Source organism: Erwinia sp. L03-1, from assembly GCF_058686115.1.
In genome coordinates this window covers 2,585,612-2,643,282 of record NZ_CM178762.1, presented here as the reverse complement: position 1 = coordinate 2,643,282, position 57,671 = coordinate 2,585,612, and the positions used below count along the sequence as shown (strand labels likewise).

At 53.8% G+C, this 57,671-nt stretch carries 51 protein-coding genes and 2 pseudogenes (2 of these 53 running past the window's edge); 23 read left to right on the top strand and 30 right to left on the bottom strand.

Annotated elements, in window-relative coordinates:
* Both AC4PCC_RS12185 and AC4PCC_RS12180 read left to right on the top strand, forming a co-directional pair.
* Positions 1 to 154 carry the final stretch of a hypothetical protein gene (locus AC4PCC_RS12185; RefSeq protein ID WP_261423217.1) on the top strand. 554 nt of this gene lie to the left of the window's left edge, so only the last 154 of its 708 coding nucleotides appear in the window; its start codon lies off the left edge, out of view; the stop codon is at positions 152 to 154.
* 246 nt (positions 155 to 400) lie between these two features.
* Positions 401 to 2,380 (top strand): ATP-binding protein, encoded by a 1,980-nt coding sequence (locus AC4PCC_RS12180; protein ID WP_492124685.1) that lies wholly within the window; start codon positions 401 to 403, stop codon positions 2,378 to 2,380.
* Positions 2,381 to 2,715: 335 nt separating this feature from the next.
* On the opposite strand, the gene AC4PCC_RS12175 is transcribed toward AC4PCC_RS12180, so the two are convergent.
* Positions 2,716 to 4,074, bottom strand: a complete 1,359-nt coding sequence (locus AC4PCC_RS12175; RefSeq protein ID WP_233933080.1) for a hypothetical protein — start codon at positions 4,072 to 4,074, stop codon at positions 2,716 to 2,718.
* A gap of 329 nt (positions 4,075 to 4,403) precedes the next feature.
* Here AC4PCC_RS12175 and AC4PCC_RS12170 point away from each other — a divergent pair.
* A pseudogene (locus AC4PCC_RS12170) lies at positions 4,404 to 4,517 on the top strand (IS3 family transposase); the annotation flags it as partial.
* A gap of 16 nt (positions 4,518 to 4,533) precedes the next feature.
* Here AC4PCC_RS12170 and AC4PCC_RS12165 read toward each other — a convergent pair.
* The 6 genes and pseudogenes from AC4PCC_RS12165 to ychF form a co-directional block, all read right to left on the bottom strand.
* Positions 4,534 to 4,728: pseudogene (locus AC4PCC_RS12165) on the bottom strand (IS3 family transposase); the annotation flags it as partial.
* Between the two features lie 472 nt (positions 4,729 to 5,200).
* Positions 5,201 to 6,241, bottom strand: a complete 1,041-nt coding sequence (locus AC4PCC_RS12160) for an IS630 family transposase (protein ID WP_492124684.1) — start codon at positions 6,239 to 6,241, stop codon at positions 5,201 to 5,203.
* An 86-nt stretch (positions 6,242 to 6,327) separates the two neighbouring features.
* Positions 6,328 to 6,819, bottom strand: a complete 492-nt coding sequence (locus AC4PCC_RS12155) for an HNH endonuclease family protein (RefSeq protein ID WP_492124683.1) — start codon at positions 6,817 to 6,819, stop codon at positions 6,328 to 6,330.
* Positions 6,806 to 8,998, bottom strand: a complete 2,193-nt coding sequence (locus AC4PCC_RS12150) for an AAA family ATPase (protein WP_492124682.1) — start codon at positions 8,996 to 8,998, stop codon at positions 6,806 to 6,808. Before AC4PCC_RS12150 ends, AC4PCC_RS12155 begins: the two co-directional genes overlap by 14 nt.
* 208 nt (positions 8,999 to 9,206) lie before the next feature.
* On the bottom strand, positions 9,207 to 10,382 hold the full coding sequence (locus AC4PCC_RS12145; protein ID WP_492124681.1) for a tyrosine-type recombinase/integrase: 1,176 nt from the start codon (positions 10,380 to 10,382) through the stop codon (positions 9,207 to 9,209).
* A 214-nt stretch (positions 10,383 to 10,596) separates the two neighbouring features.
* Positions 10,597 to 11,688, bottom strand: coding sequence for a redox-regulated ATPase YchF (gene ychF, locus AC4PCC_RS12140; protein WP_067703371.1), 1,092 nt, complete (start codon positions 11,686 to 11,688; stop codon positions 10,597 to 10,599).
* Between the two features lie 342 nt (positions 11,689 to 12,030).
* Here ychF and AC4PCC_RS12135 point away from each other — a divergent pair, with 342 nt between their 5' ends.
* Positions 12,031 to 13,512 (top strand): SulP family inorganic anion transporter, encoded by a 1,482-nt coding sequence (locus AC4PCC_RS12135; RefSeq protein WP_492124680.1) that lies wholly within the window; start codon positions 12,031 to 12,033, stop codon positions 13,510 to 13,512.
* Between the two features lie 7 nt (positions 13,513 to 13,519).
* On the opposite strand, the gene pth is transcribed toward AC4PCC_RS12135, so the two are convergent.
* Positions 13,520 to 14,104 (bottom strand): aminoacyl-tRNA hydrolase, encoded by a 585-nt coding sequence (pth, locus tag AC4PCC_RS12130; protein ID WP_492124679.1) that lies wholly within the window; start codon positions 14,102 to 14,104, stop codon positions 13,520 to 13,522.
* 272 nt (positions 14,105 to 14,376) lie between these two features.
* Here pth and ychH point away from each other — a divergent pair, with 272 nt between their 5' ends.
* Positions 14,377 to 14,664, top strand: coding sequence for a stress-induced protein YchH (ychH, locus tag AC4PCC_RS12125; protein ID WP_067703379.1), 288 nt, complete (start codon positions 14,377 to 14,379; stop codon positions 14,662 to 14,664).
* 209 nt (positions 14,665 to 14,873) lie between these two features.
* Here ychH and prs read toward each other — a convergent pair whose 3' ends face one another.
* From prs to lolB, 3 genes are all read right to left on the bottom strand, one after another.
* Complete coding sequence (prs, locus tag AC4PCC_RS12120) at positions 14,874 to 15,821, bottom strand: ribose-phosphate diphosphokinase (RefSeq protein ID WP_156484946.1); 948 nt, start codon at positions 15,819 to 15,821, stop codon at positions 14,874 to 14,876.
* Positions 15,822 to 15,952: 131 nt separating this feature from the next.
* Entirely contained in the window at positions 15,953 to 16,846 is an 894-nt protein-coding gene (gene ispE, locus AC4PCC_RS12115) for a 4-(cytidine 5'-diphospho)-2-C-methyl-D-erythritol kinase (RefSeq protein ID WP_492124678.1), read from the bottom strand.
* Positions 16,843 to 17,466, bottom strand: coding sequence for a lipoprotein insertase outer membrane protein LolB (gene lolB / locus AC4PCC_RS12110; protein ID WP_492124677.1), 624 nt, complete (start codon positions 17,464 to 17,466; stop codon positions 16,843 to 16,845). Before lolB ends, ispE begins: the two co-directional genes overlap by 4 nt.
* A gap of 225 nt (positions 17,467 to 17,691) precedes the next feature.
* Between lolB and hemA the strand changes: the two genes are divergently transcribed.
* From hemA to kdsA, 6 genes are all read left to right on the top strand, one after another.
* Positions 17,692 to 18,948, top strand: coding sequence for a glutamyl-tRNA reductase (gene hemA, locus AC4PCC_RS12105; protein ID WP_492124676.1), 1,257 nt, complete (start codon positions 17,692 to 17,694; stop codon positions 18,946 to 18,948).
* A gap of 38 nt (positions 18,949 to 18,986) precedes the next feature.
* On the top strand, positions 18,987 to 20,069 hold the full coding sequence (prfA, locus tag AC4PCC_RS12100) for a peptide chain release factor 1 (protein ID WP_067703396.1): 1,083 nt from the start codon (positions 18,987 to 18,989) through the stop codon (positions 20,067 to 20,069).
* Positions 20,069 to 20,911, top strand: coding sequence for a peptide chain release factor N(5)-glutamine methyltransferase (prmC, locus tag AC4PCC_RS12095; RefSeq protein ID WP_492124675.1), 843 nt, complete (start codon positions 20,069 to 20,071; stop codon positions 20,909 to 20,911). The genes prfA and prmC overlap by 1 nt, the downstream gene beginning before the upstream one ends.
* A gap of 2 nt (positions 20,912 to 20,913) precedes the next feature.
* Positions 20,914 to 21,312 (top strand): SirB2 family protein, encoded by a 399-nt coding sequence (locus AC4PCC_RS12090; RefSeq protein WP_067703402.1) that lies wholly within the window; start codon positions 20,914 to 20,916, stop codon positions 21,310 to 21,312.
* Positions 21,309 to 22,118, top strand: coding sequence for an invasion regulator SirB1 (sirB1, locus tag AC4PCC_RS12085; RefSeq protein WP_492124674.1), 810 nt, complete (start codon positions 21,309 to 21,311; stop codon positions 22,116 to 22,118). Before AC4PCC_RS12090 ends, sirB1 begins: the two co-directional genes overlap by 4 nt.
* Before the next feature lie 87 nt (positions 22,119 to 22,205).
* The gene (kdsA, locus tag AC4PCC_RS12080; protein WP_067703409.1) at positions 22,206 to 23,060 is read left to right on the top strand and encodes a 3-deoxy-8-phosphooctulonate synthase; all 855 of its coding nucleotides are present in this window, start codon (positions 22,206 to 22,208) and stop codon (positions 23,058 to 23,060) included.
* Between the two features lie 84 nt (positions 23,061 to 23,144).
* On the opposite strand, the gene chaA is transcribed toward kdsA, so the two are convergent.
* A complete protein-coding gene (chaA, locus tag AC4PCC_RS12075; protein WP_492124673.1) occupies positions 23,145 to 24,236 on the bottom strand; it encodes a sodium-potassium/proton antiporter ChaA in 1,092 nt (363 codons plus the stop codon).
* 393 nt (positions 24,237 to 24,629) lie between these two features.
* Between chaA and chaB the strand changes: the two genes are divergently transcribed.
* Positions 24,630 to 24,857, top strand: coding sequence for a putative cation transport regulator ChaB (gene chaB, locus AC4PCC_RS12070; RefSeq protein ID WP_492124672.1), 228 nt, complete (start codon positions 24,630 to 24,632; stop codon positions 24,855 to 24,857).
* Between the two features lie 399 nt (positions 24,858 to 25,256).
* On the top strand, positions 25,257 to 25,934 hold the full coding sequence (locus tag AC4PCC_RS12065; protein ID WP_492124671.1) for a gamma-glutamylcyclotransferase: 678 nt from the start codon (positions 25,257 to 25,259) through the stop codon (positions 25,932 to 25,934).
* Between the two features lie 12 nt (positions 25,935 to 25,946).
* On the opposite strand, the gene AC4PCC_RS12060 is transcribed toward AC4PCC_RS12065, so the two are convergent.
* The 9 genes from AC4PCC_RS12060 to AC4PCC_RS12020 form a co-directional block, all read right to left on the bottom strand.
* Positions 25,947 to 27,395 carry a serine/threonine protein kinase gene (locus AC4PCC_RS12060; RefSeq protein WP_492124670.1) on the bottom strand — a complete coding sequence of 483 codons (1,449 nt, stop codon included), beginning with the start codon at positions 27,393 to 27,395 and terminating at the stop codon, positions 25,947 to 25,949.
* A gap of 23 nt (positions 27,396 to 27,418) precedes the next feature.
* Entirely contained in the window at positions 27,419 to 28,369 is a 951-nt protein-coding gene (locus AC4PCC_RS12055) for a hypothetical protein (RefSeq protein ID WP_492124669.1), read from the bottom strand.
* The gene (locus AC4PCC_RS12050) at positions 28,366 to 29,160 is read right to left on the bottom strand and encodes a PP2C family protein-serine/threonine phosphatase (protein ID WP_492124668.1); all 795 of its coding nucleotides are present in this window, start codon (positions 29,158 to 29,160) and stop codon (positions 28,366 to 28,368) included. Before AC4PCC_RS12050 ends, AC4PCC_RS12055 begins: the two co-directional genes overlap by 4 nt.
* Positions 29,150 to 30,322, bottom strand: a complete 1,173-nt coding sequence (tagH, locus tag AC4PCC_RS12045) for a type VI secretion system-associated FHA domain protein TagH (protein ID WP_492124667.1) — start codon at positions 30,320 to 30,322, stop codon at positions 29,150 to 29,152. The genes AC4PCC_RS12050 and tagH overlap by 11 nt, the downstream gene beginning before the upstream one ends.
* Before the next feature lie 38 nt (positions 30,323 to 30,360).
* Complete coding sequence (gene tagF, locus AC4PCC_RS12040; RefSeq protein ID WP_067703733.1) at positions 30,361 to 31,059, bottom strand: type VI secretion system-associated protein TagF; 699 nt, start codon at positions 31,057 to 31,059, stop codon at positions 30,361 to 30,363.
* Between the two features lie 28 nt (positions 31,060 to 31,087).
* On the bottom strand, positions 31,088 to 33,181 hold the full coding sequence (gene tssM / locus AC4PCC_RS12035; RefSeq protein WP_492124666.1) for a type VI secretion system membrane subunit TssM: 2,094 nt from the start codon (positions 33,179 to 33,181) through the stop codon (positions 31,088 to 31,090).
* Positions 33,181 to 34,410: a type IVB secretion system protein IcmH/DotU gene (gene icmH, locus AC4PCC_RS12030; RefSeq protein WP_492124665.1), complete on the bottom strand. Its 1,230-nt coding sequence runs from the start codon at positions 34,408 to 34,410 to the stop codon at positions 33,181 to 33,183. The genes tssM and icmH overlap by 1 nt, the downstream gene beginning before the upstream one ends.
* A 114-nt stretch (positions 34,411 to 34,524) precedes the next feature.
* Positions 34,525 to 35,043, bottom strand: a complete 519-nt coding sequence (locus AC4PCC_RS12025) for an SH3 domain-containing protein (protein ID WP_067703441.1) — start codon at positions 35,041 to 35,043, stop codon at positions 34,525 to 34,527.
* 229 nt (positions 35,044 to 35,272) lie between these two features.
* Complete coding sequence (locus tag AC4PCC_RS12020; protein WP_492124664.1) at positions 35,273 to 35,824, bottom strand: YbhB/YbcL family Raf kinase inhibitor-like protein; 552 nt, start codon at positions 35,822 to 35,824, stop codon at positions 35,273 to 35,275.
* A gap of 228 nt (positions 35,825 to 36,052) precedes the next feature.
* Between AC4PCC_RS12020 and AC4PCC_RS12015 the strand changes: the two genes are divergently transcribed.
* The 8 genes from AC4PCC_RS12015 (at position 36,053) to spy (ending at position 46,323) form a co-directional block, all read left to right on the top strand.
* Positions 36,053 to 37,504 (top strand): YchO/YchP family invasin, encoded by a 1,452-nt coding sequence (locus tag AC4PCC_RS12015; protein WP_492124663.1) that lies wholly within the window; start codon positions 36,053 to 36,055, stop codon positions 37,502 to 37,504.
* Between the two features lie 274 nt (positions 37,505 to 37,778).
* Complete coding sequence (locus AC4PCC_RS12010) at positions 37,779 to 38,684, top strand: bestrophin family protein (protein ID WP_067703446.1); 906 nt, start codon at positions 37,779 to 37,781, stop codon at positions 38,682 to 38,684.
* A 689-nt stretch (positions 38,685 to 39,373) separates the two neighbouring features.
* Entirely contained in the window at positions 39,374 to 40,594 is a 1,221-nt protein-coding gene (locus tag AC4PCC_RS12005; protein WP_492124662.1) for a bifunctional succinylornithine transaminase/acetylornithine transaminase, read from the top strand.
* Complete coding sequence (gene astA / locus AC4PCC_RS12000; RefSeq protein ID WP_492124661.1) at positions 40,591 to 41,625, top strand: arginine N-succinyltransferase; 1,035 nt, start codon at positions 40,591 to 40,593, stop codon at positions 41,623 to 41,625. Before AC4PCC_RS12005 ends, astA begins: the two co-directional genes overlap by 4 nt.
* Complete coding sequence (gene astD, locus AC4PCC_RS11995; protein ID WP_492124660.1) at positions 41,622 to 43,091, top strand: succinylglutamate-semialdehyde dehydrogenase; 1,470 nt, start codon at positions 41,622 to 41,624, stop codon at positions 43,089 to 43,091. Before astA ends, astD begins: the two co-directional genes overlap by 4 nt.
* Positions 43,088 to 44,416 carry an N-succinylarginine dihydrolase gene (gene astB / locus AC4PCC_RS11990; RefSeq protein ID WP_492124659.1) on the top strand — a complete coding sequence of 443 codons (1,329 nt, stop codon included), beginning with the start codon at positions 43,088 to 43,090 and terminating at the stop codon, positions 44,414 to 44,416. Before astD ends, astB begins: the two co-directional genes overlap by 4 nt.
* A gap of 84 nt (positions 44,417 to 44,500) precedes the next feature.
* Complete coding sequence (gene astE, locus AC4PCC_RS11985) at positions 44,501 to 45,493, top strand: succinylglutamate desuccinylase (protein WP_492124658.1); 993 nt, start codon at positions 44,501 to 44,503, stop codon at positions 45,491 to 45,493.
* Positions 45,494 to 45,834: 341 nt separating this feature from the next.
* Positions 45,835 to 46,323, top strand: a complete 489-nt coding sequence (spy, locus tag AC4PCC_RS11980) for an ATP-independent periplasmic protein-refolding chaperone Spy (protein ID WP_345831576.1) — start codon at positions 45,835 to 45,837, stop codon at positions 46,321 to 46,323.
* A 99-nt stretch (positions 46,324 to 46,422) separates the two neighbouring features.
* Here spy and cho read toward each other — a convergent pair whose 3' ends face one another.
* Both cho and nadE read right to left on the bottom strand, forming a co-directional pair.
* A complete protein-coding gene (gene cho / locus AC4PCC_RS11975; RefSeq protein WP_345831384.1) occupies positions 46,423 to 47,286 on the bottom strand; it encodes an excinuclease Cho in 864 nt (287 codons plus the stop codon).
* A 193-nt stretch (positions 47,287 to 47,479) separates the two neighbouring features.
* Positions 47,480 to 48,307 (bottom strand): NAD(+) synthase, encoded by an 828-nt coding sequence (gene nadE / locus AC4PCC_RS11970; protein ID WP_492124657.1) that lies wholly within the window; start codon positions 48,305 to 48,307, stop codon positions 47,480 to 47,482.
* Positions 48,308 to 48,549: 242 nt separating this feature from the next.
* Here nadE and osmE point away from each other — a divergent pair, with 242 nt between their 5' ends.
* Complete coding sequence (gene osmE / locus AC4PCC_RS11965; RefSeq protein ID WP_067703476.1) at positions 48,550 to 48,885, top strand: osmotically-inducible lipoprotein OsmE; 336 nt, start codon at positions 48,550 to 48,552, stop codon at positions 48,883 to 48,885.
* A 60-nt stretch (positions 48,886 to 48,945) separates the two neighbouring features.
* Here osmE and AC4PCC_RS11960 read toward each other — a convergent pair whose 3' ends face one another.
* The 6 genes from AC4PCC_RS11960 to hxpB form a co-directional block, all read right to left on the bottom strand.
* Positions 48,946 to 49,386: a DUF6515 family protein gene (locus AC4PCC_RS11960; protein ID WP_492124656.1), complete on the bottom strand. Its 441-nt coding sequence runs from the start codon at positions 49,384 to 49,386 to the stop codon at positions 48,946 to 48,948.
* 129 nt (positions 49,387 to 49,515) lie between these two features.
* The gene (locus AC4PCC_RS11955) at positions 49,516 to 50,847 is read right to left on the bottom strand and encodes an MFS transporter (RefSeq protein WP_492124655.1); all 1,332 of its coding nucleotides are present in this window, start codon (positions 50,845 to 50,847) and stop codon (positions 49,516 to 49,518) included.
* Between the two features lie 441 nt (positions 50,848 to 51,288).
* Positions 51,289 to 53,553, bottom strand: coding sequence for a catalase HPII (gene katE / locus AC4PCC_RS11950; protein WP_492124654.1), 2,265 nt, complete (start codon positions 53,551 to 53,553; stop codon positions 51,289 to 51,291).
* Positions 53,554 to 53,862: 309 nt separating this feature from the next.
* Complete coding sequence (locus tag AC4PCC_RS11945) at positions 53,863 to 55,260, bottom strand: L-cystine transporter (protein ID WP_492124653.1); 1,398 nt, start codon at positions 55,258 to 55,260, stop codon at positions 53,863 to 53,865.
* 164 nt (positions 55,261 to 55,424) lie between these two features.
* The gene (locus tag AC4PCC_RS11940) at positions 55,425 to 56,015 is read right to left on the bottom strand and encodes a metal-dependent hydrolase (protein ID WP_492124652.1); all 591 of its coding nucleotides are present in this window, start codon (positions 56,013 to 56,015) and stop codon (positions 55,425 to 55,427) included.
* Between the two features lie 116 nt (positions 56,016 to 56,131).
* Complete coding sequence (gene hxpB / locus AC4PCC_RS11935) at positions 56,132 to 56,806, bottom strand: hexitol phosphatase HxpB (RefSeq protein ID WP_492124651.1); 675 nt, start codon at positions 56,804 to 56,806, stop codon at positions 56,132 to 56,134.
* Positions 56,807 to 56,967: 161 nt separating this feature from the next.
* Between hxpB and AC4PCC_RS11930 the strand changes: the two genes are divergently transcribed.
* Complete coding sequence (locus AC4PCC_RS11930; protein ID WP_492124650.1) at positions 56,968 to 57,507, top strand: YniB family protein; 540 nt, start codon at positions 56,968 to 56,970, stop codon at positions 57,505 to 57,507.
* A 90-nt stretch (positions 57,508 to 57,597) separates the two neighbouring features.
* On the opposite strand, the gene AC4PCC_RS11925 is transcribed toward AC4PCC_RS11930, so the two are convergent.
* Positions 57,598 to 57,671, bottom strand: partial view of a fructosamine kinase family protein gene (locus tag AC4PCC_RS11925; protein WP_492127506.1) — the end only. The gene runs 811 nt beyond the window's last position; 74 of the gene's 885 nt are visible here — the last part of the coding sequence; the start codon falls outside the window, past its right edge; it ends in the stop codon at positions 57,598 to 57,600.

Below are 57,671 nucleotides of genomic sequence, written 5' to 3'. Positions count from 1 at the left end.
TGGTGCTCGTACATTCACTCAACTAGTTGGTTATTACGAGGTTCTTCTTGAAGTGACTTTCAAGAAGATATGTATTGATGATTTCAATCAGGAGATCGAAGAAACTCGTAACAAGTCAGCGACATATCCGTATATTCCTTTGGCATCATTCTGAAATGAAGGGCTACGGCCCTGTCTGCTATTGGTCCTTCGATCAAGCGCAGTGTGCGGAGGCTCTGTTATGAACGAGGGGCAGGTCATGGGGTGGTGATTGGAAAACGCTGACTGATGGATTTCACTTCCAGATCAAACGTTAAGATTGAACTAGCTGAATATTGTACTTTTTAACGACAGCATTAGTTCTTAGGAAATCTACCATTTTATGGCAGTATTCTTAAACACACTATGTCAAGGAATACGTATGTCAAGAATCACCGTCAAAGCTGGAGCCGACTTTCTTACTGGATTGGCTCATGCAAAACCAGTTGCCGCATTGAGTGAGCTAATTTGGAATGGTTTTGATGCAAAATCTAAGCGTGTTGAGATCGAGATTAAGACGGATCTGGCCTTTGGGGGGATAGAAGCAATTCTGATTAAGGATTATGGCACCGGAATTGCTCACAATAAAGTTGTGGATTACTTTGGTAATGTCGGAGAATCTTGGAAAAAAGCTGAGAAGGCAAATGGAGATCGTTCCCTCCATGGCCAGTTTGGGCGGGGGAGATTCAAATCTCTTTCTCTTGGTGAACAAGTTCATTGGAAAACCGTGTTCGAAAAAAATGGATCAAAATATAAATACACGATTTCAACCGATGCTAATAAAATTAACGATTTTACAATCAGTGAGCCAGAGTTAGTTTATGATGAAGATGTAGGTACACAAGTAGAGATTTATAATGCTAGTAACACTGCGGAACTTTTATTAACTGAAGATGCTTTAGCTGATCTAATCATGGAGTTTGCTCTTTTCCTTACAGAGTATCCAAGTAGGAAATTAATCTTCTTAGGTAAGAGTGTCTCACCTTTTGATGCTTGGTCTGACAAACAGGACTACGATATAGGCGGGGTGAGTCTCCCAGATGGTTCATTGATTAATGCTTCCTTGACTATTATAGAATGGAAAAAGAAAGTTAATAGGGAACTTCATTACTGTGATTTATTAGGATTTTCACTATACAAAGAGAAGATTGGGCAGATTATTCGCGCTCCTGGGTATGATTTTACACTCTACGCGAAGTGTGATTACTTTAAGACGCTAAGTGATAAAAATGAAGTATCTTTAGGTGAGCTTATTCCAGAGGTTAGAGCGATTAAAGATGCTATCATTCAACGGGCGAAGATTCATTTTCTCGACAAAGCATTTCTTAATAAATCCAAAATCGTCGACTCTTGGAAAGAACAAGAAATTTACCCATATAACGATGACGTACTCCAAGGTCCGACAGAAGTAATTGAACGAAAGGTGTTTGATATTCTTGCGGTTAATGTTCAAAGCTATCTCAAAAGCTTTGAAAGTGCTGATAGGAAAACAAAAAAATTCACCTTTATGCTCCTATCTCAAGCGATTAAACAGAATCCCACGTCTGTTCAAAAAATTCTAACCGAAGTTTTAGGTTTGAAGTCTAAAGAGCAAGATGAATTGGCTGCGTTATTGGAGAGGACAACCTTATCATCAATAATTAGTGCTTCTCAGATTGTGTCTAATAGAGTTGATTTTATTAATGGGCTAGATAATCTTTTACATGATAAAAATACAAAGAAAACATTATTGGAAAGAGATCAGCTTCATAAAATTATAGAAAAGGAAGCTTGGCTTTTTCGAGAGGATTTTTTCCTTGCAGGTTCTGAAGACTGGCTTGAAGATGTTTTAAAAAAACATATGAAGCATCTTGGCAAAAGATATGATGAGGATGATAACGAACCTGTATTACTCCCAGATGGAAGGCAAGGCCGCGTTGACCTAATGTTCGCAAAGTGCCGTCAACCATATGAAGGCTATACAGAGTATTTAGTCGTTGAGCTTAAACGGCCCTCTCAGAAAATTAATTACGATGTTATCGGTCAGGTCGAAAAATACGCGTTATCTGTCTCTGGGGATGAACGTTTTGATCATACTAAATCAAAATGGACTTTCATAGCAGTGTCTAACTCAATGGATGAGTATGCTGAACGTAGGGCTAATCAACGTGGGTGGCCTAAAGGTAAAACATTAGATGATGCTGAGTTAAATGTTGAAGTATGGGTTATGACTTGGGCTGAAGTGCTGAATGCAGCAAGAGCAAAATTAAGTTTCTTTAGTAAGCAATTGAATCTAGAGGCATCAAGGGATGATGCAACATGTTATCTTGAAAAGACACACCGTGAATTTATTCCAGTTATAACAAGTACTGAAGAAGTCTAATTATCCTCACCGCCTTCGGGCGGTTTTTTGTCGTTATTAAAATGATCTACGCATTCTAATAATTATAAAGCTACGACGACTTCCTGTAAGTATCCCTGCAAAATGAGTTATCAATTTTTAGAGAGTTTCTGGCACTCCAACTTCCGCTTCTGGCTCGAAGTCATGTGGTCTGCCAAGTGCGAGAAGTGGATGTACATAGTCGTGAATTAGTAATCTACTTAGCAGAAAGATTAATTTGATCAACCTAACATGGATGGTGAAGTGGACCAAACAGCAGGATATTATAATACCGGTATTGCATTAATTCTGACCAATAATATGAGTCTGTTCAATAATTAAACTTTCAATGAGGATACCAGAGAGCCTTTTCTTTTAGCATGATCTTTTCGCAACAAAACAAGTTCAAGCATTGCATAGGGTTCAAGAGACTTTTCTATAATGCTCTCTTCATCGATAAGTTCATCAAAAGAAGAAGAACTATTCAAGGATTTAAATTCTTTTAATATGGCTTGATATTGCTCTGATAAACCATAATGTTGCGCTAGTTCTATGAATAAATCCCGATAATATATTGGTCTGTTAATCGGATATGAATCGATGATTTCGGCGAGAGTACTTAAAACAAGAATGTGAAACGTCTGAAAAGGCCATAGTTGCTCATGTTTTCGATTCATTTTCAGGTGCCGTGGGAAAGAAGGGCCTTTCTTGTCTAATACTGGTGTAAAAAGACGTCTCTTAATCATCCATTCTTTCCAAAAAGAATAGTTAGCCTTGAAGAATGTGTCGTAACCGTTTGAGTATTGAGATGCTAACATTTCAACCTTTTCTTTTATATGGCGCAGTTTGTCGATGTTAATTAATTCTAGAATATATTGGTTTCTTCTTTTCTGAATGCTTGCCTCCACAGAAGGATGTTTCAACCATGAGCAATGAATAACATTAGACTCATCGTCAAAGTAATTACATATCGCATATTTCCCAGCGGGAGTTCGCAATTCAGGAATACAACTTGAGTATGAATAACCAACTCTGATCGTTCTACCTCCAGTAAATATATCGAGAATGACACATTCATCAGACTCAAATGTCAGCGAGACTTTTTGACATATAACGGTGCGGGCAGTAAATACTTCTCTATTTATATTATGCGTCTTACCATTGTGTTCGACTACTATGTCTTTGCATATGCCGGGGAGATACAGCGTTTTATCCTCCATAGAACGCTTAATGAGTTCGTGTACTTTAGATTCTCTTTCAGCTTTGACCCGTTGCTTTTCTTGTTCAATCTTTTCCAGGTGCTTGAGTTTCTTTTTCTCCAGGGCTGAGTGGTAGATCCATTTGTAGTCTACGCAGTTAACTTTTAGTAGAGCGATCCATTCGTCAATGCTCCTGTTTTCATTCGGTGGAAAACGGTACTCAATCGAATCAATCTGATGGTCGATGTAATATTGTCTCTTCTCTTCCTCACATTCATGAGTAACCCAGACTTCAATTGCTACGCCACCAATGCCTGTCTCTAGGTACGCATCTGCCCAGTATTTCCCGAGTTTGTACTCAAGGGTTGATTTACTGACATCTGTAGCAAATTCAGGAACAAAGATATCAGTATCATCAAGAGTTAACGAATTTTGGGGAAGGGTAAACTTGGATATCGATAAGAAGTGTTGCTGCATCCCGATGTGCAGTTGTGTCATTTGACAGTCTCGGCTTTCTTCTTTGGTTGTGTGAGAGAAATGGTGGCTTATTACCCTACCGTTGTTCTTTGCTACCAGAGCGTCCCCACAGTTCTTACAGATGCATTCACACCGTTTGCCGTTAGGAACGGCATCAACGTGAACAATTTTGTTTGTATCTTTATGGAGGGCATACTCAAAAAGCATTTATTCTTTTAGCATCCTTGTTCAGATATGACGTTGATTTGTCATCATTTGTTCTACTCTTGATTGGAAGGCCGCTTTTTCAACTTATCGGTTTATTCTTGCATCATTTCCCTGCTTTCATCAAGGTAATGTAAACATCTCGTATAACCGAGCGCTGGCTGATGGAATGGCCTCACGAATCCCAGAACAACCTGACGCCGGAAGAGTGCCGGTTAATGGCTGAAAAACCGGAAATCTCAAAAAATGCGTGGAACTAAACAGGTGTGCTTACATCAGTTCGCCATCACCGCCACCGGTATCTCGTTCATACTGACGAAGCCAGGTGCGGAGTGTCTCTGGCGTGCAGACAGTCTTCGGGGCAATGGAACTGAGTGCTGCCCACTGTGAGTCGTATTCGTTCTGGCTCTCCAGAACCATACGGATGGCCCGCTGAAGGACCTCAGGGGAAAAACGCGTATTTTTAGTCATCCAGTTTACCTCTCTCTCAAAGAGTTTAGTCTCCAGGATTTCCGGGGCGGTTCACTACGTTTCTACCCTGGCAAGCAATTCGTTTACCATAAACTCTACTTCTCTGAATTTTTCCCACACAAAGTAGCTTGCGAAAGATGAATATTGATTATGACTGCTGGTATTTTTGAAAAAATTTTAAATGTTCATTTCCAGTGCTGGTATTAAACTGGAAACTGCGTCAGTGGGTAATTTTACCATTGAGCTAATTAGATTATTCAAGCATATAAAATCATAGTTTAATTTTAATAGTAGCTCTTTTCGAGCTTCTGTGAGTTTTGAGCGGTTGAGGCCGAACAAATCAATACTAGTCTGTCCATATACAGAAACTGCGACAGCAAGTGGATGATCAGCTGCAATTCTCCAATTAATATGCTCAGCTGGATTTACTCTGGTGGGGTCGATTAACAATGGGTCTTCTAAATAACTGCGCTTAATACCGCTTCACTTTCGTTAGCCCGTGTTTGTTGCCAGGGAAAGGTGAAGCGACTTCCATAAATTGTCTGACATTATTCAATAATTGCCACATTGTTTTGCAGCGATGATTGCGCGTGACGGTTTCGTGCAAGGCCAACCATAAGAGCTCTATTTTGTTTATCCACGGAGAGTAAATTGGCTGATAAATAACAATAAATTTCGGATTATCCTTCAACCATTTCAACGTTTTTTTGCTCTTGTGAATGATGTAATTATCAACGATTAGCGTAATTGTTTTTGCACTGCGGTATGTGCTTTTCAACTTACGTAAAATATTGATAAATAAACCTGAGTTCTTACTTGTCCCGCTGACGTAGTCCACCCGGCCTGTTCCCGCATGAAGGGCTCCTGCAAGGTAATGCTTTTCATTTTTTCCCGGCGTAGGTATACGTTTTTGCTGCCCTTTTTTCTGCCAGTCAGCACCGATTTTGGGATTCAAATCGATATCCACTTCATCCTCGTAAAAGACCGGATGGTCAGCGCAGTTTTTTTCTAATGCTTCATCAATCGCTGCCAGTTTTTCCTCTTTGTGAGGATCGCGAATATGCAGTGTCGGAGCCGCTCTTCGCCAGACAATTCCCGCCCCGGGTAACCAACGGCGAACTGAGCCAGGATGCAACGTTGAGTTAAATAACTTATTAAGTTCAATCGTTAACATCTCGGTGCTCCACCGTGACCGCAGATACCCGAAGTCCTGAGGAGAGCGCTGAATCAGTAAATCAAGCATGCGCAACATCGCTTCCACTGGCCACTTTTTTTGACGTCCGGCCGGAAGACTTTTTAGACCTTCGATACCAAATAATGTGAACCAGTTAATCCAGCGACCGACAGAGGAACGCGCTGCACACAGGGTTTTAGCGACATAACTGAGCGATTCACCACGATGCAACATCAGCATGGCCATAAGGCGTCTGGAATGGTTTTTATCTGTTGTTTTATGGACAATTTTTTCCATCTGGCGTCTTTCATTATTGGGTATCGGTGCTATGATCGGCATAACTCAGTCCGGTTGTGATGATTTGTGATGTTTGGCGATTGATCAGATCGCTCAAACCGGATTGAGTTCCCTTCAGTGATCTACTATTAAGCGCAGTTATTTAGACTATGGTCATCAGTGGCACAGGTGGCTCGCGGTCCTGCTACTGGGAAGTGATCGTGCTTGCCACTTAATTTTTCCCCTTGTGTTAATTGTTGGCCATCTTCACTGCTCAGGTGAATTTGGTAACGACCACGATTACAGTCAATACAGGAAGATAGCAAATTAGTCCATTCCGTGGCTAGCCACCAATAACCAAAATGATTAGTCTCGCCCTCAATTTTTCCCTTTGGTCGAAAGTGTTCAACATCGATCGGTCCAGTGTTTGTAATCTTACTCTCGCAGTAGGCACACTTGTTATAGAACAATGAGTTTAGTGCATCTATCACATCGTTCTCTTTGTAATATGCGAATGGGTAAGCCTTATTTTGAGGAGTTTGGTAATAAATGGATGCTCGTACTTTCTCACGATACCCAGCACCATTTGGCTCAGTTAGCGATGCTGGTTTGGGTATACGATTGCGGTCAACGGATATCATATTTGCTCCTATTGCGTTTAAGTATCTCGATGATCGCTTTAACTGATTCTTCTCTAGCTTGGGTACGTTCTACAATGGTCACCAAGCTTGTGTCACGTATGTGTCGGGTTAATGCTTGGGCTATGATTTGTCGATCAATAGTGTCGCCTATTATAGGTAGAGAACCATAGTTTTCTAATAATTCGTCGCGATGTTTACGTTCTTGTAGTGACAGTTCACTATCTTTATATACTGCGTATTTGGCAAGCGTCTCAAGGGCGCTCTGGCGCATTGGATCTTCAGTGGTAGCCAAGCCGAAATAATCAGATGTTAAAATTTGTTCGATGCGCATATTAGCTACGTTTGGCAAGTGTTCCACGTGTTTCAGGTACCCATCTTGATCCCGATATAACACTTTTACTTCGTTTTTAAACATTCCTCTTAGGCAAAGAGGATCATGAGTCGAGGTGATGAATTGCACTTTAGGGAGTGATTCGCGTAATGCACTCATAACCCGCATTTTCCATCGAGGGTGTAAGTGATTTTCAATTTCATCAACCAATACGACTCCCTGAGCAAACTCCAAGTTATCCCAATGATTGAGCATTTCCCTCATGATATCTACAGCCATCGCAAATAAAGATTTATATCCCTCACTAAGGTGCTCAATTGGTAAAGTTGATGTGTGGCGCTGAATGAAAATTGAATGGGAATCACGGGATACAAATTCACCAGTACGTAAGGTTAGTAGTGATGCTAATGCCCGCGCTATAGCATTGAATTTATCGTCACCTATGCCTAAGAGCCATAATGTAGGGTCGGGTAAACTTGCGGCTTGGCTGAATAGCGTCTTACTAGGACAGGGTTGATTCTTAATTAATCTCCTAGATAGGAAGTAACGCCTTGAACCATAGCCAAAGACTAAATTTTGAGGCTTTCCAATAGTTCTAAATTTACCTGTTTCGTGATCCATTATTAAGGATACATGCTCATCATTGCGAAAATAAACGGTCACATTAAGTTGATTTTGAGATATTCCGTGTACATCAAGCCCATGAGTAACTATATCTTGACGATTAAGAGGAAGTCGTCGGCGGTCAGCGGCATTCATCACAGCAAGGGCTATAGCTTGAAGAATTGAACTTTTCCCGGTCGCGTTCTCTCCTAAAAGCATAGTACAAGAGGTTTGATGATTTGAGACATCACTATCGAAATCCAGAGAAAAATATTCTATGCCCTTGAATTGATTGATTTCAATTTTTCTAATGTGCGAATATCTCTTTGGCAAAGAAAAACCACCCAAGTTGGTATTTTGAATTACAAATTCCAGATGGTTAATTTTGCAACATTTAATGGCCTCTTCCCATTGGCTAGATGAGTATTCTGCTTTAAGCCTAATTATTTTTTTTATGATGTCTGAATGAGAAAAGTATTTATTATTGCCATTTTTATTTTGAAGTATGCGGCATACATGACTAAGACAATTCCTGATAGCACCAGCGTAGGTATTAGCATCATTTGTGTGTTCACTCAGAGTCTTGATTAACTCATTGTTATCATAGCTAAAAAGAATCAGCTCGAGTGTTTGAGCAATTGTTTTTTTACGATTTATTTGAAGACTTGACCGGTTAAGGTTAAGCAAGTCTACGGTTGCTTTCCCCTGTTCAGTATTGCCAAAAACCATACCATCTGTATCGAACATCAGATGACTTGTTGGATTGTCCTCAAATGGGTTGAGCAGTATAGGTTGCTCCATTATTTGCGCTGCTTTCCATGAAGAAAAGGTATATGCAGTGCGACCCATTATGGGGAAATAGTTGAGCTTGTAGCTATTACATTCTTCACAAATCAATATCAAGTTTTGCCATTCATAAGCAAACCAAGAGTAGCAATGCACATGTTCAATATTGTTTTTTGGATCGATAGCATTGCTCAGAGGTCTATAGTGCGATATAAACCTATCACTTCCACCTTCTAGAGCGGTTTCACAGTATGCACATTTGTTATTTTGGACTCGCTTAAGCTCATCGATTACGGCTGAACTTAGTACTTCTTTATTGAATGGTTCTCTGGTGCGGGCTCGTTCAATATTATTAAGTTTTAAGTAGGCTTTAAGCCGAAACATCTCTTTGTTGTATAATATACTTTTTGTGGAAATATCAGACGGTTTTGGATTGACCTGTTTTTTTAGCTTTAACAATGTTCATAATCTCCTGTGAAAAAAACGTCTGAAACCACGCAGCTTTGTAGAATTTTTGGCTTTAATTATAAAGCAGGGGGATACCTTCAACTGTGAGCTTCTCCCCAAAACAATTAACATGGTTCGGTACTAGCAATGTCTGCTTCTGGCACAAAGTGGACCCTGAGGAATGAGTTCTATCCTCGTGTTTCACTAAGTGCAATAAGTTCTACTCGAATTCTGCTACCCATTTGCCCAACATGTCAGCCCATTCCTGCATCATCACTTTACGCTCATCAAGATAAGTTGCATGGTTGTATGTGCGACGAACATTGTTGGTATCAGCATGCGCAAGTTGCGCCTCAATAGCATCAGGCCGATAGCCCATCTCGTTTAAACGAGTGCTACCTGTGGTTCGGGTTGCATGTGGACTAAAAGTACCGCTCCAGCCGAGACTCTTAAGAAGTTGGCGTAATGAGTGTGATGTCATAGGGCCCAGTGGGTTATCCCTTCCCGGAAAGAGATGAGGGCGATGCCCAGTTAAACCATGAAGCGTTCTGAGCATTTTGATTGCTTGAGAGGGAAGGGGAATAGCATGTTCTCGGCGTGCTTTCATACGTGTTGCTGGGATGACCCAAAGCGCCTTATCAAGATTGAATTCTGACCATTCTGCTTCAGTCACTTCAGCTGGCCGTGCTAACGTCCACCACATTAACCACATACAATAGTTGACTTGATAAGTACCACGGCTGTTATCGAAGTCGCCTAGTAGCTTCCCGATTTGCTGTTGGTTCAAAGCCTGTTTGTGCTGAGTCTTGTTTGCTGGCAACGCTTTGCGAACTGGCCAAACAGGATCACTTTCAGCACGAAGAGTCGCTACAGCTAATTCGAAAACCGAAGAAATAGTGCGTCGCGCTTCTGCAGCAACGGTAGGTGCTCCACGTTTAGCTGTTTCCTGGAGAATTCTAAGGATGTGGTGAGGGGTTATCTCTTTGACAGGGAGCTTACCAATAGCAGGAAAAACCACTCGTTCCAGCATATCAAGGCGACGTGTTTTAGTTATTTCAGTCCAGTCTTTCAGCTGTAACCACTCCTTCGCAACAAGCTCAAAAGTATTTGATGCGTCGTTGACCTTGCGGATCTTATCCAACTGACGCGCCTGTACCGGGTTGACCCCATCCGCAACTTGCTTACGTGCTTGCTCACATTTATCGCGAGCTTCGGCAAGTTTGACCGTCGGGTACTCACCCAGCGCAGACATGCTGGATTTACCATTGAGTTTAAACCGATAGCGCCATGCCTTTTTGCCATTGGGTTTCACTTCGAGGTAGAGACCATTGAAATCATTGAGCCGATAGAGTTTTTCTTTCGGCCTGGCAGTGCGGCATTGCGTATCAGTGAGCATAACGGGGCCTTGTTTATTTATTATACCGTTATTGTACTCACTTAAAATGAAGATGGAAGAATGTTGTACTCATCCATGTACTCATTTTTGACTGCGCTGTGGTGAGATTTCATGAGACTTTATGAAAACAAAAATCCACGCAACTGCGTGGATTTTATAGGTTTTTGTGATCATTATGAGATGCTTTGAAACCTCATGAGACGACAAATTTCATTTAGACGTTAAACAGGAAGTTCATCACGTCGCCATCTTTAACGATGTACTCTTTGCCTTCGGAGCGCATCTTACCGGCTTCTTTCGCGCCCTGTTCACCCTTGTAGGTGATGAAATCTTCATAGGCGATGGTCTGGGCGCGGATAAAGCCCTTCTCAAAGTCGGTGTGGATTTTACCGGCGGCCTGTGGAGCGGTAGCGCCGACCGGGATGGTCCAGGCACGTACTTCCTTCACGCCTGCGGTAAAGTAGGTTTGCAGATTCAGCAGGGCATAGCCCGCGCGGATCACGCGGTTCAGGCCTGGCTCTTCAATGCCCAGCTCGGCCATAAACTCTTCGCGGTCGGCGTCGTCCAGCTCGGCGATATCGGATTCAACTGCCGCGCACACGGCAACCACCACTGAGCCTTCGGCATCGGCGATTTCACGCACTTTGTCGAGGTAAGGATTGTTCTCGAAGCCGTCTTCGTTAACGTTGGCAATATACATGGTGGGCTTCAGGGTCAGGAAGCTCAGGTGGCGGATGGCCGCTTTATCATCGTCGTTAAGATCCAGCGAGCGCAGCATACCGGCATTGGAAAGGTGCGGCAGACACTTCTCCAGCGCGGCCTGCTCGGCCTTAGCGTCCTTGTCGCCGCCCTTGGCTTTTTTCTGCACGCGCTGGAGCGCACGTTCGCAGGTATCCAGGTCAGAAAGCGCCAGCTCGGTATTGATAACGTCAATATCGTCAGCCGGATCGACCTTGTTATTCACGTGGATGATGTTGTCATTCTCGAAGCAGCGTACCACGTGGCCGATAGCTTCGGTTTCGCGGATATTGGTCAGGAACTGGTTACCCAGGCCTTCACCTTTCGAGGCACCTTTCACCAGGCCGGCGATATCCACGAATTCCATGGTGGTCGGCAGGATACGCTGCGGCTTAACGATTTCAGCCAGCTTATCCAGGCGGGAATCAGGCATTGGCACCACGCCGGTGTTTGGCTCAATGGTACAGAACGGGAAGTTAGCTGCTTCGATGCCCGCTTTGGTTAACGCATTGAACAGAGTCGATTTTCCGACGTTCGGCAGGCCCACAATACCGCATTTGAATCCCATGTTTGAATCACCTTAATTGCTTGAGCGCCCGGCAGATATAACCGATTCCGGACGATAGATGTTGAGTAACACTAAAAGTTTCCGCGCATTATACACGTAATTATCGCTGCGATGGGGGCGATTTCTCTCCGGCCCGTCAGGAAATGAGTTGAGATCCACTTCACATTTCCTGATACTGACCGGACTTTACAATTAACGGAGACGCAAGCGGATGCCGGGCTTCCTGCTTACGCCATCCTGAGTGCTTCCTTTCACCGCACGGCTCTCCCCAAATGTGATATTTCTCACCGTAATGTTAAAGGCGGTGCAGGCGTGGCATAACTTAATAATATTGGAAAAAGTATGTTTAATTTCAGCAACCTTAAGGCAACGGACGTTAAAAACGACGTGCTGGCCGGTGCCGTTGTCTCGGTGGCGCTCATCCCGGAAGCGACGGCCTTCTCGCTGCTGGCCGGTCTGTCGCCCACGATCGGTCTGCACACCGCGTTTATCCTCGGGCTGGTCACCGCCTTCTTTGGCGGTAAGCCGGGCATGATTTCAGGCGCAGCCGGATCGATAATCGTCGTACTTATCGGTCTGATCCAAACCCATGGCTATCAGTACGTGCTGCTGGCAACGATTTTCGCCGGTGTTATCCAGCTGGCAATTGGTCTGTTCAGGCTGGGCAAGTTTATCCGGCTGGTGCCGCAGCCGGCGATTTACGGTTTCGTGAACGGGCTGGCGATTGTTATCGCTCTGGCGCAAATCCCGATGATTAAACATCAGGGACCCGTGATGTACGGCCTGGTCGCGCTGGCGATGCTGATTGTCTGGCTGTTTCCAAAGTTCACCCGCGTCATCCCCGGTTCGCTGGCCGCGCTGATCGCTATCAGCGCCATTGCCATCGGTTTTGGCCTGGATACCAAACGCGTCGGAGACCTGGCCGATATCTCCGGCACGCTGCCTTTTTTCCACCTGCCGGAGGCACCGCTGAGCTGGGCCACGCTAAAAGTGGTGCTGCCCTATTCGGTGATTATTGCGCTGGTGGGTCTGATTGAGTCGCTGCTGACCCTCGCGGTACTGGACGATATGGGCAGTAAAAAGGGTAACGGTAACCGGGAGTGCGTCGCACAGGGCATTGGCAATACCCTTTGCGGCTTCTTTGGCAGCTTCGCCGGCTGTGCGATGATCGGTCAGTCGATTATTAACTTTACCTCCGGCGGTCGCGGACGGATTTCCAATCTGGTTGGGGCCGTTCTGCTGATCCTGTTTGTTATCAGCCTGTCGAAATATATCGCGCTGCTGCCGGTGGCCGCGCTGGCGGGTATTATGTTTGTGGTCTGCATCAATACCTTTGAATGGACATCGCTGCGTCGCCTTAAGCGCATGCCAAAGCCGGACGCGGTGATTATGGTAGCCGTTACCCTGGTGACAATCTATACCGACCTGGCCATGGCGGTTATCTGCGGCGTGATTATCTCGGCGCTGGTGTTTGCCTGGCAGCATGCACGCATTACCATTGTGGATCAGCGGGAAGAAGAGGGCGTGAAGACGTACCGGCTTGAAGGACCGCTATTCTTTGGTTCGGCTGCCAGCTTTAACGAATTGTTTCACCCGGAGCAGGATTGCGAGGCGGTGGTAATTGATTTTGCCCATACGCGGGTGATGGATTCGAGCGGCGTGGAGGCGATTGATAAACTCACCAGCCGCTACGTGGAGGCGGGACGCAGCGTCCGGCTGCGTCATCTCAGCCGTGACTGCATCAGCCTACTGAAGAAAGCGGGCCCGTTCTGCAGCCATGAGCTGGATGACCCCAACTATCAGGTGGCCGCAGACAGCGACTAATATCCCATCAGGCTTTAAACGCGTGAAGGCGATTCATCGCCTTCAGCTTATCTTCCTTCAGCCAGAGCTCGGTACAGCGGGCAGCCTCATCTATCGCACTGTCGATAAGCGTCTGCTCGGCGGCCTGAGGTTTACCCAGTACAAACCCCACCACTTTATTACGATCGCCAGGATGCCCAATGCCAATGCGCAGGCGGTGGAAGTCCTGGCTGTTGCCCAGCTTGCTGATGATGTCCTTCAGACCGTTATGCCCGCCGTGGCCGCCACTCTGTTTGAACTTTGCGATGCCGGGAAGCAGGTCCAGCTCATCGTGCGCCACCAGAATCTCTTCCGGCGCGATACGGTAAAAGGTTGCCATCGCGGCGACGGCTTTACCGCTCAGGTTCATAAAGGTGGTGGGCACCAGCAGACGGACATCGTTGCCGCTCAGGTTCAGGCGGGCGGTGTAGCCGTAGAATTTGCTCTCTTCCTTTAGGGACTGGTTGTGTCGTTCAGCCAGGAGATCAACGTACCAGGCTCCAGCGTTGTGGCGGGTTGCGGCATATTCGGCGCCGGGGTTGGCAAGGCCCACAATCAGTTTAATGCTGCTCACTTGTCTCTGTTCCTGAAGAATGCGTTATCAGGGGGCTAGTGTACCTGGCAGAACGGCAGAACTCAAAGTAACGCGCAGTGATGTGACGAAAGCCACACTAATCGCCCTGCGTGATAATAAGTTTTCTATAGTAAAACAACCCTTTAGACGTAAAGTTATGTCAAACTTTAAGCGATAAATGTGATCGGACCCGCACCAGATTGCGTATCCATTAGGTAAACTTATCTTACTTTGGGGTGGATTCTGCCCCGCTTTGCTTCTGGAGGTGGATTATGAAACGTAAACATGCACATTACGCGGGTAACGCGCTGATGGTATTGGGTTTGGTGGTGATGCTGGCTGGCATTGCTTTTGCCGTACTGAACCAGCTTCCTCAGCTCCAGATGCCGCAGCTGATGATCCAGGGTTCAATTCTTAGCATTTTCATCGGCGCGCTGCTGTGGCTGGTTGGCGCGCGCATTAGCGGACGTGAAAAGATAACCGATCACTACTACTGGGTACGCCATTATGGCGATGAGCGCTGCCGTCGCCCTTCCGGCAACCATCACGGACATCAGTAATTCTGCCCCCACAGCTTCGTTTTTATGGAACTGTCGTGATAGCTCACCGTAAAAGTGTTGCTGTAAATCACGTCCTGGCAGGAGGGCATAAAAGCCAGCGTTTGAAGGGGATTGGTATTCGCCGGTGGGAACCGGGTGGCAGGGACGATCAGCGTTTGCTGTTCAGCTAGCGCGAAAGAAGTGGGACGGGCGAACCCGTCCCACGTTTATTAATGCTCGAACATCGCAGAAATAGACTCTTCATTGCTGATGCGACGAATCGCTTCAGCCAGCATGCCAGAGAGCGTAAGGGTACGCACGTTTGGCAGCGCCTTAATCTCTTCCGGCAGCGGAATGGTGTCGCAAACCACCACTTCATCAATCACCGAATGACGCAGATTTTCTACCGCATTGCCTGAGAAAATAGGGTGCGTGGCGTAGGCAAATACGCGTTTGGCACCTCGTTCCTTCAGCGCCTCGGCAGCCTTACACAGCGTGCCGCCGGTATCGATCATATCGTCAACCAGCACGCAGTCGCGGCCCGCCACGTCACCGATGATGTGCATCACCTGAGAGACGTTAGCACGCGGACGACGCTTGTCGATGATAGCCATGTCGGTATCGTTCAGCAGCTTAGCGATAGCACGGGCGCGAACCACGCCGCCGATATCCGGGGAAACCACAATCGGATTCACCAGACCAATCTGCAGCATATCTTCCAGCAGGATTGGGCTACCAAATACGTTATCAACCGGGACGTCAAAGAAGCCCTGAATCTGCTCTGCATGCAGATCCACGGTCAGGACGCGGTCAACACCGACGCTGGAAAGGAAGTCAGCAACCACTTTGGCGGTAATGGGGACGCGGGCAGAACGCACGCGACGATCCTGACGGGCATAGCCAAAGTAGGGGATAACGGCGGTAATACGGCCGGCGGAAGCGCGACGCAGGGCATCAACCATCACAACCAGTTCCATCAGGTTGTCATTGGTAGGGGCACAGGTGGACTGGATGATGAAAATATCACCACCGCGTACATTTTCATTAATTTGTACGCTCACTTCACCATCACTGAAACGACCGACGGCGGCGTCGCCCAGGCTCGTGTAAAGGCGGTTGGCAATACGTTGTGCTAGTTCCGGGGTGGCGTTACCAGCAAAAAGCTTCATATCAGGCACGAGAAGAACCTCAGGCTTTGCGTCCAGAGAATGAACAACATCGTTAGCGGCACTGGGCGGTATACCGCTGACGGGTTCATACGGGTGTAGTAAAGAGTAGCCTGCGCATCAGGAACGGGCGATGCGACAAATTACTCTGATGACTCAGAAAGGCGGCGGTGCAGCGGCGAGGTATTAACGCCTCGCGCGACAAACCCCGGCCACTTTTCCGAAGCCAGCTCAAACACCTGGCGGGCAGAGCACTCGGTGTCGAATTCGGCAAACACACAAGCGCCCGTTCCAGTCAGGCGCGACGGCGCGTATTCTAGCAGCCAGGAAACAAGCTGTTCAACCTCACGAAAACGTTTTCTTACTACTGGCTCACAATCATTGCTGAAATCAGCCCGTAATAACTGACTGATTTCACGTACGGGTGTGGTGCGATGAAGCTCGGGATCGTTGAAAACGACAGGGGTGGAAATGTTCACGCCGGGATGCAGCACCAGGTACCATTTCTCCTTCGGATGGACCGGCGTAAGCCGTTCGCCAACCCCTTCTGCAAAGGCGGCAAAGCCCTGAACAAAAACCGGCACATCAGCGCCCAGCGTCAGGCCCAGCGCCGAAAGTTGCTCAGGCGTATAGCCCGTTTGCCACAGATGATTCAGGGCCACCAGCACGGTGGCCGCATCGGACGACCCGCCGCCCAGACCGCCGCCCATTGGCAGCCGTTTTTCAAGGCTGATCCGGACGCCCGCCCCGGTTGAAATACGCCCTGCCCGCAGGGCGCTTTCCTTCAGTAGCGAAGCCGCGCGAAAGATCAGATTATTTTCTTCGGCCACGCCCGCAACGGGCGTGACCAGGCTGATTTTGCCGCTAACGTTCGGTTCAAACGTCAGTTCGTCACCGTAATCCAGAAACTGAAACAGCGTTTGCAGGTCATGATAGCCGTCTGGCCGACGGCCGGTGATATAGAGAAACAGGTTGAGTTTAGCGGGTGCAGGCCACGTCGTGCGGCTCAGCGCCGGCTGAATATCGCCAGGTTTCATTTTACCGTCCAGCTGTCCATCTTCAGCTTGATACGCTGGTTGCCTTCCCGGAGTTCCAGATTAGAGGGCAGGGTAGGATTAAGTTTGTTGTCATATCCCTGATAGGTGACGGTCCACTTCTGACCGTTACGGCTGTAGTTCACCTGGCGCAGGCGGTACTGATCATCCAGGGCATAGTCGGTTGAGTCGCCCGGCAGGCCGAGGATCCACTGGCGCAGGCTGTTTAATGGAATGTCCATACCGGTAAGCTGCGAGATCATTTTTTCCGCATCGTTGCTGACGTAGCGCTTGCCTTTGTTATCCACCAGCTGTACCACGCTGCCCTGTGCGTCCAGCTGGAGTTCAGTGCTGCCGAGCGGGTTAGTCAACAGCAGGCGATAGCGATCGGGCGCGGTCTGCTGCCAGTTAAAACGGGCATAAACTTTCTGGCTATCGGAGAGATAGGCAAAAGCGCCCCGGGTTTGATAATGGGTTATTTTCTCTACGGACTGCTGGTGCTGTTGCCATTGTGGAGAAGTAACACTCTGCCCTGGCCCCTGGGGTTTATTAACGCTACAGGCAGCCAGCAGGACGCTGGCAAGCGGGAGAAGCCGCATCAGGCGGCGATTCTGCATAAACATAGGGGGTCAGCTCCTCAGACTTATCACGGGCGTTCATGCCCAAAGTAACCGTCCACGCTATCTACTCAACGGCATGCGGTCAATGCTCAATTTGTCTTATTTACCCCTCAATGGCTATATCTTGTTACAGCCTGTGGCGAAGGATGGCTTTTCTTGATCTCGCGCATCTTGTAGAATGCGCCTCACAAAACCCTATCAACAGTGGGATATCCCCAACCAATCACCATGACGTTGCTGGCACTCGGAATAAATCATAAAACGGCTCCCGTCGCCCTGCGTGAACGCGTTACGTTCTCGCCGGAGACGTTGGATCAGGCCCTTAACAGCCTGCTGGCTCAGCCGCTGGTGCAGGGCGGCGTCGTGCTGTCTACCTGTAACCGGACCGAGTTATACTTAAGCGTCGAGCAGCAGGAAAATTTGCAGGAACAGCTGGTGAAGTGGCTGTGTGACTACCACGGCCTGAGCGCCGATGACGTGCGCAAAAGTCTCTACTGGCATCAGGGCGATGAGGCGGTCAGTCATCTGATGCGCGTGGCCAGCGGGCTGGACTCGCTGGTGCTGGGCGAGCCGCAGATCCTCGGGCAGGTGAAGAAGGCCTATGCCGACTCCCATCGCGGACACTCCCACTCCAGCGAGCTGGAGAGAATGTTCCAGAAATCCTTCTCCGTCGCCAAACGCGTGCGGACGGAAACCGAGATCGGCGCCAGTGCCGTATCCGTTGCCTTTGCTGCCTGTACGCTGGCGCGGCAGATTTTCGAATCCCTGGCGACCGTGACCGTCATGCTGGTGGGGGCAGGCGAAACGATTGAGCTGGCGGCCCGGCATCTTCGCCAGCATGACGTGCAGAAACTGATTATCGCCAACCGCACCCGTGAGCGCGCACAGACGCTGGCCAGCGAGGTGGGGGCAGAAGTGATTGGCCTGGCGGAGATCGACTCGCGTCTGGCCGAAGCCGATATTATCATCAGCTCCACCGCCAGCTCGCTGCCGATCATCGGTAAGGGCATGGTTGAGCGCGCGCTGAAGCAGCGCCGCAATCAGCCCATGCTGCTGGTCGATATTGCGGTTCCGCGCGACGTCGAGCCGGAAGTCGGCAAGCTGGCGAATGCCTATCTTTACAGCGTGGATGATCTTCAGGCGATTATCGAAAGTAATATGGCTCAGCGTAAGGCCGCGGCGGTAGAAGCCGAAACGATAGTCCTGCAGGAGAGCGGCGAGTTTATGTCCTGGCTGCGCGCGCAAAGCGCCGTGGAGACCATCCGCGACTATCGTGCTCAGGCAGATGAAGTGCGTGCCGGGCTTGAAGAGCGGGCGCTGGCCGCGCTTGCGCAGGGGGGCGACCCTCAGCAGGTGCTGCGCGAAATGGCGCATAAGCTCACTAACCGCTTGATCCACGCTCCAACCAAATCTCTTCAGCAGGCTGCCCGTGATGGGGATACCGAACGCCTGCAGATTTTACGCGACAGCCTCGGGCTGGATTAGCGTTTTCGCCTCTTTGAATACAAGGTAAAACAAGATTAATGAAGCCTTCTATTGTTGCCAAGCTGGAAGCCCTGCAGGAACGCCATGAAGAAGTGGAGGTCATGCTGGGTGATGCGGGCGTAATTGCCGATCAGGAGCGTTTTCGTGCACTCTCGCGGGAATATGCTCAGTTGACCGACGTGAGCCAGTGTTTCCGTCGCTGGCAGCAGACTCAGGATGATATCGCCACCGCGGAAGAGATGCTGGCGGACCCTGAAATGCGCGATATGGCTCAGGATGAGCTGAAAGAGGCGCAGGCGGCCAGCGAAGGGCTTGAGCAGGAGCTACAGGTTCTTCTGCTGCCGAAGGACCCTGACGATGAGCGCAACTGCTATCTGGAAGTGCGCGCGGGAACCGGCGGCGATGAAGCAGCGATTTTCGCGGGCGATCTGTTCCGCATGTACAGCCGCTACGCGGAAGCCCGCCGCTGGAAGATAGAAGTGCTGAGTGCCAACGAAGGCGAGCACGGCGGCTATAAAGAAGTCATTGCTAAAGTGATCGGCGACGGCGCCTATGGCCGCCTGAAGTTTGAATCCGGCGGCCATCGCGTTCAGCGCGTACCGGAAACGGAATCGCAGGGACGTATTCACACCTCCGCCTGCACCGTGGCGATTATGCCCGAACTGCCGGAAGCAGAACTGCCGGATATCAATCCGGGCGATCTGAAAATCGATACCTTCCGCTCCTCGGGCGCGGGCGGCCAGCACGTTAACACCACCGATTCCGCCATCCGTATTACCCACCTGCCCACCGGCATCGTGGTGGAGTGCCAGGATGAGCGTTCCCAGCATAAGAACAAAGCCAAAGCGCTGGCGGTGCTGGGTGCGCGTATTCGCGCGGCGGAAATGGCCAAACGCCAGCTGGAAGAGGCCTCCACGCGCCGCAACCTGCTGGGCAGCGGCGACCGCTCGGACCGCAACCGCACCTATAACTATCCGCAGGGGCGTATTACCGATCACCGCATCAACCTGACGCTTTACCGTCTGGATGAGGCGATGCAGGGTAAGCTCGATATGCTGATCGAACCTATCGTTCAGGAATATCAGGCGGACCAGCTGGCTGCGCTGTCCGAGCAGGATTGATGGAGATTCGTCAGTGGCTGCGCGCCGCCATCGCCCGCCTGCCGGGCAGTGACAGCGCGAAGCGCGATGCACAAATTTTGTTGGGGTTTGTCACCGGCAAATCCCGCAGCTGGCTGATGGCCTTTGACGACCAGCTGCTCAGCCCTGAGCAGCTGACGCAGCTGGAGGCGCTGCTGCTGCGCCGGGCTGGCGGCGAGCCGGTGGCTTATCTGACCGGTGAGCGCGAATTCTGGTCCCTTTCCCTGCTGGTTTCCCCTGAGACGCTGATCCCCCGTCCTGACACCGAGCTTCTGGTTGAACAGGCGTTGCAGCATCTGCCTGCCACGCCTGCGGCGGTGCTTGATTTAGGGACCGGCACAGGTGCCGTGGCGCTGGCCATCGCCAGCGAGCGGCCCGACTGCCGCGTGATCGGTGTGGACCGCATCCCTGGCGCCGTCAGCCTGGCGGAACGCAATGCGCAGCGCCTGGGCATTACCAATGCCACCTTTTCCCTCAGCGACTGGTTTACCGCCCTGGAGGCGTCGCACTTCAATCTTATTGTCAGTAATCCACCCTATATTGATCGCGATGACGTTCATTTGCAGCAGGGCGATGTACGCTTTGAGCCAGCCAGCGCGCTGATCGCTGACGATAATGGCCTGGCTGACATCGCGCTGATCGCGGCTCAGGCCGCAAGGTATTTGCTCCCTGGCGGCTGGCTCCTGCTTGAGCACGGCTGGCAGCAGGCGAAGCGGGTACGGCGTATTTTACTTGAAAATCACTTTGTACAGGTGGACACCCTGCAGGATTACGGCGGGAATGACCGCGTCACCCGTGCACAGACTCCCTTACAGAGGAACTAAACATGATCGCATGGTACAGCCTGATTAAAAACCTTCATCTTCTGACCGTGGGGATCACCGCGCTGATGCTTGTGCTGCGTTTTTACTGGCTCCAGCGCGGTTCGGCGATGCTACAGCAGCGCTGGGTGCGCATCGTGCCGCATCTGAACGATACGCTGCTGTTGCTTTCAGGTATTCTGTTGGTGGTGATAACGCATTTTTACCCGTTTACGCCTCAGGGAGCCTGGCTGACTGAGAAGCTGTTTGGCGTTATCATCTATATCGCGCTCGGATTTGTGGCCCTCGGGCGCCGTCCCCGGGCGCAAAAAGTACGCTGGATTGCATTTATTGTGGCGGTTGCGACGCTGGTGATTATTTACAGACTGGCTACAACCAAAGTGCCACTGTTGGGGATTTTATGACGTCGATAGCAAATGTAGATCTCACAGCGCTTCCGCTCTGTGAGGCGGTGATCGCCGCGATGCAGGCGATTCGCCCCGATTTTCCTGCTGATGACGTTAATAAGCAGCTGGCTGCGCTGGTGAAAGAGGCCCGCGACCAGCTACCGGGTCAGTTAGAACAGGATCAAAAGCTGGAAAAGCTGATTGAGCTGTTTTGGCAGACATGGGGTTTTGGCGGTGCGAGCGGCGTTTATCGCCTGTCGGATACGCTGTGGCTGGACAATGTACTGAAAACGCGGCAGGGCACGGCCGTGTCGCTGGGGGTGATTTTCCTGCATATTGCCAGAGAGCTTTCTCTGCCGCTGATGCCGGTGATTTTCCCTACGCAGCTGATCCTGCGGGCGGACTGGCTGGATGAAGAGATGTGGCTGATTAACCCTTTCGACGGCGAAACGCTGAGCGAACATACGCTGGAAGTGTGGCTGAAAGGGAATATTGGTCCGATAGCCGAGCTGTATGATGACGATCTGCAGGAAGCGGAGTCGCATCTGGTGCTAAGCAAAATGCTGGACACCTTGAAGTCGGCGCTGATGGACGAGAAGCAGATGGAGCTGGCGCTGCAGGTCAGCCAGGTGCTGGTGCAGATGGATCCGGAAGATCCCTATGAAATCCGCGATCGCGGGCTGATTTTTGCCCAGCTGGATTGCGAACATATTGCGTTAAACGATCTGGCCTATTTTGTTGAACAGTGCCCGGAAGATCCGGTTAGCGAAATGATTAAGCTACAGATCCACTCAATTGAACAAAAGCAGATTACGCTGCACTAATCTGTTTTTGCCGCCGTCACCCGGGTGCCAGCGCGCGACTGTGTGAAAGTGACGGGCGACTATTTTCTGCATGGATAAGGCGATTACATGAAACAAAAAGTGGTTAACATTGGTGATATCAGGGTCGGTAACGATCTGCCGTTCGTCCTGTTTGGTGGTATGAACGTGCTGGAATCGCGCGATCTGGCGATGCGTATTTGCGAGCATTACGTCACCGTTACGCAGAAGCTGGGTATTCCTTACGTTTTTAAAGCCTCTTTTGATAAGGCCAACCGCTCCTCCATTCGCTCCTACCGTGGGCCAGGTCTGGAAGAGGGGATGAAAATTTTCCAGGAGCTGAAGCAGGCTTTTGGTGTGAAAATTATTACCGACGTGCATGAAGCCAGCCAGGCTCAGGCCGTGGCAGACGTGGTGGATGTTATCCAGCTGCCCGCCTTCCTTGCCCGTCAGACCGATCTGGTAGAAGCCATGGCGAAAACCGGCGCGGTGATCAACGTGAAGAAACCGCAGTTCGTCAGCCCCGGGCAGATGGGGAATATTGTTGAAAAGTTTGCCGAGGGCGGCAATGAGCAGGTGATCCTGTGCGATCGCGGTGCCAACTTTGGCTACGATAACCTGGTTGTGGATATGCTCGGCTTTAACGTCATGAAGCAGGTCTCTAACGGCAGCCCGGTGATTTTTGACGTTACCCATGCGCTCCAGTGTCGTGACCCCTTTGGCTCCGCGTCTGGTGGCCGTCGTGGTCAGGTCACCGAACTGGCCCGTGCTGGCATGGCCGTGGGTCTGGCAGGCCTGTTTATTGAAGCGCACCCGGATCCGGCTAATGCAAAATGCGACGGCCCGTCAGCGCTGCCGCTGGATAAGCTTGAGCCATTCCTGGCACAGATTAAAGCTATCGACGATCTGGTGAAGAACTTCCCCGCGCTGGATACCAGCAGCTAGTTGAAATAAAGCGGGCTCCATCCCGGAGCCCGCTTTACTGTGCACGTTCCCGCGCTTCAGAAGCTTTACATCCCTTCCTTACCGCTACAGCATGATGGTCATCAGATACCCCACAAACAGCGCCAGGTGTGCCGCGCCGTTCAGTACATTGGTTCGTCCGGTCGAGAAAGAGATCTGACACAGCAGAAGGGCGGCAACCATCACCACCATTTGCGATGACTCAAGCCCGAATATCAGCTGCTGACCGGTGAGGGTAGCGATAATGGTGACGGCCGGTACGGTCAGAGAGATAGTCGCCAGCACGGAACCAAAGAAGAGATTCATGGCGCGCTGCACCTGATTTGCCAGCACGGCTTTAATCGCACCCAGCCCTTCGGGTGAGAGGATAAGCAGCGCGACCAGGAAGCCGGTAAACTGCTCAGGCGCATGTAATTCGGTCAGCAGTGATTCCAGCGTGTTGGCGTTCATCTTGGTGACCGCAATGACCGCGACCAGATGGACAATCAGCCAGAGGGTATGCCACAGGCTGGAGTGGGCTGAAGGTTTGCCGTGATGGGGATCGTCGCCCTCGTCTTCATGCTCGTAAACAAACAGGCTCTGATGGGTCTTGGTCTGGATCAGCAGGAATACGCCATACATCGCCGCAGAAAGGGCTGAGATTAACAGCGCCTGTCCCGGCGTAAAGTTTCCGCCGGGTAGCGCGTTAGGAAATACCAGCACCAGAATACCCAGTGGAAAAATGGCGATCAGATACTGCTTCACCCCGGCCAGATTGACATACTGGGTCGCAAATTTACGCCCCCCCAGCAGCAGCGCGGCCCCCACCAGTCCACAGGTCACAATCATGATGATTGAGTAAAGCGTGTCGCGCATCAGCGCGGGCGCGGCATCACCCGTCGCCATCAGGGCTGAAATCAGGCTGACTTCAAGAATGACTACCGACAGGCTGAGGATCAGGGAGCCGTAGGGTTCACCCAGTCGGTGCGCAAGCACGTCAGCGTGACGCACCACGCTAAAAGCGCTGCTCAGGATAGCGACCAGCGCCAGCAGGTTGATTCCCACCACAACGGATAGTGAACCTGATGCACCCCAAAACCAGAGTATGACCAGCGCGGCGAGGGGAAGAATAAGAGAGTACTCGGTGTGGCGTGTTTTGCCGCTGTCGTTCGAACTCATAGGCATTTGACCCTTTTATTTAATGGTTAACCCGGGAGGCAATGGCTGCGTAAGCTTCTACAATAATGGTAATAAGTGTTGATAATACAAGCGGTCGCAGTATAAGGCCTGACGGGGTAAATTACCTAATATTTTACGAAATATTACCGAATGGCGATTTTTTTAGTTGAAGGCGTTATTTTTGCGGTCTGGCATCTTATCTCACTGTATCTAATCGGATATTAAAATTATTTGTTGCGAATTATACGCAGAAAAAATGCTTTTTCAGCCGTGGTTTGTGCCCGTGTAGCGAGCTTTATCAGTTTTAGAAGCTTAATGGTCTATAAAGTACTAAATGGCTATTTGACAGGATCTTTACCAGGCTGGTAACAGTGATAAAAGAGGAGATAACCTATGCCATATAAAACCCGTTCGTCCCTGCCGGATAGCGTAAAAAATGTGCTGCCCGCACATGCGCAGGACATTTATCAGGCAGCCTTTAACAGCGCCTGGGAAGAGTATAAGGATAAAAAAGAGCGTCGCGGCGATGAGTCTCAGGAAGAGGTCGCACATAAAGTTGCCTGGGCTGCGGTAAAGCACCAGTATCACAAGGGTGATGACGATAAGTGGCATAAGAAGTAATACGGCCAAACTTGTAGCAGGGGACAGGTGGAGTGTAAAGGGGTACGACGACCCGCAGTACTGCCTGCCAGCACCAATCTTAATTAGCAGACAATTCATTTTAAACATCAGATTACCCTCTCAATGTACGTTTCTATGCTCTTCACGCTCAACCGCCTTAACGCCCTTCAGCGACAATCAGAAACCGCCCGGCAACCGGGCGCTTAAGTTTGTCTTAGTGCTGCCGATGATCACCATGTCGAAAGAATTACTTTTGTGATGACCGTCACCCTTGATTGCAAAGTCTGAATGACATAGGGTCAGTGTTCATAACCGAACGATAAGTGGGTTAATTATTCATAGTTAAAGCATTGAGCATAACATGACGCATTGATGCTCACGGGAAGGGGAGAAGGGTCTATGTTGACGCGGGATTTCTTATTAAAAGCGGATTGTAAAACGGCTTTTGGCACCATTGAAGAATCGTTGTTATGGACCTGCGAACAGCGGGCTGCTTCGCTGGCCGCCACGCTGGCCTGTCGCCCCGACCACAGCCCGGTATGGATTTTTGGCTATGGTTCGCTGATGTGGAACCCTATTTTTGAGTCAGAAGAGGCGGCAGAAGGTACGCTACGCGGCTGGCATCGTGCCTTTTGCCTGCGCCTCACCGCGGGGCGAGGGACGGCCACGCAGCCCGGCCGCATGCTGGCCCTGAAGGATGGCGGCCAGACGACCGGTGTGGCGTTCAGGCTGCCGGAAGGGACGCTGCATGAAGAGCTGACGCTGCTCTGGAAGCGTGAAATGGTGACGGGCTGCTACCTGCCCACCTGGTGCGAACTGGCGCTTAACGATGGACGTCGGGTCACCGCGCTGGCCTTCGTAATGGATCCCCGCCATGCGCTGTATGAGTCCGATACCTGCCCCGCGACCACCGCGCCGCTGATCGCTCAGGCCAGCGGCCCACTGGGGAGCAATGCGCAATATCTGTTTTCACTTGAGCAGGAACTGAACAAGCGCGGCCTCTATGACGACTGCCTGACTGGTCTGGTACAGCGCGTTCGTGAGCTACAGCAGTGCCACGTCGGGCGGGTGGGTTGACCCCACCCCCAGTCACCCTCCGGGATTAATCAGCCAGGTGCCTGCGCGATCGATCTCCAGCTGTTGAGCATGAACGCCTTCGCCTGAATGCACCTCAATTTTATAATGGCCCGCCGCCAGGTTGAGCGAGGCGTAGCCGCTATTATTGGGCTTAACGTCCACCGGCGCGCCGTTTAGCATCACGGTCTCTCCATGGGCCAGCCTCAGATAAACCGTCGCCAGCATGGGGGCGGAATGGGGTACTGAGGCAGTGGCTGACGCGCTGGCAGCCTGGGAAGAGGTTGCGGTCCCCGAGGGGAAAGCAGACTGTTCAGCGCGCTCTGTCGGCCCGCTTTGGTTGACCATAGAAACCAGCGCCACCACCGCCACCACGGCGACGCCGCAGAGGATCAGCAGCGGCCTGGACAGCTTGCGGATCCTGAGCGGGGTATCTGCCGTGACGGGCCGCGCAGCCGGGTTGATCGCCACGGCTATCGGTTCGGGTTCCGCATCCGGCAGCGGCTCAAATATCTCGTCTGCCAGCGTCAGGTGCGACGGCGTGCAAACCAGCTCTTCAACGGTACTGACCGGTAGCTCAATCAGGGCGGCGAGTTCATCAATTGACTGCGGCCTGTCCTGGGGTTTCATCATCAGCGCCCGATCAATGGCATTGAGCAGCGACAGGGAAAAGCCCGCCGGACGCAGCTGCGTCAGGGGCTGATAGCGGTCCTCAATACAGCGCACCACGCTAACCGGCGGCGGTGCGCCGGTGACCAGCGTATGCAGTACGGCACCCAGCGCATAGATATCGGTCCATGGCCCCTGGTCGCTGTCACTCTCCTCGCTGTACTGCTCAATGGGCGCGTAGCCCGGCTTAAGCATAATTTCGGTCTGGTCAGAGAGGTTACCAATTTCTTTTCGGGCCGAGCCGAAGTCCAGCAGCACCGGCAGCTGGTTATCCTGGATTTGGATATTATCCAGCGAGATATCCCGATGCAGAAATCCGCCCTGATGCAGGGTATTGATCGCGCCAAATAGCGGCGGCAGCAGCTGCCGTATCCAGGCATCATCAATCGACTCCGGTCTGGCCGACTGCCAGGCTTTCAGCGTGGTGCCGCTGTAATACAGCGTCCCCATGTAGGCGGTGCCGTTCTCCTCCCAGAAGCGCAGGACGTGCAGCAGGCCAGGATGATTAAAGCGCGCCAGCAGGCGGGCTTCGCGTATAAAGCTGCTCAGGCCAGCGGCAAAAAGTTTCTGATAGCGCTCGCCCCGCAGAACAATCTCTAAATCTTCCCCGCGCGAAGCGAGAGAGATCGGCAAATATTCCTTTATTGCAATGGTGCGTTCAAGCAGGTGATCCCATGCGCGATAGACAATCCCGAAGCCGCCCCCGCCAATCACTTCTTTAATCTCAAACTCGTTAAAACGGTGGCCCGCCGGAAGGGCGCTGGGCACATTTTTTGTCTTTTCGTTCGCCGACATAGTAACCACTCTCTAAGTGCGGGTCAGTTAACGGTGCGCCAGGCACCAATTGCCGGATCGGCCAGATCGGCATGCAGGTCATCAACCAGCAGCACGGTAACTTTTGTTTTCGGATCGATAATCGCAGCCCAGGCTTTACGTATAGTTTCCACTCGCGCCCTGACTGCACCCGCATCCGTTGCCTGGCGTCTGTCCATCTTCACCAGCAGGGTGCCATCAAAGGACCAGACATGGTGGGCCTTATTAAAGGGCAGCAGCAGCCAGCTGTCCGGCACACCTTTCCTGCTGACGACCAGCCGCTGGTTATTGGCGGCAGTGATATCCAGCGTTCCCGCCGCCGGATGAATATTTTGCAGTGGAAAGCCCTCGTAAAACTCCACGTTTACCTGCTCATTTTTACCGTCATGGGAAAGAGTCAGCTCACTTTTCCCTTCCAGCCACCCCTGGGTAGGGCAGCGCAGGCCTTTACCATCCGGTATAAACAGCGACTGGCCGTTTTTGTCCCACCAGGTGCGGAAATGGCAGCCGCCGGGCAGGTCAAAGTGCTGTAAAGGCTCGGCGTTGGCCGGCTGCGAGAGGTCCAGCGGCTCGGCGTTACCGGCAGTCGCCGCAGGGGTACCGTCCGCCAGCACGATAGGGTGCCATTTCTGCTCCTTTGCCGCCGTTCCCGTGGCCAGAACGGCCCCGGTCTCTGTGGTCATCTGCCAGGGAAGCTCAAGAAGCTTGCTACACTGGTTTTGTAGCAGATTGCCTACCCTTGGCAGAAAGGTGTTCAGCACGCTGGACTCGCTGGCCTTGCCTGAGACAATACGCAGATGAATATTCTCATGACACCAGTCTTCAGGTGCGTTGCTGTCAACGTTGTCGATGTACACCTCCAGCGCGAGGCTGGGCGAGTAAACCGCGCGATAATCCTCTGCCTGTGCGGTGGCAGCAAATAACACTATCAGGGTGGCGGGCAACCAAAATTTCATAGCGTTCCTTGTGGTGACTTACGCGGCGGTAGAAAACGAGCGGAATCCGCCATGGATTGAAAAAGGGTGGTTTCCTGGGGTGAGCCGACCCACACCGCAATGGCGCTCAGATTGTCATTTTTCTCACTGCGATTGATCGCTTTCTGCATCAGCGCCAGCCACTCCTGCGGAGAGTTCACCATGCGCAGGGCCTGCTCCATCTCCTGGGATGTCAGGCTGCACCAGAAACCATCGGTACAAAGTAAAAAAACGTCGCCATCCTCAAGCGGCATCACTTCGCTGTAGCTTACCGGTTGGCTTCCCGCTACGCCGAGCGCATTATAAAGTAAATTACTGTTAATTCCGGTATTTTCATAGCCCGCATCCTTCATCTGTTGCACCAGACTATGGTCGCGCGTGACCCGATGAATAAATCCCCGGCGGAAGTGATAAATGCGGCTATCCCCGGCATGCACCCACCATGCGCGCGAGTCATCACGATTAATAAACAACGCCGCGAGGGTGGTGCTCATCTGCGCAAAATTCGGATTATTCTGCTGCGCCTGGTGGATGGCCTGCTCGGCGATAGCGATCCAGCCTGCGGTCTCTTCCGGGTTAAGCGGGGCATCAACGGCTAACTGAGCAAGCAGGGCATCCCGGGCAAGCTGAGCCGCTTTACCGCCGCCTTCATTCCCTGCCACGCCATCGCAGACCAGAAAACAGGCGCGGTGCTCACCCGGCAACGCGCCGGTCTCATCCTGATTGGTTTCGCGCGCACCCGTTTGCGAGGTCGAGGCAAAATTAATGTTCATTTTCATCCGCTTGAATTTGCGAGTCTTTATACTGATTAACTTCCATATCATACGCCTGGAGGAAGGCTTCGCCGAATAGCGTATGGAAATCATCTTCAACCTCACCTGAGGTCTTTTGATAATGGCGCATGAAATAATCCCACATCGCCGCTTTGCGGGTGATGCTGAGGCCCATGCGCGAGAGATTACCGTCGCGCTTCGCATTTTCCTCCAGGCGCTGAGGATTGAACGATTGCAGCATGGCGGCAATGATCGCTCTGATGCCGGCAATCATTCCCAGCTGGTGCGCCTGTAAATCGACCAGCGCATCCCTGACCGCCTGTTCAGGCGGCATAAAGCCCGGCATATGGCTCTGGTAAATCTGCATCAGGACCGTTTTTCCGGAAGGCAGGATCTTGAAGGGATTATTGGCTTCGTTGAGGATCATGGTCATCTCGGCTTTTACGCCCCGCTTGAGGATCGAACGCGATGAGAGCAGCGCGACCGTCCCCTGCGAAAACAGGCTGAGCATACGGCCGGTAATGCGCATCTGATCCTCGGTCACCTGGCTTTTACCCGGGCCATAATCCAGCCCCATACCCTCCATCAGTGCGGCTAGCAGGCGCTGTTCGTTACCCTGGGCAGGGTAGTGCCCGGCGGGAGGCGGGTTATGGCTGACCGGGTCAATACCCAGCCGGGCGGAGTGCTGTCGGTTCATGCGGGAAGCCAGCTGCTCGGGACTTAAGGTATCGGCAGGATGAATGACGATCGGCGCTTCGTCTTCCAGGATGCCCAGCGGATCGTCGCCGGATTCGTTGAGGGGGGTAAATAATGAGAGCGGGTCGAGAGGGCTTTGGGGTTCTTCATGCTCGCGGGCCGGGTCGCAGACGGCGATTTGATAATCACCAATACCCAGCAGGTCGCCATGCTGAAGCGTCGTCTGACTGCCGCGCGCCAGCGGAGTATGGTTGTGCAGCACGGCAATCACGCTGCCGTGATTAGTCAGACGACACTCGCCGTTGCAGGTAACCTGCACCACCGCCTGCAGGCGCGATATCGCACGATCGGCATCGGGCAGCACAAGATCGTTATCGGCGCTGCGCCCAATCGTTCCGCCGGGCGAAACAAATTCGCAGGCGGTAACGGGCACCTCGGTGCGGCTTTCAACAATGGTAAATCGCATTCGCTTTTCCTGAGCCAGGGCCATAAGGCCAGCTAACATTACTCAAACATCGGTGGATAGAGTCCATTTCGACCCGGCTGCGCTACGGCGTCCGGGTCGAACAGTTGCGAAAATAATTGCGCGGTCAGATTGCCGCTGTGCTTATGGCTGGCCAGCGGATATCCATCGCTCTGGTTTGTCCACCAGTAGCTGGTGTACTGCATCGGATCAAAACGGAGGGCGACCTCGCGCCATGCCAGCGTACAGGGCAGATCCTGATAGCCAAGCACGTCCATAATATCCGATCGACCGGTATCGGGAAGGGCCAGCGGCGTTAATGCGGAAAGCGCGGCTTCCAGCAGATCGGGAGAAGCTGACTGGACCACGCCCTGATAAAGGGTTTCCCCCAGCGTTCGGAACCACTCACCGGAGACGGCCAGCTGGGCCGGATGCCACAGGCTTACCGGTACGCTTTGTAACGCCAACAGCGGCCAGGTGCGTCCAACGCGATCACAGGAGGGTAGCAGGCAGCCAATTTGTATTCGCTGTACGCCCAGCGTAGCGGGCAGGGCAAAATTCCATACCGGTGCGCGACGGAAGAGTTGGCTGCCCCCTTCACTGTGCTGGTGCCAGTGGGCCATGCCCAGCTGAAACCAGTTAGACCAGCTTGCTACCGTGCTCGCTGACAGTCGGCGCTGCAGAAAGTCACCGGTTCCAGGCAGTTTGCCATACCATCCCAGGTCATATTTTTCTGACATCGCGATGGCCTTATTCATTAGCGATCAATTACTGGGAACCCCGTTCGGCGGCGGACGCAGCTGGTTGAGGATCGGTACCGTTCAGTTTTAGCGACAATCTTCTCATCATCAGAACATTGTCCCGCGCATACGGCGAAGTCAGAATCTGACGGTCAAGCAGCTGGCTGAGGTGCCAGTCAAGCTGTTGCAGCTGGCGCGTGGTCACGTCGGCAGGCAGGCTACGCTGAAGATTTTGCATCACCCAGCCGCGCAGAAACTCGCCGTCATAGCTTCTGGGTTGATAAAGCATCTGATAGGCGCGCAGCGCATTACGGCTGAATTCACTATCCTGACCATTATCATTGCGCAGCGTGGCCGTTATCGTCTGTGCCACACGCGGCAGCAGCAGCGTTTTCAGCGCATTCTGATAAATGCCCCAGGCGGCATCGCTTACCTGATTGCCCCGGTACAGCCCGGCACGCATGCTCAGAGGTGGCGCATCCAGGGAAAACTGGTTGCTTTGCGGCAGGGCGATAAGACCGTTTAAAAAGGGTAGCAGATCCAGGATATCGCCGCTGTTGCTGCTGACCAGCCCTTTTGCCTGCTGATTGATCGGTTTTAACCGCATATCAACCTGCTGCAAATATTGCTGATTTTTATAGTAGCTGGTGCCCCACAGCAGGGTGGCGATCACCAGTGCCAGCGCCAATGAGGCATATCCTGCCCAGTGCAGCAGGCGATTTCTGTGCTCCCATGAGCGATCGCTTCCCGCCAGCGCGCTCTCCTGAAAAATAATCCCGCTTAGTAGCTGGTGGATAAAGTAGCCCTGGCCCTTGTTGGCTGGAATGGGGGCACTGCGATTAACCTGGTCCCAGCTGGCAATCGAGTGGGAGCCAGGCTGGGGCAGCTGTAGCTTACGGGTTAGCTGACCCATAATGCGGTCGAACGGCAGACCTTCCTGCGTTCCGCTGGTGAAAAACACCCCGCGTACCGGCCAGGAGACGGGCTCATTATCGGCAGAAAAGACGATATCAAGATATTCCGCCAGCAGCGTACGCAGCGTGGCAAACTCCTGCGGGAACAGAAAACTCTCGGCGCGCTGGGCGAGATCCCTCTCTTCGGCCATGATCCCCGCAAGATTGTCTGTCAGACGGCTGGATAGCGCTCTGAACTGGCTGTCGAACAGGGTGTGAAGTGCGGCTTCGCTCTCCCTCTGGGGACTCCAGGGAAAGGTAAAGCCCCACACCTGTTCGCGCTGATCCTTATCCAGTCTGGAAAAGTAGCTCATAAAGCCCTTCAGCAAATCCGTTTTCGTCACCATGATGTAGACCGGAAAATGAATACCGGTTTGCTGGTGCAGCTCCGCCATGCGCTGACGCAGTGCGGTGGCCTGGGCAAAGCGTGCCTCAGCTGAATCACTCAGCAGGTCGGCCACGCTGATGGTCATAATCACGCCGTTAATCGGCTGGCGGGTACGGTAGCGTTTAAGCAGCGTGATAAAGGTTTGCCATTCACTGGCATCGCGCGCCCGCTGACTTTCCTGAAGCGTATAGCGGCCTGCGGTATCAAGCAGCACGGCTTCATCGGTAAACCACCAGTCGCAGTGGCGGGTGCCACCCACGCCGCGCAGCGCAGTTTTACCCAGGCTGTCGCTAAGAGGAAACTGTAAACCGGAATTAATCAGCGCGGTCGTTTTACCCGCGCCCGGCGCGCCTACGAACATGTACCAGGGCAGCTGATAAAGATGCTGTGCGCTAACGCGCGACAGCCAGCCCTGCGATTTTTTCTGCTGGCGCGTGGGGAAATGGGCTTTTTTCAGCAGCGTGGCCGCTTCGTTAAAGCGGCTGCTTAACAGCTCTTCGGTGGCGGCCTGTTCAGCGTGATCGACGCTCTGCTTTTGCAGATTGGTCAGCAGTTTATTGTTGAACCAGGTCCGATAAAGCTGCGGGATAAGCTGAAACATGATCCACAGGAAATAGCACATCCCTATGACCACCTGGCGGTTCATGCTGCTTTCCAGCCAGTGCATTCCGCTGAAGGAGAGCAGCGGACCCATAATCCAGATCAGCGCGGAGAGCGCGGTAATGCCGACGAAACTCCACAACAGTCGACTTAAGAACAGGGTTGAGAGGGCGCCTGGCATCAGTATTTTCCCGTTTTGCTGGTGGTGCTGGCCTGTATCTGTGGTGCAGGAAGCAGAGTGATTTCCACCCGTCGGTTTAGCGTACGATTCTCAATGCTGTCGTTAGGCAGAAGCGGGCTGCTGTCGCCTCTCCCTTCACCCCGGATGGTGTGGCCGGGCTGCTTCATCTGCTGGTGCAGCCGGGCAGCAATCACCTGCGCCTGCGCCTGGGATGATTCATAATTTGAGGAGTAATGGCTGTTGCGGGTAGGGCGGTCATCGGTGAAGACGCTGACCAGTACGCGACCCTGGATGCTGTCCATCGCCGCCGCCACCCGGGAGATAATTGCCCGTCCCTGAGGCGTCAGGTCGCTGCCGTCATGGGAAAAGAGCGTATCCAGGGAAATAATTACCCTGCTGCCTTCCGTACCATCCGTTACGTCGAGCTGGCGGGCAGATATCAGGTCGCCCAGCCGATCGCGCAGATCCAGCAGGGCCTGACTTGACGCACTGCGACGGCCAATTTCGCCCTTCGGCAGCGGCGTTTCCCAGATAGCGCGCAGCAGAGGTTCCGCCGCGTTACCCAGCCGCCAGTTCAGCCCGGTGTAGATCAGGCAGGCGATAAAGGCGGTCAGGGTGATACAGGCCCAGAGCGGCACGGGCGGCCGCCACAGGCTATGCTGCACGGTGGGAAGCAGGGGCTGCATGGCGGGTAGCGGAGGCTGGACGCCACGCGTATTAGCGATCAGTTGTCCCAGGCGGCTTCGCACTGCGTCACGCTGAGTGCGGCCCTGATCGATACTCCGGTAGCGGCCTTCATAGCCCAGTAACAGAATGTAGTGAATAACCTCCAGCAGCCATAAATGCTGCGCAGGCGTCTGTGAAATCCGTGACAGGAGCTGAAAGACCTTTTCACCGCCCCAGCTTTCATTATGAAAGGTGATCAGCAGGCCATTACCGGACCAGATGCCGCGCGTTCCCCACGGCGTCTGCGCGGCGGCTTCATCCAGGACGCTGCACAGGCAGTAGCGGGCGCCCATAATCATATCGAAGGGCAGTCCAGCTCGCTTACTGCGGGATTCAAACTGGCGGATCTCATCAATCAGCTGCTGGCGCAGACCGGCGGGGTCGTCATGCGTTGCCGACAGGCGAATTTGCACAATCGCATTCAGCAGCGGCGAGGCGGCAGCAAGCAGCGGATTATCCTGGCTGACAGAGGTTGGGAGGTCGGTCGTATTTTCCAGTGTCATCAGGATATCACTGTCTCAGCCAGGGGGCAGCTGCGGGGCAGCCGCCCTGTGCTTATCATCGAATAGAGAATCATCGCCTGTCCTGACTCACATTGATCCGGGGTGAAACAACATCTATTCCAGAATCCACGTGGCCGTGCTGTTATTGCGACAGGCTTTACTCTGCCCACCGACATCCACACAGACTTTTTTTGCATTCGTATTTTTGCGCGGGCGCGGGCGGTCGCTGCGCACCGTTGCATCGTAAAGGTCCGCCTTCACGCCAGCCTTAAAAGGAACATAGCCAATGAGCTGCTGGCTGTCGTCGTCCGCAATCGCCAGCCAGTGATTTTCAACTTCACCGAGTACGGTAAAAGGCTTGCCGTTATCCAGATAGCGTACAATTTTCCCGCCAAACTCCGGGCGAGGCATCACCGAGGCAGCGTATAGCGCACGGTAAGTTTCATTCACTGGCGTAAAGGCGTGGGGGGCCTGAACGGCATAGCGATGCGTCAGCCTGACGCCGTCAACTTCACTGGTCACCAGGGTGTCATCCGTCACAGCGGGGGGAGGCGCTTTACATCCGCTCAGGGTCAGTGCTGCCAGCAGGGTTAACGCAATGCTTGTTTTCACAGTGCTCCTCGTAAGTCTCATCAGTGAGTCTGATAATCCAGCGGTTTAAAAATGATTTTTTTACCGGCAGGTGAAAAAACCGCACGCAGCCGCACAAAAAATCATTCACGTTTACAGAAAGATAAAACCGCAGTCAGTTTACCTGACACTTTTGGGATTGGGAACCATTGCGGCCCGCAAGATTACATGTTATTGCGAGCCTGATAAGAGGGGGACAATTTTGTCCCTGAAACCTGAAAAATCGCCAGGGCTACAGACCATTGCCAAAGCGGCCAGTCAGCCCCGTCGCCCCCAGCACATGCCCTTTGAGCCTTGCCATCAGCGCGTCTCGCGTGAGCCCCTCTGGCAGCGCATCAGGCGCAAGATCGGTTGCGATAAGCGTGAAGTTATAGTGATGCGCGCCGCTGCCTGCGGGGGGGCAGGGGCCAGCGTAGCGTAGCGTCCCGATGCTATTTTTGCCGCCGGTGAAGCCCTTACCCTGCGCGAGCTCGCCCTGAGAGAATTGCGTCTGCTGGGGGGCAATGTTGTAAGCAACCAGATGGTCGACGCCAAGGCCTTTGGCACCCACCGGATCGGTTATCGTCAGCGCAAAGCTTTTGGTCAGCGCGGGGGGAGAGGACCAGCCCAGCGCGGGTGAGATGCCTTCACCAGTGCAGCTGACGTTACCAGGCGTGTTACCAGCAAACTTTTTTGCCAGCAGCGCGTTATCGTTAAAGTCGGGCGAGACCAGGGTAAAAACCGGCGCGGCACTCAGGGCGCTGGCACAGAGCAGCAGTGAAGCAGAGAGCACTATTTTCTTCATCGGATAACTCCTGAACGGGTTGAAATAAAGCCTGGACGATAATCCCGTTATCCACCACCGCAACCGCGATCGTCTTTCGCGGGATGACATTCTGTCTGAACCTCCGCCGCTTTCAGCATGCCACTGTCCGCGCAGTCAGATAAATATGCTAAAGTAAACATCGAATGATTTTGTGAGATATCCTGCATTTTTAATCAGAAAACTGTGCTAGCAGAAATTAGTGAGGTTATGAGCAGACTCAATGCCTTTCATCTTTTGAACCGCGTACCGATGCTGGCGTTATTCATCGCGGCCATCGTTTGTCCTGACGTTTGGGCGATGACGACAGAGACGCGGGTTGCCGACGCGCCCTTTGACGATCCTGCCAGGTTTAGCGACCTGAACGCTTCGCTGCCCGACCTTGGCGGCACGACGGCCGCAGACAGCGCCACCGAAAAGCGCATTGCAGAAGCGGTGAAGAGTATTGGTGAGGCCAGTATGGACAGCAACTCCGACAAATCGCTCGGTAATCAGGCGGGGCAGTGGGCGTTTAATCATTTTCGCGACGAAGCCGCCCAGCGGGCTGAGAATGGGGGAGAGCGACTACTCTCTCCTTATGGTCATGCCGATCTGTCGCTGAACGTCGATCTACATGGCAGCTTTGCGGGAACCTCGGCTCAGCTGGTTACCCCCTGGCAGGACAACTATCAGTATCTGACCTTTAGTCAGGTCGGTATTGAGCAGACGGATTATGGCGTAGTGGGCAATGCTGGCGTGGGCCAGCGCTGGCTGGCGGGCAACTGGCGGCTGGGATATAACGGTTTTATCGACCAGATGTTTGAATCCCATCAGCAGCGAGGATCGCTGGGCGCGGAGGCCTGGGGCGACTTTCTGCGTTTTTCCGCCAACTATTATCAGCCGCTTTCCGGCTGGCGGGATCGCAGTGAATATGGGCAGATGCGGCTGGCGCGCGGCTACGACATTACCAGCAAGGGCTATCTGCCCTTCTATCGTCAACTGGGCGTTTCGCTAAGCTACGAGCAGTATCTCGGTAATAACATTGACCTGTTTAACAGCGGCACGCAGGGCAATAACCCGTCGGCTATCGAGCTTGGCGTAAGCTACACGCCAGTGCCGCTGTTTACCTTTACCGCCACCCATAAAACCGCCGATACCGGTGAAACGCAGGATCAGTTTGGTTTAAAAATGAACTACCAGATTGGCGTCGCGCTGAGTAAGCAGCTTTCGGCCGAAAATGTCGCGGCGGCGCGATCGCTGAGCGGCAGCCGTTACGATGAGGTTAACCGCAATGACACGCCGGTAATGGCCTTCCGTCAGCGCAAAACGCTGTCGGTATTCCTGGCCACGCCGCCCTGGCAGGTCCAGCCGGGCGAAACGCTGCCGCTTCGGCTGCAAATCCGTAATGCTAACCCGCTTCAGGCCATTAACTGGCAGGGCGATACGCAGGCGCTAAGCCTGACGCCGCCGGGGAACAATCTTGATCCGCAAGGATGGAGCATTATTATTCCGGCCTGGGACAGCTCCCCGGATGCCACAAACACTTATCACCTTTCCGTCACCCTCGAGGACAGCAGGCAGCAGCGCGTAACCTCGAACTGGATAACGCTTAAGCTGGTGCCGCCGGTGACGCTGCAGGACAATCGTCCGCCGATTTTCGATCTCATGGCACCCCAGGTGTGATGCTCATCCTGCCGCTGTGATGGGTGTCCGGCCTTAAGGTGATGCTCATCCTATCGCTGTGATGGGTGTCCGGCCTCAAAGTGATGCTCGGGCTTTCAATATGAGGGGGCCTGGAGGTGATACGCAGCCTGGTTAACTGGCGCGGGAGAAGCCTGGCCGGGACAGGCTGTCAAGAACGTCCAGGCTAGAAAATGTGAGTAAATTCACAAAAAACAGCTGTGAATAGTCAGGTTAATTTGCCAGAATTTCAAAAAACACCACGCAGCCGATTACTATGATCCTTCGCCCATCGCGTCACTGGTTTGTCCGTCTGTTCTCCTGGCACGGCTCCGTGCTGCCCGGCATCCTGTTCCGACTTGCCCTTAATCTACTGATGTCGATTGTGGCGATCTTTTGCCTCGACTGGTACGAAACGCTAGGGGTTAAGCTAACCCTCGCACCCTTCAGCCTGCTGGGGGTCTCCATCGCCATCTTTCTCGGGTTTCGTAACAGCGTCTGCTATGCGCGTCTGACCGAAGCCCGTCAGCTCTGGGGCGGCCTGCTGATTGCCAGCAGAACCCTGCTGCGTCAGGTGCATGCGATTTCACCGGCGGATGCCACGCGGGTCACCGCGCTGCTGATGGCATTTTGCTACAGCCTCAAGCACCAGCTGCGACGAACCGATCCACGGGAGGATTTGCAGCGCTATCTCGGAGATGAGGCCGAAGACGTCCTGCGCCGCCGCGCGCCGACTAACGCTATCGAAATGAAAATTTCCCAGTGGCTGGGCGATCTGCGCCGCAGCGGTGCGGTATCCGATATTGTTTTTGCCCAGCTGGATAACAGCATCCACCAGCTTTCTCAGGTACTGGGTGGCTGCGAGCGGCTGGCCAGCATGCCGCTGCCGTTTGCCTACGGTCTGCTGCTGCATCGCACGGTCTACCTTTTCTGTACGCTGCTGCCGTTTGCACTGGTGCCAGATCTGCACTACATGACGCCGCTGGTGTCGGTGTTTATCGCCTACAGCTTTCTCTCGCTGGATACGCTGGCGGAAGAGCTGGAGATGCCCTTTGGCTACGCCAATAATCACCTGCCGATGGACGCCTTGTGTACCAATATCGAAATCAACCTGCTGGAGATGAATAACCAGCGCGACCTGCCGGCAACACCCGTACCCGACGCGCACTATCGTCTGACCTGAGCCTGAGCCGAATTCTAAACCTGAACCTGAACCTGAACCTGAACCTGAACCTGAACCTGAACCTGAACCTGAACCTGAATCTGAGCCTGAATCTGAGCCAGGGCTGACTGTCACCGATGTATAAAGCCCTGGCCTGGTACACTATTGCTGACCTCAGGCCGGAGTAGACCTTTTTCACGGCCCTAATCACTCTCGCGCCTGCAATCATTGTCACAGCTCCGACCCCTCTCACGCCTGCGATCCATCTCATGCCTGAGACCATGCTCACGCCTGCGACCATGCTCACGCCTGAGACCATGCTCATGCCTGAGACCATGCTCGCGCCTGCGACCCACTCGTGCCTCTAAACAGTGCAGTACGCGTCAAAAGGGTGCAAAACGCCCTGGATGGGGGGCACCAATCTCCGCCCCGATCACAAAAGCAATATTTTATTTTCTGAATGCATAAATCCTCTGTTTTTTATTCGGCAAACCTGCGCTTGTCGTAGTTTTATTCACTTTTTATGCATTATAAGTGAATAATAATAGCCGGTAACTGATTGATATTGTGTCAGGTAAAGTGATTTATGCAATTTATTCGCTGGCTGGCATGAACCGTGCAAATTACAGTGAAGCTGTGTTGAATCATTTTATTAACATAAATTAAACCTTTAGTTCACCTTTCGGTGGGCGCTTAAAACAGAGGCCGTCATGCAATCAGAAGTTACCCGCGCAAACTTTGACCAATGGATTGTTCCTACCTATGCCCCTGCCGGCTTTATCCCCGTACGTGCATCGGGCTCAACGCTGTGGGACCAGCAGGGAAAGTCGTATATTGATTTTGCGGGCGGCATTGCCGTTAACGCGCTCGGGCATGCTCATCCGGAACTCCAGCAGGCGCTGGTGCAGCAGGCGGCGCTGCTGTGGCATACCGGTAACGGCTACACCAATGAACCGGTGCTGAAGCTGGCAAAACGGTTAATTGACGCCACTTTTGCCGAACGCGTGTTCTTCTGTAATTCCGGGGCAGAGGCTAATGAGGCGGCGCTTAAGCTGGCCCGTAAGGTGGCTCATGATGCCGTGGGCGAAGAGAAGAGTGGCATCGTTGCCTTCAGTAATGCTTTTCATGGTCGCACGCTGTTTACCGTCACCGCCGGGGGCCAGCCGGCTTATTCGAAAGACTTTGCCCCGCTGCCAGGCGGCATCCGCCACGCGGTCTTTAATGACCTGGCCTCTGCGGCAGCGATGATCGACGATGCAACCAGCGCGGTTATCGTTGAACCCATCCAGGGTGAAGGCGGCGTGGTGCCTGCCGAACCGACTTTTCTACAGGGGCTGCGTGAGCTGTGTGACAAGCATCAGGCCCTGTTGATTTTCGATGAAGTCCAGAGCGGCGTAGGGCGCACCGGTTCGCTTTACGCCTATATGCATTATGGCGTGACGCCAGATGTGCTGACCACCGCGAAGGCGCTGGGTGGCGGATTCCCCATTGGCGCGATGCTCACCACTGAAAAGTATGCCCGCGTGCTGGGCGTCGGTACGCACGGTACCACCTATGGCGGTAACTCGCTGGCCGGGGCCGTGGGGGGGAAAGTGATGGAGCTGATTAACCGTCCTGAGGTGATGGCGGGCGTTGCCGAGCGTCACCGCTGGTTTGCTGAAGGGTTGAATGAGATCAATCAGCGGCTACACCTGTTCAGCGAGATCCGCGGCCTCGGGCTGCTTCTCGGCTGCGTGCTGAATCAGGACTACAGCGGTCAGGCAAAATTGTTCAACCAGGCCGCCGCACGCGAAGGGCTGATGGTGTTGATTGCCGGTGCCAGCGTCATCCGCTTTGCGCCGTCGCTGATTATTAGCGACGCCGAAGTAAAAGAGGGGCTGGCCCGCTTTGAAAAAGCCTGTCGCGCGGTGATCGACGGAGCGCAATCATGATGCTTATTCGCCCGGTTGAGCGTGACGATCTCGCGCAACTGCTGCTGCTGGCGGGCAAAACGGGCGGCGGGCTGACGTCACTGCCTGCCGACAGCGCCACCCTGGCGGCACGTATCGATCGCTCGCTGCTTACCTGGCAGGGCGAGCTGCCGCGCGCCGAGCAGGGGTATGTCTTTGTGCTGGAGGAGAGTGAAAGCGGCAGGGCCGTGGGGATTTGTGCGATTGAAGTGGCCGTCGGGTTGCAGGATCCCTGGTATAACTTTCGCGTGGGTACGCAGGTGCATGCCTCCCGCGAGTTAAATGTCTACAACTCGCTGCCGACGCTGTCGCTCAGCAACGACCACACCGGCAGCAGCGAGCTCTGCACCCTGTTCCTCGATCCCGATCACCGTAATGGCAAAAACGGCTATCTGCTGTCGAAATCGCGCTTTCTGTTTATGGCCGCCTTTCGCGATCGCTTTATGCAAAAGGTGGTGGCCGAAATGCGCGGCGTGATTGATGAACACGGGCACTCGCCGTTCTGGGAGAGCGTTGGCAGCCGCTTTTTCTCCATGTCCTTCAGCGAAGCGGATTATCTGTGCGGCACCGGCCAGAAAGCGTTTATCGCCGAGCTGATGCCGAAACACCCGCTCTATCTGGATTATCTGTCGGCAGAGGCGCAAAGCGTGATTGGCCAGACTCACCCGCAAACCGCGCCCGCCCGTGCCGTGCTGGAATCAGAGGGCTTTCGCTATAACGACTACGTTGACATTTTTGACGGCGGCCCGACGCTGGAGTGCGACATTGACCGCGTCCGGGCTATTCGTAAAAGCCATCGGCAGACGGTGGAAGTCGGGGCGGAGGGTAGTGAATCTCTGCCCCTGTGCCTGGTCGGTAACGATCGCTATCAGGATTTCCGGGCGATCCTGGTGAACGCCGATCCGCGCCGGGAAAGCATCACTCTCAGCCCCGGGCAGGCAGAAACCCTGCACTGCCAGCCGGGCGACAGCCTGCGCGTAGTGACCCTAAGCCCTGAGGAGAAAAAAGCATGACCCACTGCATTAATGGACAATGGCTGACCGGGGCCGCAGAAAAATTCACCAAAACCGACCCGGTCAGCGGTGAGACGCTGTGGTACGGCCAGGCCGCCAGCAAAGGGCAGGTTTCATCAGCCTGCGAGGCTGCGCGTGCGGCTTTTGTGGGCTGGGCGCGGCGGCCCTTTACTGAGCGCCAGGCCATTGCGGAAAAGTTTGCTGCGCTACTGGAAAAGAACAGCGAGGATCTGGCCACCGCGATTGCGCAGGAAACCGGGAAACCCCGCTGGGAGGCCCGTACCGAAGTACAGGCAATGATCAATAAGGTGGCAATATCCGTTAAGGCCTGGCACGCACGCACCGGGGAATCCCTCTCCGGCGAAAGCGCGCTGCGCCACCGCCCGCACGGCGTAATGGCGGTGTTTGGCCCCTACAATTTCCCGGGGCATCTGCCAAACGGCCATATTGTGCCCGCCCTGCTGGCCGGGAATACGGTGGTTTTCAAGCCGAGTGAGCTGACGCCCGTCACCGCAGAAAAAACCGTCCGCCTGTGGATGAGCGCCGGGCTGCCTGACGGCGTGCTAAATATGGTGCAGGGCGGCCGGGACACCGGACAGGCGCTGGCGCAGGATCCGCAGATAGACGGCCTGCTGTTTACCGGCAGCGCCGCTACCGGTTTCCAGCTGCACCGCCAGTTTGCCGGTCAGCCTGATAAAATGCTGGCGCTGGAAATGGGGGGAAATAATGCCCTTATCGTGGAGGACCCGGAGGATATTGATGCCGCCGTGCATATTGCTATCCAGTCGGCCTTTATTACTGCCGGACAGCGCTGCACCTGTGCCCGACGCATGCTGGTTAAGCGCGGTGCGCAGGGTGACGCTTTTCTGGCGCGATTGGTTGAGGTTGCCGGGCGTATCCAGACCGGCCGCTGGGATGATGAACCCCAGCCCTTTATGGGCAGCGTGATTTCACGCCAGGCAGCAGAGCATATTTACAGTGAATGGCAAACGCGAATTGATGCAGGGGGTAAGGTCCTGCTACCGATGCGCTGGCCCGATCGCAGCAGCGCGATCCTGACGCCGGGCATCATGGATATCACCTCGCTAAAAAACGTCCCGGACGAAGAGGTTTTTGGCCCGCTGCTGTCTGTGGTCCGCTATGACGATTTCGATCAGGCGATCCGCCTGGCGAATAACACCCGCTATGGACTCTCATGCGGCCTGATCTCCCCGCAGCGTGACCTGTTTGACCGTCTGCTGATTGAAGCCCGTGCGGGGATCGTTAACTGGAATAAACCGCTGACCGGCGCAGCCAGCAGCGCGCCCTTTGGCGGCATTGGCGCGTCCGGTAACCACCGCGCCAGCGCATTCTACGCCGCCGACTACTGTGCCTGGCCGATGGCTTCGCTGGAGTCTGACAGCCTGACGCTACCGGCTCAGCTGTCGCCTGGACTGGATTTTAGCGTTGGGGAGGAGCCGCAATGAGCGCGCGCGAGGTTAACTTTGATGGACTGCCGGGGCTGACGCACCACTACGCCGGCCTGTCGTTTGGCAATGAAGCCTCCACCCGCCATCAACACCAAATGTCAAATCCGCGACTGGCAGCCCAGCAGGGGCTGCTAAAAATGAAGGCGCTGGCGGACAGGGGCTTTGCGCAGGGGGTGATCCCGCCCCACGAGCGGCCTAACGTCGCCGCACTGCGCCAGATTGGCTTTACCGGCAGCGATGCGCAGGTCATCGCGAAGGCGGCATCGCAGGCACCGGCGCTGCTCTCGGCAGCGAGCTCGGCTTCGGCAATGTGGGTCGCCAATGCGGCGACCGTTTCACCCTCGGCGGACAGCGCCGACGGGCGCGTGCATCTGACGGTAGCCAACCTTAACAACAAGTTTCATCGGGCGATGGAGGCACCTACCACGGCGGCGCTGCTGCGGGCTATATTCCGTGACGGCGCGCACTTTACCGTTCATGATGCGCTCCCGCAGGTGGGGATGTTTGGTGACGAAGGCGCTGCTAACCACAACCGCTTTAGCGCCGGATATGGCGAACCTGGCGTTCAGCTCTTTGTCTACGGCCGCGCAGAGGGGGCGGGGGGGCTGGCACCGACACGCTATCCCGCCCGTCAAACGCGTGAGGCCAGCGAGGCCGTGGCCAGGCTCCACCAGCTCGATGCCAAAAGGACCTTTTTTGCGCAGCAGGATCCTGACGTCATTGATAAAGGCGTATTTCATAACGATGTTATCGCCGTCAGTAACCAGCAGGTTCTTTTTTGCCATCAGCGGGCTTTCCTTAACCAGCCCCGGCTGCTGGACGAACTGAAAGAAAATGTGCCGGGGTTCACCCCGCTGGTCGTGCCGGATAACGAGGTTAGCGTGAGCGATGCCGTCTCCACCTATCTGTTCAACAGCCAGCTGCTGAGCAAGGCTGACGGTAAAATGCTGCTGGTGCTGCCGGAAGAGACCCGACAGCATACGGGCGTCTGGCGCTATCTGAGCGGGCTGGTGGAGAACGGGGGCCCGGTGGACGAGCTGAAGGTATTTGACCTGCGCGAAAGTATGTTTAACGGCGGTGGGCCCGCCTGCCTGCGCCTGCGCGTGGTGCTGAACGAGGCAGAGTACGCGGCGGTTAATCCAGCCGTGATGATGAATGACAGGCTGTTTACCACCCTTAACGACTGGGTGGCCCGTCACTACCGCGATCGCCTTTCAACGGCTGACCTGGCCGATCCGCAGCTGCTGACAGAGGGACGTCAGGCGCTCGATGAGCTCACAAAAGTGCTAAACTTAGGGAATGTCTATAATTTTCAGCAGTAATCACGGATGAAGCGACGCGCGTCTCCTGAAGAGCCGCGCGTCTTAGCCCGACAAAGGAGCACAAATTCATAACAAGGAGAATGCATGCTGGACTTGCTTACATTAACGCTTAGCGGTGAACGTCCATCCCCCCGCGCGGGTCGCAATGCATTTATGCAGTGGCAGTGGCTCGACGACGGCATCCTCGACATCACGCCGCTGGAGGCGACTACCCAGGCGGTAGTTATCTCGGCGGGCATTCACGGCAATGAAACGGCACCGGTAGAGATCCTCAATACGCTGGTCAGTGAGCTGCTGGCGGGCAATTTGCCGCTGCTTCCGCGCCTGCTGGTGGTCTATGGTAATCCCACTGCGCTGCGGGCAGATAAACGCTATCTTCGCTGCGATCTGAACCGGCTGTTTGGCGGGCGCTGGCAGCAGTATGAAGACTGCATGGAGGCACGACGCGCATGGCGCCTTGAGCAGGCGATGGAGACCTTCTGGCAGGCGGGCAACAGCGATGAAATCCGCTGGCATCTTGACCTGCATACGGCAATCCGTGGATCCTGGCATACCCGCTTTGGCGTTATGCCGATGCGCGAAACGCCATGGCCGAAAGATTTTCTGCACTGGCTGGCCGCCGCCGGGCTGGAGGCGCTGGTATTTCATCGTGCACCGGGTGGCACCTTCACCCACTACAGCTCTCGCCACTTTGGCGCAGCAAGCTGTACGCTCGAACTGGGTAAGGCGCTCCCTTTCGGCAGCAACGATCTCAGCCAGTTCGCCGCGACGCATCAGGCGCTAAGGGCCATACTGACCGGAGGCAGCCTGCCCGAGGTGGGGGAACCGCCGCTCCGCTATCGGGTATCTCAGCAGCTGACCCGCCAGACGGATGATTTCAGGCTACATATGAGCCGTGAAACTCTGAACTTTACCGCCTTCCCTCAGGGTACGCTGCTGGCAGAAGATGGTGAAAAGCGCTACTACGTGCAGCAGGCGCGGGAATATGTGATGTTCCCTAATCCTGACGTTGCGCTGGGGCAGCGTGCGGGCCTGATGCTGGTTGAGGACAACGCGCATAATCAGGCGCTACGCTAAATAGCAGCGCGCAATGCCGCTCCACTCTGTTGCGTACCCGGTTGCGCCATGTACTATTCGGAACAGCTATTAAGGGGCCAACGCCCCTTACTTTTTCCTTTCCCGCTATTTGCGTTTGTATTACACTTCTCCATTCTTTCTGCATTAATCCCTTTAAATTCATACTTCTTAGCAATTCCTCACGATATTCTTCGCATTCTCTTCATGATTGGCGCTAATTTGTCTTTTATGCTTTCAGGGCTTTACTCACGCTCAGCGTACTTGACGTTCAGCGCACTAAACTGAGTTCCGACATCGCGACAAAGCTGTCGCCTCAGAACCGAAAAGTAAGGATAAAAATGATGCGTAAATTAACTTCTACCGTAATCGCCATGACTCTGGCCCTGGGCGCCGCTAATATCGTTCACGCTGCGGCTGATACGCTGACCCCGCCGCCGGCCGGTGCCGACAAGCCGATGATGCACCAGCCGCCGCGTCATGGTGGTATGCATGAAATGTTTAAAGGGCTGAATCTGACCGACGCGCAGAAGCAGCAGATGCGAACCATCATGGATAACGCACACAAAGACATGAAGCGTCCATCGCTGGAAGAGCGCCGCGCGATGCATGACATTATCGCCTCTGACAGCTTCGACCAGGCTAAAGCCGAAGCTCAGGCCACCCAGATGGCGGCAGACGGCAAAGGCCGTGCGCTGAAGATGATGGAAACGCAAAACAAACTGTACAACGTGCTGACGCCTGAGCAGAAAAAACAGTTCAACCAGAACTTTGAAAAGCGTCTGGCTGAAAAACCGCACCACGAAGGCAAAATGCCTCCTGCTGACGATTAAGTCTTAGCGACGTAATCAACGCTTAGCGGACGCAAACAGAAACCGCCGGCGTTGCCCACTCCCTGCCAATGGGATGTGGGCAGCGTCGGCGGTTTTTTGTTAATACAAAGGGACTATCGGGTACTTTCCGCTAATGACCGGCTTGCAGAGGATTTTATAGCCGTCGCTGTCGAAGCCTTTGGGCGTCGAGGTCAGCGCCTTTGCCATCGCCAAATCCTCAACCGATCCCAGATAAAACCAGTTATTAATGATGTGGATCTGCGTCTGGTTTACGCCTTCCTCAACCACGCCGACGGCACCCTCCCAGGGCCAGCACTGAACGCGTACGCGTTCCAGCGCGGCCAGCAGGCGCTGATGATGCGCCTCGGGGGACTCTTTACCGCAGCAGGCACCGGCGCAACGTCCCAGGCTGGCGCGGAAGCAGGCGCGGTTACGGCTCAGATTCTCCAGACCCAGCAGTGCGAGACAGAGCTGCTGCTCATCGGCGATTTTTTGCAGCGTCTCCAGCGCCGACCGGCGGCTGGAATAGAGTCCGAACAGGTCCGGCGTATGCGAAAAGTCCAGCTCTTTGGCAAAGACCACGGTCGGTTTGTTCTGGCTGATATGCAGCGAACAGAGTTGACGATTCTTGCGCAGGCGCTTATTAAACAGCGGCTGCTGCACCTTGATCATCTGCGCCTCAAGCAGCAGCGCGCCCAGCTCACCCGCAGTTTGAATAAAGCTGACGTGGCGGGTCTGACGCAGCATTTTGGCTTCATCCGCCGTGCGAAAATGGGACATGACCCGGCTGCGGATATTGATGCTTTTACCGATATACAGCGGCATCGTTTCACTGTCGCCGTGAAAGGTGTAGACCCCAGGGAGTGAAGGTAGCCCTGCAAGTGAGGGGCGAAGATGTTCGGGATACTGATAGATAGCCGCTGGTTCAAATTCCAGGCGTTGAGCTGCTGCACGTCTGACCACATTGCACTCCGGTTACTGGTTACTTGTACAGTGTAACAGGGGCGGGGAGGATAAAAAAGCGTCTCCTGGCGCATTATACGCCAGAAAATTGATCGAACGGCCGGGGCTATGCTCAGGATTATGCTGATATAACGCCTGAAGCCGGGGCGATGACCTGCCCCCTGGCTTCAGTTTGTCACTCACGGGTGCGAGATTATTTCTTCCAGAAGTCGTCAAAAAGGGTGATGGGCGGGCGGCGTTTATGCTCCGTCTTCAGATACCAGCCTTCAATAGTTTTTGCCGCATCGGCAGCAATGGTTTTGCCTTCAAGGTAGTGGTCGATCTGCTCATAGGTGACGCCCAGCGCCACTTCATCCTGCAGGCCGGGCCGGTCATCTTCCAGGTCCGCCGTCGGGTGTTTCAGATAGAGATGCTCCGGGCAGCCCAGCGCTTTCAGCAATTGTTTACCCTGACCTTTATTCAGCCGGAACAGCGGATTAATATCCGTGCCGCCATCGCCATACTTGGTGAAAAACCCGGTGACGGCCTCTGCGGCATGGTCGGTTCCCACCACCACGCCCGAAGTCACCCCGGCGATGCTGTACTGGACCTTCATTCGCTCACGAGCCTTCTCATTGCCCCGAACAAAATCGGACAGCGTCACGCCCGCCTCGCGCAGGGCTTTCTCACTGGCCAGTACCGCCTCTTTGATGTTTACCGTTACCACGCGGTCAGGTTTGATGAAATCAATCGCGTCCTGGCAATCCTGTTCGTCGGCCTGAATGCCGTAGGGCAGGCGGACAGCGATAAACTGGTAGTCGGCGCTTCCTGTCTCCTGACGGAGTTCTGAAATAGCGGTCTGACTCAGTTTACCGGCCAGGGTAGAGTCCTGGCCCCCACTGAGCCCCAGCACCAGCGTTTTAATAAAGGGATAGGTTCTGAGATAGGACTTAAGAAACTCAACGCTGTTGCGGATCTCCTGCTGAACATCAATGACAGGTTTGACCCCCAGTGCTTCGATTATTTCCTGTTGCAAAGTCATTTGTATCTCCTGAGATTCATTGCCTTAAGCAGGCAGCCGTGTTTTCGATGGTTGCGTTAAAGCTAACGCGGCTGGCGTTAAACAACAAGATTGAATTCTGATGTTTCCTTTATCTGTCATTTGCATGGCTTGCGCGACAATAAAGAGAGGGAAAAGTGCGATTTTTTTTGCCATAAAGTTGATAAATCAGCATTTCTGTTCCAGGCTTAAGCTTACATGGAAAATAAAAGAGGAATAAAAACATGAAGAAGTTTGCAGGAGCTATTGGTGCTGCCGTGGTTTTAGCCGTTTTATCGGGCTGTTCGGCGTACGATCGCGCGGAAAGTTACGTTACCAAGCCAGTGGTACAGGATGTTAAAAAGGGTATGACGCGCCAGCAGGTTCGTGATATCGCAGGCCCGGCGTCAACTGAAATTACCATGGTACACGCTCGCGGTACCTGCCAGACCTATGTTCTGGGTGAACGTAACGGTAAATTGCAGACCTACTTCGTTAGCTATAGCGATACCGGTCGCGTAATGAACTACGGCTTCCAGAGCTGTAAAGAATATGACACCGATCCGCAGGTTTCGCAGTAAATTCCTGTTGAGATAACATGAAAAACGGTCACCCTGGTGACCGTTTTTTTTTGCCTGTTTTTACAGACCGGGTGGGCGGGAAACTTCCAGATAGCGGCCGTCAATATCGCGACGGTAATAGTGTCCATCCTGCACGTAGAAGCGGTCGCCGTTGTAGTCGAGCGTACGCATGCTGCCGCTATAGCGCTGTTCCGGTGGCTGCACCATCACCCAGGTATTATCATTGGCGCGCTGATAGTAACTGCCGTTCAGGGCATAGTAAGTCAGGCCACCAATCAGCACGCCCACGGCGGCATCGGGCAGAAAGTTTAATCTGCCTGGTCCACCGCCCCAGCCACGGTGTCCGCCGGGGCCACCACCCCACCCACGGTGTCCGTCGGGACCACCGCCCCAGCCGTGATGCCAGCCCGGCCCAGGGCCTGGACCCCAGCCGGGTTGCGCGAGGACCAGCGTTGGGGAAAGTAATGTTAAAGCGAAAAGAGCGCTAAGCACCTTTTTCATAGGGTTTCTCCTGGTTCTGACTGAGATTAACATTACGCCCGGCCAGCGAAAACGCAAGCGCTGAATGGCCACGGTTGTCCGCTGCTTACAGCACTTAACGCATTCTTAACGCTCCCTCCACGATGCCTCTTATATTGCGCCCTCCTGCCGGGTTGCAAAGCGTACTTCCGGCTGAAGTTTCTTCTCCGGCTGTAGCAGCGTCATGGCTAACATGCTGATAAATGCCACGGCGGCAGTGGCGCTGAACATGGCGTTGTAACCATAGTGCTGCGCCAGCCACCCGCTCAGCAGCGGAGAGCTTATGGAGGCAAGGTTGGCAATGGCCAGGGTGATGCCGCTGTAAGTGCCTACCGTGGATTTAGGCGTGACGTCGATTACCACCGACCAGTACACATTATTCACCAGCGCGTTCAGAGCATTGCCCAGCGTCATCATCAGAATAATGGTGGCAGGTGAGGGCATCCAGGGGATCGCCATAAAGCAGAACGCAGTCATCAGCAGCGTGACGGCGGCAAAAACGTTCCTCGCCAGCCGCAGATTATTAAAGCGTTTCAGGAGCGCATCGGCGATCCGGCCTCCCAACAGCACGGTCACGCAGGCGCCGCTCCATGGGATCATCGCGACGTACCAGAGCGAGTGCAAATCGTAGTGAAAGCTGTCCTGCAAATATTTCGGTTCCCAGCTTACCAGGGTAAAGGTGATATAGAGGAAGGAGAAGTAGCCCAGCGCGTTACAGACCAGCGTACGATTGCTGAAGAAGCGCCACCAGGGCAGGCGCGGGCCGCTGGCCTGCTCAGCCTGGCCGCGGCTGATGGTCATCCGCTCCTGTGGGCTAACTTTGGGGTGCTGTTCGGGCGTGTCGGTAAATACGCGGGCAAAAATCACCATGGCGATCAGCGAAAAGCACCCCAGCAGAATAAACATGCTTCGCCAGTCATCGGTGAGCAGCAGCAGGCCGACGGCAACCGGGGCGGTAAGCAGTGCGCCCACCTGGGTGCTGAGCAGACCAATTCCCAGCGCGGTTCCGCGCTCGTGGTCAGGCGACCAGTGCGCGATAGCCTTATTCATCAGGGCATAGGCCGGGCCTTCCGCCAGGCCAAAGAGTACGCGCATAACCGCAAACCCTATAATGGCCGATCCGCCAAACAGCGCCAACCCCACATCACCCGCCCAGGCCGTAGCGACCTCCAGCAGCGACCAGGCGACGCCCGCCATCAGCCACACCCGTCTGGTACCGAGGCGATCGGCAAGAAAACCACCGCACAGCGAGCCCAGCAGATAGCCAAAACCGAAGTAGCTCAGCACTGCGCCGAGCTGCACCTTACTGAGATGATATTCCGTTGAGATGGCATTGGCCGCAAATGAGAGCGCCCCCCGATCGATGTAATTGATCAGCGCGATAAAAAACAGCATGGCGAAAATACGGTAGCGATAGCGGCTAACGGTCAGGGTGGCATTCATGGTTTATCTCCAGCACAACGGGTGTGAAGGTAAATAAGCAACATCAATGCCAGGGTGATAGCGGATGGTCAGTGACCGACAATATCAGGGTGATAAACGGATAATAAGTGACCGACACGGCAGGCCGCGAAGCCCGCTGCGTCTTTATTAACGTTAAAGCCGGAAGGCACGCCGATGGGCCTGATCAAATGTCTGACGCGGTGCTGGCTGCACCGTGGGAGAACGTTCCACACAGATTACCTGCTTTACCGTAAGGCATCCCGGCGCGGAGAGGAGCTAATGCCGGGCCTTTTCAGGAGAAGTTGGGCAGAAGGTATCGGGCGGGTTTAACGCTTTCCTGAATGAAAAATCGGGCGAAAACCTGTCGCCCGATTTGATACTTAATCGACACTTCATCGGGCTGAAACGTTGCGCCCGATTAAGCGCCTTATTACCATGCCGTCAGGCTGGCACGGTCAGTGCTTTCTGACTGCGCGACCAGATCCTGTGTGCACCCATCGCCAACAGGAACTCGCTCATCAGCACGCCTTCGGCCTTACTGTCTTCAATGATACCTTCTTCCTGTTCGCTGTCGCTCAGGCCAAACTGCGCCTTAAAGCGACGGGCGTCACCGCTAAGCCCGATAACTTTCAGGTGCTTATAGGCTTCCAGCAGGAAGTAGCGGGCATCACCGCTCAGCAGCAGGGCATCAATGTTGCCATCCGGGACGATGACCGCATCAAAGGTCAGCGACGGCAGACCGCTGAAGGTGGCATCAACCGGCAGATCTGAACCGTCGTCGGCGCGTACCTGACCCATATGCGGTGCCAGCAGCTTACCGTGAACGCCCTGAGCTTTGAGCTCCTGGAGGATCGCCAGCACGTCAGCAGCACATACGCCATCGCTGAGCAGCAGTGCGACCTGGCGGCCCTTGATGGTCCCGCTGGGTACCGCATAGAGGCTCAGGCTGGCATCCTTTTTCAGACCGTTAACGTCTTTAGGCGGCGCGGTATGCATTTTCTCGTCGGACAGGGCAATCCCCAGGTTTTTTGCCACGCCATTTGCCAGCGAGACGTCGATATGGACCAGGTGATCGACCACGCGTTCGCGGATATAAGGACGGGCCACCTTGCTCAGCTCAAAGGAGTAGGCATCAATAATATGCTGCTGCTCCACCGGCGTCTGGCTGTTCCAGAACAGGCGCGGCTGCGAATAATACTCACCGAACGACGGGCTGCGCTCGCGAACTTTATGGCCTTCGATGCGCTCCTGATAGCTTTCAAACCCGCCACGCTGCGGGGCTGGAGGCGTCTCACGCGGCCAGTTATCGTTGATCGAATTTGGCTCATAGTTCGCCGGATTGGTGTCGATATCCATCCGGTGCATGCCCTGACGCTGGAAGTTATGATACGGACAGGTCGGACGGTTGATCGGGATCTCGTGGAAGTTAGGTCCACCCAGGCGGCTGATCTGAGTATCCGTATAGGAGAACAGGCGACCCTGCAATAGCGGATCGTTGGAGAAATCCATGCCCGGGACGATGTGCCCTGGATGGAAAGCAACCTGCTCGGTTTCAGCGAAGAAGTTATCCGGGTTACGGTTGAGAACCATCTTACCGATGAGTTCAACCGGCACCAGCTCTTCGGGAATAAGCTTGGTCGCATCCAGCAGGTCAAAGTCAAATTTGAACTCATCCTCCTCGGCAATCAGCTGTACGCCCAGCTCATATTCAGGATAGTCGCCAGCCTCAATGGCTTCCCACAGATCGCGACGGTGGAAATCGGGATCGCGCCCGGTGAGTTTTTGCGCTTCGTCCCACAGCAAAGAGGCTTTACCGGCAACCGGCTTCCAGTGGAAGCGGACGAAGGTGGCTTTACCTTCGGCATTGATAAAGCGGAAAGTGTGAATACCGAAGCCTTCCATCGTGCGGTAGCTGCGCGGGATACCGCGGTCGGACATCGCCCAGAGGACATTGTGCAGCGTTTCCGGCTGGAGCGACACATAGTCCCAGAAGGTATCGTGCGCGCTCTGTCCCTGAGGGATTTCATTATGAGGTTCGGGTTTCACCGCGTGGACAAAATCGGGGAATTTGTGAGCATCCTGGATAAAAAACACCGGGGTGTTATTGCCCACCAGGTCAAATACGCCCTCGTCGGTGTAAAACTTGGTCGACCAGCCGCGAATATCACGTACGGTATCCGCCGAACCTGCACCGCCCTGAACGGTTGAAAAGCGCACGAATACCGGCGTCTGCTTACCCGGATCGCGCAGGAAGTCCGCTTTGGTGATATCGCTCATATCACGATACGGCTGGAAGTAGCCGTGTGCCGCAGAACCGCGGGCATGCACGATACGCTCAGGAATGCGTTCGTGGTCAAAGTGGGTAATTTTTTCGCGCAGGATAAAGTCTTCAAGCAGGGTGGGACCGCGAGTGCCCGCGCGCAGTGAATTCTGGTCGTCGGCAATACGCGTGCCCTGATTGGTCGTCAGCGGGAAATTTTCACCCCCTTTGCGGAAGGACTCCAGCGCATCAAGCTTGGCATTATGCGTATTCGGGGCTTTCAGGCTTCCGGGAGCCGTTGGCTCCTTCCCGGGTGGCGTAGGCTCCGCCGAGGGTTTATGCGACCCATCTGCGGGCGCCAGCGAATCCATGCCGGGTTTAGCTGAATCAGGCCCGGTAGACGGGGCGTTGTGGCTGAGTTCCTTATTATCTGTTTCTTTCGACATTCTCACTTACTCCTGTTGTTGTCATTTCAGACTCCAGTAACTATAGAACAGTGAGTGAGATACGCCTTAAAACAGCAGGGTTAAGTGTTTAAAATCGTGTTTAAAAGATGACAAAGGATGATAAAACGCGCATAGCGCGGTAAAAATCGGCGGGGGGAAGCGGGGCGGGGATAAAAAAAGGGCTGGCGGAAGCCAGCCCTGAGAGATTATTCGCGTTTTGAGAGTGCGTAACAGGGAGACTGCTGGCGTTCTGAGAGCCCCAAACGAAGAGGATATTCGCGTTCTGTGGGCTGCAAACGGAGCAGGCTGTTAGCGTTCCGCCAGCTCGAAGTCACGCTCTGCATCGGCGTGGAGCAGCGCTTTATCGGTCTGCTTCAGCCACTGGCTGGTCAGCATGCCGGCCGTCATCGAGCCGTTCACATTCAGGGCGGTGCGGCCCATATCAATGAGCGGTTCAATAGAGATCAACAGCGCGACCAGCGTCACCGGCAGGCCCATCGTGGGCAGCACAATCAGCGCGGCGAAGGTCGCACCGCCGCCAACGCCTGCTACGCCCGCTGAACTGAGGGTTACGATGCCAACCAGGGTCGCAATCCACATCGGGTCGAATGGGTTGATGCCCACCGTCGGCGCAACCATCACCGCCAGCATGGTGGGATAAAGCCCCGCGCAGCCGTTCTGACCTATGGTCGCACCAAATGAGGCGGAAAAGCTGGCGATAGACTCCGGAATACCCAGGCGACGCGTTTGGGCCTCAACGCTCAGCGGAATGGTTGCGGCGCTGGAACGGCTGGTAAAGGCAAAGGTGATGACCGGCCAGACTTTTTTAAAGAAACGCTTAGCATTAACGCCATTAACGGTGAGCAGCAGGGCATGGACGGCGAACATGATTGCCAGTCCCAGATAGGACGCCACGACAAAGCTGCCGAGCTTAACGATATCGCTCACGTTTGAGCTGGCCACCACCTTCGTCATCAGGGCCATGACGCCGAACGGCGTCAGCTTCATGATCAGGCGAACCAGCTTCATGACCCAGGCCTGTAAAACATCAATGGCAGCCAGCACGCGTTCGCCTTTCGGCCTGTCATCCCGCAGCAGATGCAGGGCTGCGACACCCAGGAAGGCGGCAAAAATCACCACGCTGATAATCGAGGTCGGGCTGGCCCCGGTCAGGTCGGCAAAGGGGTTTTTTGGCACAAACGAGAGCAGCAGCTGCGGCGTGGAGAGATCGGCAACTTTGCCGACGTAGTTACTTTTTAGCGCGGCAAGGCGAGCGGTTTCCTGCACGCCCTGGACCAGCCCGCTGGCATCCAGCTTGAACAGCCAGGTGACGAACACGCCGACCAGCGCAGAGATAGCGGTGGTAAACAGCAGTACGCCAATCGTTAATACGCTAATTTTCCCCAGCGAGGAGGCATTATGCAGCCGGGCCACGGCGCTGAGTATTGAGGCGAAGACCAGCGGCATAACGATCATCTGCAACAGCTGAACGTAGCCGTTACCGACGAGATTAAACCAGCTAATGGACTCTTTTAGCGTCGCGCTGTCGGCGCCATAAATAGTATGCAGGACCAGGCCGAACAGCACACCGGTCACCAGGCCCAGCAGGACCTTTTTTGACAGGCTCCAGCGGGTGCTACCACTTTTAGCCAGTATAACTAACAGGGCGACAAATGCCGCAAGGTTAGCGATTAATGGAAGGTTCATCCCCAGATCTCCAATGAAGCAGTGCGCTATATCAGGCACCGCGCTATTACCGTTATTTTTTATTGCGCACGCAAATGCGCCCTGGAGTGCATGGTAGCAGCTGATCCGGGGTGTCTATATATCCAAATGGAATGGGTTATAACCAATCGTTGTTTTATGACGGGTTATTGCGCACCATGGCTATCAATTAGCCGATTAATGTTACTTTGTACCGTGCTGACCATCTGCGCTGGCCATCCGTCTGCACCAAAGGGGGGCAGGCCGGGAGAGAACCATATGGCGATGCCGACCAGCGCCAGGCAGAAAATTCGCTCCATCTGGTTACCTTTCTGACTGGCAAGCAGCGGCAGCCTGAAGCGCCAGCGACAGGGCCAGAGCAGTGGCACGCCAGCGGGCGTGAGCATATCGGCGATGATATGACTCAGGTAGCCCAGTACCAGGCCCTGAAAAGCATCGGCAGGCACCACCCAGTGCTGCGGAACTTTCAGGTTAAAGAGCGCAATACCTCCGATCACCGCCAGCAGGCTGTGGGTAAATCCACGATGACCGAAGGCGCGGGCAATAGGATGTGAAAGCCAGCGAAAACGACGGCCCAGCACGGATTGAGGGTGGTCGATATCCGGCAGCAGGCTGGTTAGCAGCGTTGCCGGAATAATATGCCACCAGTCACCGTTAGCCAGTACCGGCGTGAGTTCGGCGCGTTTGGAAAAAATAGCGCTGGCAAGCGCAAATATAAGATGGCCTTCGGCCGTCATGGAAAACACCTGGCTGGATAGCTGTCAATCCATCCAGTATAGGTGATATGTACAGTAGAATAAATATGTGACGCTGTAACGAAAGATAAATAGAGGGTAAAAGGATCAGTTTTCCTTCAGGCGGTACCGTGGAGATGTGCCGCACTGAGCTGACTCAACGATGAGAGCCTGACGTCAGCCAGCGCCCAGCGCGGGTCCGCGGCCTGTTCAGCAGCAGGTACCACCACGGAGCGCATGCGGGCGGCTTTGGTCGCGATGACGCCGTTCAACGAGTCCTCCAGGGTAACGCAGTTAAGCGGATCCACCCCCAGGCCTTCCGCAGCGTTGAGATAAACCTGCGGATGGGGCTTGCTCCACGGCAGCGTTTCTGCCGAGGCAACCACGTCGAAATAGTCGCGCAGGTTGAAAATGTGCAGCACGCGTTCCAGCATATGCAGAGGCGAAGCTGACGCCAGGCCAATTTTCAGTCCTTCAGCCTTACAAAGCTTTATCGCGGATTCTACGCCGGGAAGCAGCGGGCGCGTCTCCTCAATCAGCGCCTGCGCCCGCACGATAATTCTGCGTGTGACCTCCAGCTGATCCGGCCCCTGCCAGGGTAGCGTTTCATACCACATCCTCACCACCTGATCGATACGCAACCCTACCGTATCCGGCAGCTCGTTGCGGCGCGACAGGTCGACGCCCAGTGAGGAAAAAATATCCCTTTCCGCGCGATCCCACAGCGGCTCAGAGTCAATTAGCAGCCCATCCATATCGAAAATTGCCGCAAGTACAGGACGAAAATAAGGCATTTTATCACTCCATTTGACCGATTACCCCCACAGTAGCATGAAGCTTTCGCGGGTGAAATCGCCTTATTTTCGTCAATATTAGGGACAAGCCGACTTTTTTCAGGCACATTTGCTGCCTGAAGGTAAACTTACACCCCTGGCACAAAAGGACAGGAGAAAGCATGACTTATCAACAGGCTGGCAGAGTTGCCGTACTTAAGCGCATTGCTGGCTGGATCGTATTCATTCCGGCGTTGATTTCCACGCTTATTTCGCTGATGGGTTTTTTAGAACAAAGCCGTGAGAAGCGCGAAGGGATTAATGCCGTAATGCAGGACTTCTCGCACGTCATGATCGACATGATCCGTTTCAATACCGGTTTTTTGAAGTCATTTTGGGAAAATTCGCCCGTGCCTGATTTCAATCACGGCAGCAACGTCTCCTTCTGGGTGATATATGTGCTGATTTTTGTCGGTCTCGCTTTACAGGCGTCGGGTGCAAGAATGTGGCGTCAGACGCGCCATCTGCGGGAAGGGATCGAGGATCAGCTGATTCTGGAAAATGCCCGGGACACGGAAGGGCGTACGCGGCAGCAGCTGGAAGAGAAAATCGTGGTTCCACGGCATACGATTTTCCTGCAGATTTTCCCCCTGTACATCCTGCCGATTGCCATTGCCGTCGCAGGCTATTTTGTCTTAAAGCTGCTGGGCTTTATTTATTGATCAAACGGCCTGATGCCAGACATCAGGCCGTTCACGCGTGTCACTTTATACCCATGCAGCATGCTATGCCGCCCCCCTGGCGGAGGCCATTCAAGCGCGTTGCTCCTCTCCCGCATCCTCATCCAAAAGGTTGCCGATCGCTCGCTGTGCTTCAGCCAGCCAGT

What these genes read in the sequence shown, in the direction of transcription:
- AC4PCC_RS12180 (WP_492124685.1), top strand. Translation starts at nt 401, where the DNA reads ATGTCAAGAATCACCGTCAAAGCTGGAGCCGACTTTCTTACTGGATTG.
- AC4PCC_RS12175 (WP_233933080.1), bottom strand. Translation starts at nt 4,074, where the DNA reads ATGACACAACTGCACATCGGGATGCAGCAACACTTCTTATCGATATCC.
- AC4PCC_RS12160 (WP_492124684.1), bottom strand. Translation starts at nt 6,241, where the DNA reads ATGCCGATCATAGCACCGATACCCAATAATGAAAGACGCCAGATGGAA.
- AC4PCC_RS12155 (WP_492124683.1), bottom strand. Translation starts at nt 6,819, where the DNA reads ATGATATCCGTTGACCGCAATCGTATACCCAAACCAGCATCGCTAACT.
- AC4PCC_RS12145 (WP_492124681.1), bottom strand. Translation starts at nt 10,382, where the DNA reads ATGCTCACTGATACGCAATGCCGCACTGCCAGGCCGAAAGAAAAACTC.
- ychF (WP_067703371.1), bottom strand. Translation starts at nt 11,688, where the DNA reads ATGGGATTCAAATGCGGTATTGTGGGCCTGCCGAACGTCGGAAAATCG.
- AC4PCC_RS12135 (WP_492124680.1), top strand. Translation starts at nt 12,031, where the DNA reads ATGTTTAATTTCAGCAACCTTAAGGCAACGGACGTTAAAAACGACGTG.
- ychH (WP_067703379.1), top strand. Translation starts at nt 14,377, where the DNA reads ATGAAACGTAAACATGCACATTACGCGGGTAACGCGCTGATGGTATTG.
- ispE (WP_492124678.1), bottom strand. Translation starts at nt 16,846, where the DNA reads ATGAAACCTGGCGATATTCAGCCGGCGCTGAGCCGCACGACGTGGCCT.
- lolB (WP_492124677.1), bottom strand. Translation starts at nt 17,466, where the DNA reads ATGTTTATGCAGAATCGCCGCCTGATGCGGCTTCTCCCGCTTGCCAGC.
- hemA (WP_492124676.1), top strand. Translation starts at nt 17,692, where the DNA reads ATGACGTTGCTGGCACTCGGAATAAATCATAAAACGGCTCCCGTCGCC.
- prfA (WP_067703396.1), top strand. Translation starts at nt 18,987, where the DNA reads ATGAAGCCTTCTATTGTTGCCAAGCTGGAAGCCCTGCAGGAACGCCAT.
- prmC (WP_492124675.1), top strand. Translation starts at nt 20,069, where the DNA reads ATGGAGATTCGTCAGTGGCTGCGCGCCGCCATCGCCCGCCTGCCGGGC.
- AC4PCC_RS12090 (WP_067703402.1), top strand. Translation starts at nt 20,914, where the DNA reads ATGATCGCATGGTACAGCCTGATTAAAAACCTTCATCTTCTGACCGTG.
- sirB1 (WP_492124674.1), top strand. Translation starts at nt 21,309, where the DNA reads ATGACGTCGATAGCAAATGTAGATCTCACAGCGCTTCCGCTCTGTGAG.
- kdsA (WP_067703409.1), top strand. Translation starts at nt 22,206, where the DNA reads ATGAAACAAAAAGTGGTTAACATTGGTGATATCAGGGTCGGTAACGAT.
- chaA (WP_492124673.1), bottom strand. Translation starts at nt 24,236, where the DNA reads ATGAGTTCGAACGACAGCGGCAAAACACGCCACACCGAGTACTCTCTT.
- chaB (WP_492124672.1), top strand. Translation starts at nt 24,630, where the DNA reads ATGCCATATAAAACCCGTTCGTCCCTGCCGGATAGCGTAAAAAATGTG.
- AC4PCC_RS12065 (WP_492124671.1), top strand. Translation starts at nt 25,257, where the DNA reads ATGTTGACGCGGGATTTCTTATTAAAAGCGGATTGTAAAACGGCTTTT.
- AC4PCC_RS12060 (WP_492124670.1), bottom strand. Translation starts at nt 27,395, where the DNA reads ATGTCGGCGAACGAAAAGACAAAAAATGTGCCCAGCGCCCTTCCGGCG.
- AC4PCC_RS12055 (WP_492124669.1), bottom strand. Translation starts at nt 28,369, where the DNA reads ATGAAATTTTGGTTGCCCGCCACCCTGATAGTGTTATTTGCTGCCACC.
- AC4PCC_RS12050 (WP_492124668.1), bottom strand. Translation starts at nt 29,160, where the DNA reads ATGAACATTAATTTTGCCTCGACCTCGCAAACGGGTGCGCGCGAAACC.
- tagH (WP_492124667.1), bottom strand. Translation starts at nt 30,322, where the DNA reads ATGCGATTTACCATTGTTGAAAGCCGCACCGAGGTGCCCGTTACCGCC.
- tagF (WP_067703733.1), bottom strand. Translation starts at nt 31,059, where the DNA reads ATGTCAGAAAAATATGACCTGGGATGGTATGGCAAACTGCCTGGAACC.
- tssM (WP_492124666.1), bottom strand. Translation starts at nt 33,181, where the DNA reads ATGCCAGGCGCCCTCTCAACCCTGTTCTTAAGTCGACTGTTGTGGAGT.
- icmH (WP_492124665.1), bottom strand. Translation starts at nt 34,410, where the DNA reads ATGACACTGGAAAATACGACCGACCTCCCAACCTCTGTCAGCCAGGAT.
- AC4PCC_RS12025 (WP_067703441.1), bottom strand. Translation starts at nt 35,043, where the DNA reads ATGAGACTTACGAGGAGCACTGTGAAAACAAGCATTGCGTTAACCCTG.
- AC4PCC_RS12020 (WP_492124664.1), bottom strand. Translation starts at nt 35,824, where the DNA reads ATGAAGAAAATAGTGCTCTCTGCTTCACTGCTGCTCTGTGCCAGCGCC.
- AC4PCC_RS12015 (WP_492124663.1), top strand. Translation starts at nt 36,053, where the DNA reads ATGAGCAGACTCAATGCCTTTCATCTTTTGAACCGCGTACCGATGCTG.
- AC4PCC_RS12010 (WP_067703446.1), top strand. Translation starts at nt 37,779, where the DNA reads ATGATCCTTCGCCCATCGCGTCACTGGTTTGTCCGTCTGTTCTCCTGG.
- AC4PCC_RS12005 (WP_492124662.1), top strand. Translation starts at nt 39,374, where the DNA reads ATGCAATCAGAAGTTACCCGCGCAAACTTTGACCAATGGATTGTTCCT.
- astA (WP_492124661.1), top strand. Translation starts at nt 40,591, where the DNA reads ATGATGCTTATTCGCCCGGTTGAGCGTGACGATCTCGCGCAACTGCTG.
- astD (WP_492124660.1), top strand. Translation starts at nt 41,622, where the DNA reads ATGACCCACTGCATTAATGGACAATGGCTGACCGGGGCCGCAGAAAAA.
- astB (WP_492124659.1), top strand. Translation starts at nt 43,088, where the DNA reads ATGAGCGCGCGCGAGGTTAACTTTGATGGACTGCCGGGGCTGACGCAC.
- astE (WP_492124658.1), top strand. Translation starts at nt 44,501, where the DNA reads ATGCTGGACTTGCTTACATTAACGCTTAGCGGTGAACGTCCATCCCCC.
- spy (WP_345831576.1), top strand. Translation starts at nt 45,835, where the DNA reads ATGCGTAAATTAACTTCTACCGTAATCGCCATGACTCTGGCCCTGGGC.
- nadE (WP_492124657.1), bottom strand. Translation starts at nt 48,307, where the DNA reads ATGACTTTGCAACAGGAAATAATCGAAGCACTGGGGGTCAAACCTGTC.
- osmE (WP_067703476.1), top strand. Translation starts at nt 48,550, where the DNA reads ATGAAGAAGTTTGCAGGAGCTATTGGTGCTGCCGTGGTTTTAGCCGTT.
- AC4PCC_RS11960 (WP_492124656.1), bottom strand. Translation starts at nt 49,386, where the DNA reads ATGAAAAAGGTGCTTAGCGCTCTTTTCGCTTTAACATTACTTTCCCCA.
- AC4PCC_RS11955 (WP_492124655.1), bottom strand. Translation starts at nt 50,847, where the DNA reads ATGAATGCCACCCTGACCGTTAGCCGCTATCGCTACCGTATTTTCGCC.
- katE (WP_492124654.1), bottom strand. Translation starts at nt 53,553, where the DNA reads ATGTCGAAAGAAACAGATAATAAGGAACTCAGCCACAACGCCCCGTCT.
- AC4PCC_RS11945 (WP_492124653.1), bottom strand. Translation starts at nt 55,260, where the DNA reads ATGAACCTTCCATTAATCGCTAACCTTGCGGCATTTGTCGCCCTGTTA.
- AC4PCC_RS11940 (WP_492124652.1), bottom strand. Translation starts at nt 56,015, where the DNA reads ATGACGGCCGAAGGCCATCTTATATTTGCGCTTGCCAGCGCTATTTTT.
- hxpB (WP_492124651.1), bottom strand. Translation starts at nt 56,806, where the DNA reads ATGCCTTATTTTCGTCCTGTACTTGCGGCAATTTTCGATATGGATGGG.
- AC4PCC_RS11930 (WP_492124650.1), top strand. Translation starts at nt 56,968, where the DNA reads ATGACTTATCAACAGGCTGGCAGAGTTGCCGTACTTAAGCGCATTGCT.